This is a genomic window from Aeromonas sp. R3-1, from assembly GCF_040908345.1.
Lineage (GTDB): Bacteria > Pseudomonadota > Gammaproteobacteria > Enterobacterales > Aeromonadaceae > Aeromonas > Aeromonas veronii.
Genome location: NZ_JBFODN010000242.1, coordinates 56,517 through 114,187, shown reverse-complemented (window position 1 = coordinate 114,187; position 57,671 = coordinate 56,517). Strand labels below are relative to the sequence as shown.

The 57,671-nt window shown below is 60.4% G+C and carries 46 protein-coding genes and 4 tRNA genes (2 of these 50 cut by a window edge); 24 read left to right on the top strand and 26 right to left on the bottom strand.

Annotated features, from left to right (window positions below; all coding sequences use genetic code 11):
* Positions 1 to 344, top strand: partial view of an exopolysaccharide biosynthesis protein gene (locus tag AB5Y85_RS16240; protein WP_058056332.1) — the 3' portion only. The gene continues 295 nt to the left of window position 1, outside the view; only the last 344 of its 639 coding nucleotides appear in the window; its start codon lies off the left edge, out of view; the stop codon is at positions 342 to 344.
* Between the two features lie 66 nt (positions 345 to 410).
* Here the strand turns inward: AB5Y85_RS16240 and AB5Y85_RS16235 are convergent, their stop codons facing one another.
* Together AB5Y85_RS16235 and AB5Y85_RS16230 are read right to left on the bottom strand one after the other, a co-directional pair.
* A complete protein-coding gene (locus AB5Y85_RS16235; RefSeq protein WP_144715320.1) occupies positions 411 to 1,685 on the bottom strand; it encodes an amino acid permease in 1,275 nt (424 codons plus the stop codon).
* 471 nt (positions 1,686 to 2,156) lie between these two features.
* On the bottom strand, positions 2,157 to 3,047 hold the full coding sequence (locus AB5Y85_RS16230; protein WP_257686566.1) for a sensor domain-containing diguanylate cyclase: 891 nt from the start codon (positions 3,045 to 3,047) through the stop codon (positions 2,157 to 2,159).
* 336 nt (positions 3,048 to 3,383) lie between these two features.
* Between AB5Y85_RS16230 and AB5Y85_RS16225 the strand changes: the two genes are divergently transcribed.
* Positions 3,384 to 3,701 carry a hypothetical protein gene (locus AB5Y85_RS16225; protein ID WP_058056329.1) on the top strand — a complete coding sequence of 106 codons (318 nt, stop codon included), beginning with the start codon at positions 3,384 to 3,386 and terminating at the stop codon, positions 3,699 to 3,701.
* 23 nt (positions 3,702 to 3,724) lie between these two features.
* A complete protein-coding gene (locus tag AB5Y85_RS16220) occupies positions 3,725 to 4,360 on the top strand; it encodes a Vat family streptogramin A O-acetyltransferase (protein ID WP_199415443.1) in 636 nt (211 codons plus the stop codon).
* 105 nt (positions 4,361 to 4,465) lie between these two features.
* On the opposite strand, the gene ppc is transcribed toward AB5Y85_RS16220, so the two are convergent.
* Together ppc and argE are read right to left on the bottom strand one after the other, a co-directional pair.
* A complete protein-coding gene (gene ppc, locus AB5Y85_RS16215; protein ID WP_069554237.1) occupies positions 4,466 to 7,099 on the bottom strand; it encodes a phosphoenolpyruvate carboxylase in 2,634 nt (877 codons plus the stop codon).
* A gap of 231 nt (positions 7,100 to 7,330) precedes the next feature.
* The gene (gene argE, locus AB5Y85_RS16210; protein ID WP_139428318.1) at positions 7,331 to 8,476 is read right to left on the bottom strand and encodes an acetylornithine deacetylase; all 1,146 of its coding nucleotides are present in this window, start codon (positions 8,474 to 8,476) and stop codon (positions 7,331 to 7,333) included.
* Between the two features lie 271 nt (positions 8,477 to 8,747).
* Between argE and argC the strand changes: the two genes are divergently transcribed.
* The 5 genes from argC (at position 8,748) to argH (ending at position 14,598) form a co-directional block, all read left to right on the top strand.
* Positions 8,748 to 9,755: an N-acetyl-gamma-glutamyl-phosphate reductase gene (gene argC, locus AB5Y85_RS16205; protein ID WP_110304444.1), complete on the top strand. Its 1,008-nt coding sequence runs from the start codon at positions 8,748 to 8,750 to the stop codon at positions 9,753 to 9,755.
* A gap of 22 nt (positions 9,756 to 9,777) precedes the next feature.
* A complete protein-coding gene (gene argB, locus AB5Y85_RS16200; RefSeq protein WP_257686565.1) occupies positions 9,778 to 10,557 on the top strand; it encodes an acetylglutamate kinase in 780 nt (259 codons plus the stop codon).
* A gap of 25 nt (positions 10,558 to 10,582) precedes the next feature.
* A complete protein-coding gene (locus AB5Y85_RS16195; RefSeq protein ID WP_257686564.1) occupies positions 10,583 to 11,494 on the top strand; it encodes an ornithine carbamoyltransferase in 912 nt (303 codons plus the stop codon).
* 68 nt (positions 11,495 to 11,562) lie between these two features.
* A complete protein-coding gene (locus AB5Y85_RS16190) occupies positions 11,563 to 12,798 on the top strand; it encodes an argininosuccinate synthase (protein WP_033115910.1) in 1,236 nt (411 codons plus the stop codon).
* A 414-nt stretch (positions 12,799 to 13,212) separates the two neighbouring features.
* Positions 13,213 to 14,598 carry an argininosuccinate lyase gene (gene argH / locus AB5Y85_RS16185; RefSeq protein WP_257686563.1) on the top strand — a complete coding sequence of 462 codons (1,386 nt, stop codon included), beginning with the start codon at positions 13,213 to 13,215 and terminating at the stop codon, positions 14,596 to 14,598.
* Between the two features lie 75 nt (positions 14,599 to 14,673).
* On the opposite strand, the gene AB5Y85_RS16180 is transcribed toward argH, so the two are convergent.
* The 7 genes from AB5Y85_RS16180 to plsY form a co-directional block, all read right to left on the bottom strand.
* Positions 14,674 to 15,129, bottom strand: coding sequence for a hypothetical protein (locus AB5Y85_RS16180; protein ID WP_257686562.1), 456 nt, complete (start codon positions 15,127 to 15,129; stop codon positions 14,674 to 14,676).
* Positions 15,130 to 15,582: 453 nt separating this feature from the next.
* Positions 15,583 to 16,755 (bottom strand): nucleoside recognition domain-containing protein, encoded by a 1,173-nt coding sequence (locus AB5Y85_RS16175; RefSeq protein ID WP_257686561.1) that lies wholly within the window; start codon positions 16,753 to 16,755, stop codon positions 15,583 to 15,585.
* Positions 16,756 to 16,860: 105 nt separating this feature from the next.
* Positions 16,861 to 16,936, bottom strand: a tRNA-Asn gene (locus tag AB5Y85_RS16170).
* An 8-nt stretch (positions 16,937 to 16,944) separates the two neighbouring features.
* A tRNA-Phe gene (locus tag AB5Y85_RS16165) sits at positions 16,945 to 17,020 on the bottom strand.
* 3 nt (positions 17,021 to 17,023) lie between these two features.
* A tRNA-Thr gene (locus tag AB5Y85_RS16160) sits at positions 17,024 to 17,099 on the bottom strand.
* 52 nt (positions 17,100 to 17,151) lie between these two features.
* Positions 17,152 to 17,227 (bottom strand) — tRNA-Phe (locus tag AB5Y85_RS16155).
* 47 nt (positions 17,228 to 17,274) lie between these two features.
* Positions 17,275 to 17,937, bottom strand: a complete 663-nt coding sequence (gene plsY, locus AB5Y85_RS16150; protein ID WP_257686560.1) for a glycerol-3-phosphate 1-O-acyltransferase PlsY — start codon at positions 17,935 to 17,937, stop codon at positions 17,275 to 17,277.
* Between the two features lie 157 nt (positions 17,938 to 18,094).
* Between plsY and folB the strand changes: the two genes are divergently transcribed.
* The 3 genes from folB to AB5Y85_RS16135 all read left to right on the top strand — a co-directional run bounded on the left by folB (position 18,095) and on the right by AB5Y85_RS16135 (position 19,590).
* Positions 18,095 to 18,466, top strand: a complete 372-nt coding sequence (gene folB, locus AB5Y85_RS16145) for a dihydroneopterin aldolase (protein ID WP_058058652.1) — start codon at positions 18,095 to 18,097, stop codon at positions 18,464 to 18,466.
* A complete protein-coding gene (folK, locus tag AB5Y85_RS16140) occupies positions 18,466 to 18,975 on the top strand; it encodes a 2-amino-4-hydroxy-6-hydroxymethyldihydropteridine diphosphokinase (RefSeq protein ID WP_005336107.1) in 510 nt (169 codons plus the stop codon). Before folB ends, folK begins: the two co-directional genes overlap by 1 nt.
* A gap of 126 nt (positions 18,976 to 19,101) precedes the next feature.
* Positions 19,102 to 19,590: a YbaK/EbsC family protein gene (locus AB5Y85_RS16135; protein ID WP_005336108.1), complete on the top strand. Its 489-nt coding sequence runs from the start codon at positions 19,102 to 19,104 to the stop codon at positions 19,588 to 19,590.
* Here AB5Y85_RS16135 and mdtD read toward each other — a convergent pair.
* A complete protein-coding gene (gene mdtD / locus AB5Y85_RS16130) occupies positions 19,562 to 20,977 on the bottom strand; it encodes a multidrug transporter subunit MdtD (RefSeq protein WP_150995450.1) in 1,416 nt (471 codons plus the stop codon). The genes AB5Y85_RS16135 and mdtD overlap by 29 nt on opposite strands.
* Before the next feature lie 11 nt (positions 20,978 to 20,988).
* Positions 20,989 to 21,597, bottom strand: coding sequence for a TetR/AcrR family transcriptional regulator (locus AB5Y85_RS16125; protein ID WP_005355070.1), 609 nt, complete (start codon positions 21,595 to 21,597; stop codon positions 20,989 to 20,991).
* Between the two features lie 90 nt (positions 21,598 to 21,687).
* Here AB5Y85_RS16125 and AB5Y85_RS16120 point away from each other — a divergent pair, with 90 nt between their 5' ends.
* Both AB5Y85_RS16120 and AB5Y85_RS16115 read left to right on the top strand, forming a co-directional pair.
* Positions 21,688 to 22,788, top strand: a complete 1,101-nt coding sequence (locus tag AB5Y85_RS16120; RefSeq protein WP_257686559.1) for an efflux RND transporter periplasmic adaptor subunit — start codon at positions 21,688 to 21,690, stop codon at positions 22,786 to 22,788.
* The gene (locus tag AB5Y85_RS16115) at positions 22,785 to 25,892 is read left to right on the top strand and encodes an efflux RND transporter permease subunit (protein ID WP_257686558.1); all 3,108 of its coding nucleotides are present in this window, start codon (positions 22,785 to 22,787) and stop codon (positions 25,890 to 25,892) included. Before AB5Y85_RS16120 ends, AB5Y85_RS16115 begins: the two co-directional genes overlap by 4 nt.
* On the opposite strand, the gene AB5Y85_RS16110 is transcribed toward AB5Y85_RS16115, so the two are convergent.
* The 5 genes from AB5Y85_RS16110 to AB5Y85_RS16090 form a co-directional block, all read right to left on the bottom strand.
* Entirely contained in the window at positions 25,877 to 27,004 is a 1,128-nt protein-coding gene (locus AB5Y85_RS16110; RefSeq protein ID WP_040068949.1) for a GTP-binding protein, read from the bottom strand. The two genes, AB5Y85_RS16115 and AB5Y85_RS16110, sit on opposite strands and share 16 nt — an antisense overlap.
* 9 nt (positions 27,005 to 27,013) lie before the next feature.
* A complete protein-coding gene (locus AB5Y85_RS16105) occupies positions 27,014 to 28,420 on the bottom strand; it encodes a D-arabinono-1,4-lactone oxidase (protein WP_257686557.1) in 1,407 nt (468 codons plus the stop codon).
* A gap of 162 nt (positions 28,421 to 28,582) precedes the next feature.
* Positions 28,583 to 30,169 (bottom strand): EAL domain-containing protein, encoded by a 1,587-nt coding sequence (locus AB5Y85_RS16100; protein WP_257686556.1) that lies wholly within the window; start codon positions 30,167 to 30,169, stop codon positions 28,583 to 28,585.
* Between the two features lie 280 nt (positions 30,170 to 30,449).
* Positions 30,450 to 33,047: a bifunctional aconitate hydratase 2/2-methylisocitrate dehydratase gene (gene acnB, locus AB5Y85_RS16095; RefSeq protein WP_139494784.1), complete on the bottom strand. Its 2,598-nt coding sequence runs from the start codon at positions 33,045 to 33,047 to the stop codon at positions 30,450 to 30,452.
* 229 nt (positions 33,048 to 33,276) lie between these two features.
* Positions 33,277 to 35,538 (bottom strand): patatin-like phospholipase family protein, encoded by a 2,262-nt coding sequence (locus AB5Y85_RS16090; protein WP_159159188.1) that lies wholly within the window; start codon positions 35,536 to 35,538, stop codon positions 33,277 to 33,279.
* 234 nt (positions 35,539 to 35,772) lie between these two features.
* On the opposite strand from AB5Y85_RS16090, the gene AB5Y85_RS16085 reads away from it, so the two are divergent.
* Entirely contained in the window at positions 35,773 to 37,683 is a 1,911-nt protein-coding gene (locus AB5Y85_RS16085) for a methyl-accepting chemotaxis protein (protein ID WP_257686555.1), read from the top strand.
* 143 nt (positions 37,684 to 37,826) lie between these two features.
* Positions 37,827 to 38,009, top strand: coding sequence for a hypothetical protein (locus AB5Y85_RS16080; protein ID WP_011707560.1), 183 nt, complete (start codon positions 37,827 to 37,829; stop codon positions 38,007 to 38,009).
* Here the strand turns inward: AB5Y85_RS16080 and AB5Y85_RS16075 are convergent.
* The 6 genes from AB5Y85_RS16075 to ampD all read right to left on the bottom strand — a co-directional run bounded on the left by AB5Y85_RS16075 (position 38,006) and on the right by ampD (position 47,029).
* The gene (locus AB5Y85_RS16075) at positions 38,006 to 38,962 is read right to left on the bottom strand and encodes a diguanylate cyclase (protein WP_045525666.1); all 957 of its coding nucleotides are present in this window, start codon (positions 38,960 to 38,962) and stop codon (positions 38,006 to 38,008) included. The two genes, AB5Y85_RS16080 and AB5Y85_RS16075, sit on opposite strands and share 4 nt — an antisense overlap.
* 122 nt (positions 38,963 to 39,084) lie before the next feature.
* Positions 39,085 to 40,512 carry a dihydrolipoyl dehydrogenase gene (lpdA, locus tag AB5Y85_RS16070; protein WP_017409445.1) on the bottom strand — a complete coding sequence of 476 codons (1,428 nt, stop codon included), beginning with the start codon at positions 40,510 to 40,512 and terminating at the stop codon, positions 39,085 to 39,087.
* A gap of 149 nt (positions 40,513 to 40,661) precedes the next feature.
* The gene (gene aceF / locus AB5Y85_RS16065) at positions 40,662 to 42,557 is read right to left on the bottom strand and encodes a pyruvate dehydrogenase complex dihydrolipoyllysine-residue acetyltransferase (RefSeq protein ID WP_257686554.1); all 1,896 of its coding nucleotides are present in this window, start codon (positions 42,555 to 42,557) and stop codon (positions 40,662 to 40,664) included.
* A 113-nt stretch (positions 42,558 to 42,670) separates the two neighbouring features.
* Entirely contained in the window at positions 42,671 to 45,331 is a 2,661-nt protein-coding gene (aceE, locus tag AB5Y85_RS16060; RefSeq protein WP_368221784.1) for a pyruvate dehydrogenase (acetyl-transferring), homodimeric type, read from the bottom strand.
* A 79-nt stretch (positions 45,332 to 45,410) separates the two neighbouring features.
* The gene (pdhR, locus tag AB5Y85_RS16055) at positions 45,411 to 46,175 is read right to left on the bottom strand and encodes a pyruvate dehydrogenase complex transcriptional repressor PdhR (protein ID WP_257700219.1); all 765 of its coding nucleotides are present in this window, start codon (positions 46,173 to 46,175) and stop codon (positions 45,411 to 45,413) included.
* Positions 46,176 to 46,453: 278 nt separating this feature from the next.
* A complete protein-coding gene (ampD, locus tag AB5Y85_RS16050) occupies positions 46,454 to 47,029 on the bottom strand; it encodes a 1,6-anhydro-N-acetylmuramyl-L-alanine amidase AmpD (protein WP_368221782.1) in 576 nt (191 codons plus the stop codon).
* Between the two features lie 130 nt (positions 47,030 to 47,159).
* On the opposite strand from ampD, the gene AB5Y85_RS16045 reads away from it, so the two are divergent.
* The 9 genes from AB5Y85_RS16045 to yacG all read left to right on the top strand — a co-directional run bounded on the left by AB5Y85_RS16045 (position 47,160) and on the right by yacG (position 55,006).
* On the top strand, positions 47,160 to 47,630 hold the full coding sequence (locus AB5Y85_RS16045) for a TIGR02281 family clan AA aspartic protease (protein WP_005336129.1): 471 nt from the start codon (positions 47,160 to 47,162) through the stop codon (positions 47,628 to 47,630).
* A 3-nt stretch (positions 47,631 to 47,633) separates the two neighbouring features.
* Positions 47,634 to 48,509: a carboxylating nicotinate-nucleotide diphosphorylase gene (gene nadC / locus AB5Y85_RS16040; RefSeq protein ID WP_368221780.1), complete on the top strand. Its 876-nt coding sequence runs from the start codon at positions 47,634 to 47,636 to the stop codon at positions 48,507 to 48,509.
* A gap of 315 nt (positions 48,510 to 48,824) precedes the next feature.
* Positions 48,825 to 49,292 carry a prepilin-type N-terminal cleavage/methylation domain-containing protein gene (locus AB5Y85_RS16035; protein WP_368221778.1) on the top strand — a complete coding sequence of 156 codons (468 nt, stop codon included), beginning with the start codon at positions 48,825 to 48,827 and terminating at the stop codon, positions 49,290 to 49,292.
* On the top strand, positions 49,292 to 50,998 hold the full coding sequence (gene tapB, locus AB5Y85_RS16030; RefSeq protein ID WP_368221776.1) for a PilB family type IVa pilus assembly ATPase TapB: 1,707 nt from the start codon (positions 49,292 to 49,294) through the stop codon (positions 50,996 to 50,998). The genes AB5Y85_RS16035 and tapB overlap by 1 nt, the downstream gene beginning before the upstream one ends.
* Positions 50,999 to 51,238: 240 nt before the next feature.
* Positions 51,239 to 52,480 (top strand): type II secretion system F family protein, encoded by a 1,242-nt coding sequence (locus AB5Y85_RS16025; protein ID WP_368221773.1) that lies wholly within the window; start codon positions 51,239 to 51,241, stop codon positions 52,478 to 52,480.
* A gap of 61 nt (positions 52,481 to 52,541) precedes the next feature.
* Positions 52,542 to 53,414, top strand: a complete 873-nt coding sequence (locus tag AB5Y85_RS16020) for an A24 family peptidase (RefSeq protein ID WP_368221770.1) — start codon at positions 52,542 to 52,544, stop codon at positions 53,412 to 53,414.
* Between the two features lie 13 nt (positions 53,415 to 53,427).
* The gene (gene coaE, locus AB5Y85_RS16015) at positions 53,428 to 54,042 is read left to right on the top strand and encodes a dephospho-CoA kinase (protein WP_368221768.1); all 615 of its coding nucleotides are present in this window, start codon (positions 53,428 to 53,430) and stop codon (positions 54,040 to 54,042) included.
* 37 nt (positions 54,043 to 54,079) lie between these two features.
* Positions 54,080 to 54,802 carry a cell division protein ZapD gene (zapD, locus tag AB5Y85_RS16010; RefSeq protein WP_005336141.1) on the top strand — a complete coding sequence of 241 codons (723 nt, stop codon included), beginning with the start codon at positions 54,080 to 54,082 and terminating at the stop codon, positions 54,800 to 54,802.
* Between the two features lie 9 nt (positions 54,803 to 54,811).
* On the top strand, positions 54,812 to 55,006 hold the full coding sequence (gene yacG, locus AB5Y85_RS16005; protein WP_005336142.1) for a DNA gyrase inhibitor YacG: 195 nt from the start codon (positions 54,812 to 54,814) through the stop codon (positions 55,004 to 55,006).
* Between the two features lie 77 nt (positions 55,007 to 55,083).
* Here yacG and mutT read toward each other — a convergent pair whose 3' ends face one another.
* Together mutT and secA are read right to left on the bottom strand one after the other, a co-directional pair.
* Complete coding sequence (mutT, locus tag AB5Y85_RS16000; protein WP_019444787.1) at positions 55,084 to 55,488, bottom strand: 8-oxo-dGTP diphosphatase MutT; 405 nt, start codon at positions 55,486 to 55,488, stop codon at positions 55,084 to 55,086.
* Positions 55,489 to 55,672: 184 nt separating this feature from the next.
* Positions 55,673 to 57,671, bottom strand: partial view of a preprotein translocase subunit SecA gene (gene secA, locus AB5Y85_RS15995; RefSeq protein WP_128816090.1) — the 3' portion only. Its footprint extends 722 nt past the window's final position; 1,999 of the gene's 2,721 nt are visible here — the last part of the coding sequence; the start codon falls outside the window, past its right edge; the stop codon is at positions 55,673 to 55,675.

Sequence of the window (57,671 nt, the reverse complement as noted above, 5' to 3'; positions counted from 1 at the left end):
AGCTCAAGCCGACCCTGCACAAGGGGGCGGATCTGCTGGCCCGGGTCGATCGCGTTATCCGCCCGCGCCTGCTGGTGCTGACCGGCAGCAACACGGTCAACCGCTGCAACGGCCTGCTGATCATGCTGGCCGCCCTGCTGCTGATGCTGCCCCTGGGCGCCATCCCGTTTACCAACGCCATGCCTGCCTGGGCCATCCTGCTGCTGGCCACCGGCATGTTGCAGCGGGACGGTCTGTTCGTTGCCAGCGGCTATCTGCTGGTAAGTGCGACCCTGGTCTGGTTCAGCGTGCTGGCCATCGGCTTGCTGATGGCGGGCCAGAGCGCCAGCGGCCTGCTCGGCTAACCCCGATGCACAGAAAAAGGGCGACCAGATGGTCGCCCTTTTGGATTTGTGCGGGATACCGCCCGGTCAAAGCAGATCGTAGATAAGGGCCGAGATGGCAAGCAGCCCCATCACCAACACAAAAAGGGTACTCGGCCCGCGATAACGCTTGAGTGCGGGCAAGCGATAGATGGAGCAGGCTGGCAGCAGAAACAGGATCACCGCGATCAGCGGGCCACTGACGCGCTCGATGATGTCGAGCACGTTGGGGTTCAGATAGGTGATGACGGCGGTCACCATAAACAGGATCACCGATGACACCCGGGCGATGGTCGACTCCTTGAGAGAGAGGCCCAGCCCCTGACAGGCACCGCTCACCATGCTCACCGTCCCCTCGCTCACCCCCATGGATGTGCCGAGGAAGGATTTGGACATAGCCAGAATGGCGATGAGCGGCCCCACATAGGCGATCAGCGGATTGGAGAACTTGTTCGCCAGCGCCGACAGCACGGAGATATTGTCGGTGCGGGCCAGCGCCATCTCCGCCTGACTCAGACTCATCACGCAGCTCACCACGAAAAAGAGCACGCTGCCGCAAATCAGCATGCTGCTGCACTTGATGATCCGCTTGGCGCGCAGGTCGGCATTCTCCTGACAACGCTTTTTCTGCGCCGCGCTGAAGGAAGAAATAATGGGCGCATGGCTGAAAGAGAACACCATCACCGGCACGATCAGCCAGAGGGATTTCCAGAACGCCGGATCACGCCAGTCCACCGCCTGACTCTCGCTGAAATAGGAGAGGCTCCACTGGGGCAGCAGATAGATGGAGAGGCCAATCAGAAAGGCGACCATCGGTAGCGCCAGCACGCTGATGGCCGACACCACGATCTGTTTGCCGGCCAGCAGCACCAGATGCAGACCCAGCATCACCCCCAGCACCAGCAAGCCGCGCGGCAGCTCGGCATCCCCCAGCTGGTGCACCACAAAGCTCTGGATCGCATTGGTGATGGAGATGCTGTAGACCAGAATGATGGGGTAGAAGGCCATCAGATAGACCAGCATCAGCAGCTTGCCCGCCTTGGCACCGAAGTGCTCCTCCACCACATGGGTGATATCCCCTTCCCGATGGGAGCTGGAGAGCACAAAGCGGCTCAATGCCCGGTGGGAATAATAAGAGAGCGGAAAAGCCAGCAATAAAATAAATAGCAAAATAACCGGGGAATTACTGCCAACAGTAATAGGGAGAAATAACGTACCGGCACCGACAGCAGTGGCATATAGGCCCATGGTCCATACCGAATCGCTTTTCTCCCATTTCAATTTTGAAACAGGGTTACTCTTTTCAGCAATAGAAACACTCATTGCAATATATACCTTATTAATCTGTCATCATTATTTTTATTAGCCCGAATAACAGGCTGGAGATATGTCGTTGCATATCGCCCTGCACATGAAAAAACAACGCCGCCAGCGGCCAACAGGGCCACCGGAGATAAACGGAGCTGCCACGCTACCATCGTTGAAATCGCTATCCGGGTCAAGGTTAATAATTCATGACTGTTTGAATCGGAATGTTTCAAAAGACAACGGGATGTATCACATTCGTCACCCAAAACCCGATTCAAGCCTGTTTGATAACATACCGATAAAACCTCATGCTGTTGCCCAACAACACAAATAAGACCAGCGATCAGGCCGATAATATTAACACCTTAAGCTGTGGAATATGAGTTAAATAATACGGCCAACTTTTCTACTAATTGACAGTGATGTCAGCCAATTTATTCTGGGTAAAAGCGCAGGCTATTTCCGACAGCGACCGGGGTGGCACTCTCAACCTGCCGGGCAGTGCGCCACCCGGTTGCGGCCTGCCCGCTTGGCACGATAGAGCCACTCGTCGGCCCGGGCCAGCGCCTGATTGATCTCCTCCTCCGGCTGCACCAGAGTTGTGCCCAGACTGACCGTGATGGCGACCGGATCGGCAGGCAGCGCTTCGACGGCGGCACGGATCTGCTCCGCCATCTGCAGCAAACCGGCTTCATCGATCCGCGGCAGCAGGATCAGAAACTCCTCACCACCGCTGCGTACAAAGAGGTCGTCCGCCCGCAACAGGGCATCGATACAACTACTGAAGCGCTGCAAGGCCCGATCTCCCTGCTGATGGCCGTAACGATCGTTGAGCTGCTTGAAGTGATCGATGTCGAGCATGATAAGACCACAGGGCACCTCCCCTGCCCGCAGCGGCTGACAGTGTTCGAAGAAGAACCGGCGGTTGTAGAGGCCGGTCAGCTGGTCGGTTTCACTCTGGCGCAGCAGTCGCTGCTGCAACTCGTACTGGCGGGTGATATTGCGGGTCACCCAGGCCACCGCCCGCTTGCCGTCATAGAGGGAGGGCAGCGGCGCAATCTTGCCCTCGAAACGCTGTATCCCTTGCGGCCCGGCGGCGGCATTGATCCCCCCCACCTCGGCGGCGGAGAGCTCATACTCCACCACTCGCACCTGACCGCTCGCCAGCGACTCGGCTACCTGCGCCTTGACCCACATGGCCATCTCGGGTGGCAGCACATCGGCCAGCTGCTTGCCCGCCAGCGGATTGCCATCGTGATAGGATTGCTGCTCCATGCCGCCGATATATTCCACGTAATAGCCATCTTCACTGAGGATAAAGACGGGATCTGGCAGCTGGGCCATCACTTCATAAAGCTGGGTTACCGAAAGCGCCACGGAGACTCCTGTACTTCAACGTCAAACAGGGGGGAGATATTCTGCCTCAAGAGGACTCACGCGCCCTCATCGGCAGCGCAGAAAAATCTGCGGCCACAGCCAACAATCCTTTACATCTAGCAGCCTGCCAGCCTCTCGGCCAGCGCGTTGCTACTCCCGCCACTGCGCTCGCTCACAGTAGCGAAAGCCCCCTCCCCCGGTCGCGCATATCCCATTGTTTCAACTCACAAGTTCATTTACGCTGGCCGTCCTGAGTCCAGTTTTCACATCATCAGCCATCAGGAACGCCAGCCGCCCGCAACCGCAGGGGCTGTACCACGGAAAAGGAATCGCCAGATGAAAAACGCCATCGTTACCGCCCGCTTCGACGCTATCAGCACCGAAGGGGAACAGCTCACCCTCAAAATCGCCATCAAGGCCCCCGAGCCGGATCCCAAGTCCGCCAGCGGTGACTGGCGCTGCAAGGTGAAGCTGGCGGGGCTGAGCGACAAGACTTTCATATACGGCATCGACAGCCTGCAGGCCCTGAGCCTCGCCATCAAGTTTGTCGAAACCGAGCTGCGCGCTTTCTCCGATGCAGGCTGGCAGTTCTATCTGCCCGGCTGCCCCGATCACCCCATCGACATGAGCGCCTGCTACTTCCCGGCGCTCTAGCCCGGCCCATCCAAGGAGACCTGATGCACGGACCCGATCCCGCCAATCCCCACCCCATGAACGGATTTCCCCAAGTGTGCTTTATCAAGAACACTATCAAGGGGCCCAATATCGAGGTGGGTGACTACACCTATTACGACGACCCGGAGGATTCGGCGGGCTTCGAGCGCAACGTCCTCTACCACTTCCCCTTCATCGGCGACAAGCTGATCATCGGCAAGTTCTGCGCCATCGCCCGCGGGGTGAAGTTCATCATGAATGGCGCCAACCACCAGACCTCCGGCTTCTCCACCTACCCCTTCTTTATCTTCGGCAACGGCTGGGAGCATGCCGCACCCGCCCCGGGCAGCCTCCCCTACAAGGGCGATACCGTCATCGGCAACGATGTCTGGATCGGCTATGACGCCCTGATCATGCCGGGAGTAAAGGTCGGTAACGGCGCCATTATCGCCGCCCGCTCCGTGGTCACCGGTGACGTGCCCGCCTACGCCGTGGTCGGCGGCAACCCCGCCAAGGTGATCCGCTACCGCTTCGACGACGACACCATCGCCCGTCTCAACGCCATCGCCTGGTGGGACTGGCCGGTAGAGCTGATCAGCCGCAACTTGCCGCTTATCAGCGGCGGCGAGATAACCGCGCTGGAAGCGGCAACCCCATAGAGACAACCTGTAAACCAAGCGAGATCGTAGAAACAACAAAGGGCGCCTTGTCGGCGCCCTTTGGCTTGATGGATATTGCTGAAGCTTGCTGGCTTGGGCTGGCTATCAACCGGTGTTGCGCATACCTGCGGCAATACCGGCGATGGTGACCATCAGCGCCTTGTCCAGCTCGGGGTGCAGGGTCTCCGGGTGGTTGCGGGAGCGGTTGAGCAGCTCGGCCTGCAGCACGTTGAGCGGGTCTGTGTAGGGATTGCGCAGCTTGATGGACTCCTTGATCCAGGGCTGATCCTCCAGCAGATCCCCGCGCGGGCTCAGTTTCAGCACCACCTCGATGGATTCGGCGAGCTCCTGACGCAGCTGTTTGCCAAGGCCCCACAGCTCCTGCGGCACCAGACGGGTGTCGTAGTACTCGGCGAGCCAGACGTCCGCCTTGAGGAACACCATCTCCAGCATTTCGAGGCGAGTGCGGAAGAAGGGCCACTGGGCGCTCATCTCTTCCAGCACCGCCAGCTTGCCGCCATCGATCGCCTGTTGCAGCGCCTTGTGGGCACCGAGCCAGGCCGGCAGCATCAGGCGGTTCTGGGTCCAGGCGAAGATCCACGGAATAGCACGCAGGCTCTCGACGCCGCCGTTGGGCTTGCGCTTGGAGGGACGGGAGCCGAGCGGCAGCTTGCCGAGCTCCATCTCCGGGGTAGCGGCACGGAAGTAAGGGACGAAGTCCGGATGACCGCGCACGATACTGCGGTAGTGCTCGCAGGAGTCGGCGGCCAGCTGTTCCATCACCTCGCGCCAGCACTCTTTAGGCTTGGGCGGCGGCAGCAGGTTCCCTTCCAGCACGGCGCTGGTGTAGAGCTCCAGACTCTTGATCGCCACTTTCGGCAGACCGAACTTGAAGCGGATCATCTCCCCCTGTTCGGTGGTACGCAGACCGCCGCGCAGGGATCCCGGCGGCTGGGAGAGGATCGCCTGATGGGCAGGCGCACCACCACGACCGACGGTACCGCCACGGCCATGGAACAGGGTGAGGCGGATATTGTTGGCTTCGGCCAGACCCACCAGGGATTCCATGGCAGCGTACTGGGCCCAGCCTGCGGCCATCATGCCCGCATCCTTGGCAGAGTCGGAGTAACCGATCATCACGTACTGACGGCCCTGAATGTAGCCGCGATACCAGTCCACCGAGAGCAGACGCTCCATCACGGCGGTGCCTGCCATCAGGTCATCCTGGGTTTCAAACAGCGGGGCGACCGGCATGCGGAACTTGCAGCCTGCCTCTTTGAGCAGCAGTTGCACCGACAGCACATCGGACGGCGCACCGGCCATGGAGATGATGTAGATGCCGAACGCATCGGGGTCGTGCTCGGCGATAACCTGACAGGTATCCAGCGTCTCGCGCACCTCGGCACTCGGCTCCCAGTCGTGGGGGATCAGCGGGCGGCGGGAGTTCAGTTCGTTTAGCAGGAAAGCCTGCTTGTCATCCTCGCTCCACTCGGCGTAGTCACCCAGACCCAGATAGCGGGTCAGCTCGGAGAAGACCAGCCCGTGACGCTCGCCATCCTGACGGATATCGAGCTTGACCAGATGAATGCCGAAACAGGCGACCTTGCGCAGCACGTCCAGCAGCATGCCGTCGGCGATGTTGCCCATGCCGCAGGCGTGCAATGAGTGGTAGCAGAGCTCCAGCGGCTCGCGCAACTGAGCGGTGGTCTTGACCAGATCCTGGCTCTCGCTCGCCTGGCCCTGCACCTTGGCAGTGAGATGCTCCTTGGTTTCGCGCAGCGCTTCACGCAGCTCGCGCACCAGCGCACGGTAGGGCTCGGGGTGATCGCCAACGCGAGCGCGCACGGCGTCGGTACAGTCGGACATGGAGAGCTCGGAGGTGAGCTCCTTGATGTCTTTGTAGAACAGGCTCACCGCCATCCAGCGGCCCAGCTCCAGTACTTCGGCAGTCACCTTGGCGGTGACGAAGGGGTTGCCGTCGCGGTCACCGCCCATCCAGGAGGTGAACTTGACCGGCGCGGCATCCAGCGGCAGCCGCACACCCAGATGGTGTTGCAAACGCTCGTCCAGATTGCGCATGAATTCTGGGATGGCAGGCCACAGGCTGTTCTCCACCACGGCGAAGCCCCACTTGGCCTCGTCGACCGGTGTCGGGCGCTGTTCGCGGATCTCGTTGGTGTGCCACGCCTGATTGATGAGCTGCTCGATACGATTGAGGATCTTGTCCCGCTCGCGGGGCAGCAGGTCGGAGAGCTCCAGCGCCTCGAGGCAGTCGTTGAGCTGTACGTGCTTGTGGATCAGGGTGCGGCGGGTCACCTCGGTGGGGTGAGCGGTCAGCACCAGATCGATATCCAGCTCGCGCACGGCCTGAATGATGGCCTCTTGCGACAGGTTGGACGCTTTCAGCTTGTCGAACATCTGCTCCAGCGGGTCCGGGGTGCAGACTTGCTCTTCGCAGCGACGGGAGATGGTGTGGAACTGTTCCGCCACGTTGGCCAGATTGAGGAACTGGCTGAAGGCGCGGGCCACCGGCAGCAGTTCGTCATCGCTCAGGGTTCGCAGGGTATCGAGCAGACGTTCCCGGTCTGATTCATTGCCCTTGCGGGAGGACTTGGCCAATTGGCGAATGGTTTCGATCTTGTCGAGAAAGGCCTGACCCTGATGATCCTTGATGGATTTACCCAGCAGCTGACCCAGCATACCTACGTTGGCGCGTAGTGCGGCGTACTTTTCGTTCATTCCACATCCTTATCTTGTTGGTGCCTGACACCCATCCGGGGTGCTAGACGACCTCACTTATTGTTGTGCGATTACAACATATGCTCCGTCATCTTAGGGTGACAATCTACCCAGATTGTCTGCGCAAGGTCAAATAACAGGCCGATTCAGAACATGTATTTCCCTCACCACTCCACAACCGGCTTGTTATGTAACTTACTTACAGTTTTTACGCCCCTTTCACCGCCGCCGCTACAGGCAAAAACGTCTGATCAGGTGCTGCAACACCGAGGTGGTCGGCTTGACGAAGGAGAGGTCGAGATACTCATCCGGCTGGTGCGCCTGGGTGATATGACCGGGGCCCATCACTATGGTCTCGCAGCCAAGCTGCTGGATAAAAGGGGCCTCGGTGCAGTAGTTGACCGACTCGGCCGTGCGGCCGCTCGCCTTCTCAGCTTCGCGCACCAGCACAGAGTCGTCGGCGCAGGCGTAGGCGGGAATGGGCTCATGCAGGTGTTGCAGATGCAGGCAACCAGGCTGGTGAATCTCGATGGGAGAGAGCGCCTCTTTGAGCATCCCCATCAACTCGTCTGGCCCCACCTGCGGAGTGGGTCGCAGATCGATATGCAGCTCGCAGCAGCCGCAGATGCGGTTCGGGCTGTCACCACCCTGAATGTAACCGAGGTTCAGGGTCGGCTGCGGCACGGCAAAGCGGTGGTCGGCGTAGCGATCTTTCAGATCCTGCTGCAAGCGCAGCACCTGCCCCATCGCCTTGTGCATGATCTCCATGGCGTTGACGCCGTTGGCGGGATCCGAGCTGTGACCGCTCTTGCCGGTGATGCGGATCGCCTCAGACATATGCCCCTTGTGGGCCACCACAGGCACCAGCCCGGTCGGCTCGCCAATCACCGCGTAGTCGGGTTTGAGTTCGGCTGCCGCAGCGATGGCGCGGGCTCCCGCCATGGTGGTCTCTTCATCGGCAGTGGCGAGGATGCGCAGGGGCTTGGTCAGCTTGGTGAGGTCAATCTCTTTGAGCGCCTCGACGATAAAGGCGAAGAAGCCCTTCATATCGATGGTGCCGAGGCCATAGAGGCGGTTGCCCTCTTCGGTCACCTTGAAGGGATCCTTGCTCCAGCCCCCCTCATCGAACGGCACCGTATCGGTGTGACCCGCCAGCAGCAGACCACCCTCCCCCTGACCGATCGTCGCCACCAGATTGAACTTGCCCGGCAGATCGGGGAGTGCCGTCACCTCACACTGAAAACCGAGCTGACCGAACCAGTCGGCCAGCAGCCGGATCACCGCCTCGTTGCTCTGATCCCACTTGGGATCCGTGCTGCTGATAGAGGGAATCGCAATAATATTCTTATAAAGTGAAAAAAAATCCAGATTGGCCATCAGCTCCTCCTTGCGTCCCCGGAATGTTTCTGTTAGAAAATACAAATGCAAAGTGAGTGCATGAATATTCTGTAATTTTACCTGAATATCTGGCTCATCAACAAAGGCTTCTAGTTGTAAGGGAAAGTTAATGTTCTGTCACCTGATCTATAACCGACGACACACACCCGCCTGAATTGCCCCTCCGCACTTGTGCAAAGGGGCGCTCGAACACCCTTGTGCACTGCAGCGCCATGCTGTGAATCTCGAACTCTGACTTGGAATATTCAACATGCTTAACACCGTTATCGTCGGTGCCAGTGGCTACGCGGGAGCCGAACTGGCCGCACTGGTACAGAACCACCCACAACTCAAGCTGTTCGGCCTCTATGTCTCCGCTGGCAGTCAGGATGCCCACAAGCGCTTCTCTTCCCTGCATCCCCAGTGGGTCGGTGCCCTCGATCAGCCGCTGCTGCCGCTGGACGACGACGGCATGACCCGGATCCTGACCCAGGCCGATCTGGTGCTGCTGGCCACCGCCCACGAGGTGAGCGCTGAGCTGGCGCCCAAGTTTCTCGCCAAGGGGCTGCCGGTGTTCGATCTCTCCGGCGCCTTCCGGGTCAAGGATCAGGGCTTTTACGACAGCTTCTACGGCTTCACCCACGACAGCGAACAGTGGCTGGATCAGGCCGTCTATGGTCTGGCGGAGTGGAATGCCGATGCCATCGCTACCGCCCAGCTGATTGCGGTGCCGGGTTGTTACCCGACCGCCTCCCTCTGTGCTCTCAAGCCGCTGCAGCAGGATGGCCTGATTGCCAAGGGGTGGCAGCCCATCATCAACGCCGTCTCCGGGGTTTCCGGTGCCGGTCGCAAGGCGGCCATCAACACCAGCTTCTGCGAAGTGAGCCTCAATCCCTACGGCACCTTCAATCACAGACACCAGCCGGAGATCAGCCACCACCTCGGCAAGGAGGTGCTGTTCCAGCCCCACCTTGGCAACTATGTGCGTGGCATTCTGGCCACCATCTATGTGCAACTGGCGGACGGCGTCACCCCCACCCAGGTGGATCAGGCCTTTCTCAAGGCTTACGAAGGCAAGCCACTGGTGCGCCTCACCGGCCAGATGCCATCCATTCGCGGTGTGGCAAACACCCCTTACTGCGACATCGCCTGGCAACAGCAGGGCAACATGCTGGTGGTGGTCTCTGCCATCGACAACCTGCTCAAGGGCGCCGCCTCGCAAGCCATGCAGTGCATAAATATCAAATTTGGTTTTGAACCGGCCACCGGCCTGATTTAAGGACTTAGGAAGGATCTCGAACATGGACAAACAGACGTTGGTAATCAAGCTGGGCGGCGCCCTTATCGAGAACGACGAGGCGCTGACCGCCCTGTTCGCCACCCTCAAAACCTTTCTCGACGATCAGCACAGACCCCTGGTGCTGGTACACGGCGGTGGCTGTCTGGTGGATGACCTGCTCAAGGGGCTGGGTCTCACCTCAACCAAGAAGAATGGCTTGCGGGTGACCCCGTTCGAGCAGATCCCCTTCATTGCCGGGGCGCTGGCCGGGACGGCCAACAAGCAAATGATGGCCAAGGCGATCGCCACCGGCATTCCGGCGGTGGGGCTCTGCCTGGCGGATGGCGGCCTGTGTCAGGTGACCCAGCTCGACCCGGATCTCGGTGCAGTCGGCGAGTGCAAGCCGGGCAACCCGGCGCTGGTAGCAGGCATCCTCGGTCAGGGCTTCCTGCCGGTAGTGAGCTCCATCGGCATCACCACCGAGGGGCAGCTGATGAACGTCAACGCGGATCAGGCGGCCACCGCCATCGCCGAGGCGCTCGGTGCCGATCTGGTGATGCTCTCCGACGTGAGCGGCATCCTCGATGGCAAGGGCAAGCTGGTGCCCCAGCTCGACAAGCTGACCGCACTGGATTTGATGGAGAAAGGGGTGATTCGCGATGGCATGGCGGTCAAGGTAGAAGCGGCCCTGCACGCCGCCCAGACCCTCGGCAAGCCGGTCTGTGTCGCCAGCTGGCGTTACCCGGATCAGCTGCTCAAGCTGCTGGCTGGCGGCGCGGTCGGCACCCAGGTAGCCATTTGATCTCCACCGGAACAAGGAATATCCGATGCAACATCTTCTGAAAGACAGTGATCTGAACAAAGCCCAGATTGAAGCGCTGATTGCGCTGGGCAAGGCCGTGAAGGCCGACCCGAAGAAGTACAGCCAGGCGCTGGCAGGCAAGAGCGTGGTCACCCTGTTCGAGAAACCCTCCCTGCGCACCCGGGTCACCTTCGACATCGGCATCGCCAAATTGGGCGGCCACAGCGTCTATCTGGATCAGCAAAACGGCGCGCTGGGCAAGCGGGAGTCGGTGAAGGATTTCGCCGCCAACCTGTCGCGCTGGTGTGATGCCATTGTCGCCCGGGTGTTCGATCACCAGACTCTGGTTGAGCTGGCAGAGCACGGCACAGTGCCGGTGGTGAACAGCCTGTGCAACCTCTACCACCCCTGTCAGGGGCTGGCCGACTTTATGACCATTGCCGAGCACTATGACGACCTGTCGAAGGTGAAGCTTGCCTACCTCGGTGATGGCAACAACGTCAGCCACTCTCTGCTGCTGCTGGGGGCGACTCTGGGCACCGACGTCACCCTGATCTGCCCGAAAGGCCACGGCCCGGATACCCAGATCTTCCTGCAGGCGCAGGCACTGGCGGCCAAGTCGGGGGCAACCATCCACATCAGCGATGACGTGGCAGATATCGAAGGGTTCGACGTGGCCTACACAGATACTTGGGTCTCCATGGGTGACAACACCCCGATGGAGCAGGTCAAAGACCTCTTTATGCCTTACCAGATCAACCAGGCCCTGCTCGACCGCACCGGCATCCAGCATGTGCTGCACTGCCAACCGGCGCACCGGGAGCTGGAGATCACCTCGCAGGTGATGGATGGCCCCGCCTCCCTCATCATGGACGAAGCCGAAAACCGGATGCATATCCAGAACGCCGTGTTGCTGACCCTTCTCTGCGGCAAGTAACGCGGCAATCAACCTGAATCACGACCCTTTTATTGAATCATCATCGAATCATCACGGAGAGAAGTAACATGAGCGGAATCAACAAGATCGTACTGGCTTACTCGGGTGGACTGGATACCTCGGCCATCATTCCCTGGCTGAAAGAGCACTATGACGCCGAAATCATCGCCTTCGTGGCCGACGTCGGTCAGGAGCGCGACGATCTGGAAGGGATCGAGCAGAAGGCGATCGCCTCCGGCGCCACCAAGTGCATCATCAAGGATCTGCGGGAAGAGTTCGTCAAAGAGTACGTCTACCCGACCCTGAAGACCGGCGCCGTCTATGAAGGCACCTATCTGCTGGGCACCTCCATGGCCCGTCCGGTGATCGCCAAGGCAATGGTGGAAGCGGCGCTGGCGGAAGGGGCCGATGCCATCTCCCACGGTTGCACCGGCAAGGGTAACGATCAGGTGCGTTTCGAAGGCGCGGTCGCCGCGCTGGCGCCCCAGCTGAAAGTGATCGCCCCGTGGCGGATCTGGGACATGCGCTCCCGGGAAGATCTGCTCTCCTATCTGGAGACCCGCAACATCCCCTGCAAGGCAACCCTGAAGAAGATCTACAGCCGCGACGCCAACGCTTGGCACATCTCCACCGAGGGTGGCGAGCTGGAGAGCACCTGGAACGAGCCGTCCGAAGCGGTATGGCAGTGGACCGTACCGGCCGAGCAGGCCCCGGATCAGCCGGAGTACGTCAAGCTGACCGTGGCGCAGGGTGAAGTGGTGGCCGTGGATGACCAGCCGCTCAGCCCGCACCAGATCCTGATGACCCTGAACGAGCGTGCCGGCAAGCACGGCGTGGGCCGCATCGACATCACCGAAAACCGGATGGTGGGCATGAAGTCCCGCGGCTGCTACGAAACCCCGGGCGGTACCGTGATGGTCGCCGCGCTGCGCGCCGTGGAAGAGCTGGTACTGGATCGCCCGACCCGCGCCTGGCGGGAGAAGCTGGGTGCCGAGTTCTCCCATCTGGTCTATGACGGTCGCTGGTTCACCCCGCTGTGCAAGGCGATCCTCGCCTCTGCCAACGCCATCGCCGAAGATCTCGACGGTGAAGTGGTGCTGAAGATGTACAAGGGTCAGGTCACTGCGGTGCAGAAGAAGTCGCCGAACAGCCTCTACTCCGAAGACTTCGCCACCTTCGGCGCCGATGAAGTGTATGACCAGAGCCATGCCGAAGGCTTTATCCGTCTCTACACCCTGGCCAGCCGGATCCGCGCCATGAAGGAACAGCATCAGGCTATCGGTGGCGATCACACCCACGGCTAAGCAAGCGCGATAACCCGTTGATTCCGTTGAGGGGGCATGGCCCCCTCTTCTACAGGCAGAGGGCATAGCCCCTGACCCATCATCAGCGGGTGTGACAAGAGCGGCAGCGTCCCGGCCGCTTCTGTGAGATAACAGGGGCTGTGTGAATATGATGCTGACGTATTTTCTCCCTTCTCCCCTTGCGGGAGAAGGGGCGGGGATGAGGGGGGAATTACCCTCACCCTAGCCCTCTCCCAGAGGGAGAGGGAACCGATTCGCAGTTGCTGGATTTGACGTGTTCAACGGCAACAGCACTCATCACCACCGCACTGTTATTCAGGAAAATACAGGGCAAGATTTCTGCGCGCAGGCCAAGAGGCCGCGCGAGTACGGCAGGCGTAAACGCCTACCGACAACGCATTCAAGGAGAGCAGTATGGCACTTTGGGGTGGACGCTTCAGTCAGGGAGCCGATAGCCGGTTCAAGCAGTTCAACGATTCGCTGCGGTTCGATTACCGCTTGGCGGAGCAGGATATTCAGGGCTCCATGGCTTGGGCCAAAGCGCTGGTGAAAGTGGGCGTCTTGACCGCCGATGAGCAGGGCAAACTGCAACAGGCGATGGAGGTGCTGCTCGCCTCGGTGCAGCAGGATCCCCAACAGATCCTGAGTTCGGACGCCGAAGATATCCACTCCTGGGTCGAGAGCCAGCTCATCGCCGCCGTCGGCGATCTTGGCAAGAAGTTGCACACCGGCCGCTCGCGCAACGATCAGGTCGCCACCGACCTGAAACTCTGGTGCAAGGCGCAGGGCGAGCTGCTGCTCGGCTCCATCACCGCCCTGCAGCAGGGGCTGGTCGCCTCCGCTCGCGCCAATCAGACCGCCGTGCTGCCCGGTTACACCCACCTGCAGCGGGCCCAACCGGTCACCTTCGCTCACTGGGCGCTGGCCTATGTGGAGATGCTGGAGCGGGACTACTCCCGCCTGCAGGATGCCCTCAAACGCCTCGACACCAGCCCGCTCGGCTGCGGCGCGCTGGCGGGCACCGCCTATGCTATCGACCGCGAAGCGCTGGCGCTCGACATGGGCTTTGCCGGCGCCACCCGCAACAGTCTGGATTCGGTCTCCGATCGGGATCACGTAGTGGAACTGATGCATGTGGCGTCCCTCTCCATGACCCACCTGTCGCGCTTTGCCGAAGACCTTATCTTCTACAACACCGGTGAGGCGGGCTTTGTCGAGCTCTCCGACGCGGTGACCTCCGGCTCGTCGCTGATGCCGCAGAAGAAGAACCCGGATGCGCTGGAGCTTATTCGTGGCAAGACCGGCCGGGTGGTCGGCGCCCAGATGGGCATGCTGATGAGCCTCAAGGCGCTGCCGCTGGCCTACAACAAAGACATGCAGGAAGACAAGGAGGGGCTGTTCGATGCCCTCGACACCTGGCACGACTGCCTCGATATGGCGGCGCTGGTGCTGATCGACTTGAAGGTAAACGGCGAGCGCACCATGGCGGCGGCGCAGGGCGGCTATGCCAACGCTACCGAGCTGGCAGACTATCTGGTGGCCAAAGGGATTCCGTTCCGTGAAGCGCACCATATCGTCGGCGAAACCGTGGTCTTTGCCATCAGCGTGGGCAAACCGCTGGAGGAGCTCTCCATCGGCGAGTTCCAGCGCTTCAGCCCGGTGATCGAGTTCGACGTCTACCCCAATCTGGAACTGGAAGCGACCCTCGCCAAACGGGTCGCCAAAGGCGGCGTTGCACGGGAGCAGGTAGAAGCGGCCCTCACTGCCGCCGAAACCTGGCTGGCAAAACGGACGGGTTAAACCAACCTGCTTGTCATTCGAACTAGAAAGCAAAACGGCAACCTCAGGTTGCCGTTTTTTATTGCTCACCGCGGTTCAGGCGCTAGCATTGAGCAGTTTGCCAACCCCTTCCCCCTTGCCATTAGGCAGGGTCTGTTTAAAGGCACCGAGCAGCTGGTCGAGGTTGAGATGGCTGGCACCGAGGGAATCCTTGAGGGTATCGAGCTCGCTTTGCAGGGCATCGAGGCGGGTACTCTGGATGCCGCTCGCCAGCTGGTTACGGGCGCTATCGATGGCGGCTGGGAGTGACTGACCGCTATTTTCCTGCCCCAGAGTCTGCATCAGCTCACCCATAAAGTGGTTGATGGCCGAGCGGTTCTGTTCGCTATCGGCATCCTTGACCCCCAGCCGCTGGAACAAGCTCTGGACGGTCGGGGCGAAGCGATCTTCCTGCACTGTTTGCTGCACAGGCTCAGGTTTGGCACTGCTGCCGAGCAGCTGACTGCCCAGCTTGAGGGCGATAGAGGCAAGGGGAAGCAGGTTGCTGATCATGATAACTCTCCGCGACAACGACCCTTGATGGTGTTGCCAAGAGATGAGCATAAGCGGGGCCAGAACGGCGATAAAACGCACTGCACCGGCTAATCCCTTGAATGGCTGATCTATTTATTCAACCAGCACTCAGGAGATAGCCGAGCGCAAAGGGGAGTCAGGCGGCCAGTAGCTGCCGCCACGGGCGGTAGTGGCAATGTGGTGGCAAAGTGTTTTGTCGCCCACCCGAGCCGCGCCCCCTTCCTTTCACACCCGGATCGCCAACTCTTTTAGCCACTTGCGCTGCTGATGGCACCAACAGAGTAAAACCTGACAAAAGCACCGCAGCGCTCGGGCACCGAATAACGACCTGCGGGCTTACTAATCGAGCGGTGATCCGCCCACAAGGCGTGACCAATAGAAATGAAAAGAGGCTCCAAAGAGCCTCTTTTTGTTTCCGTGTCTGAACCCGACTCAGCCCAGCAGTAGATAGAGCTGGTGAGCGGCCGCACCGGCGCACAGGCCGCCGATGGTGTGGGCAACGATGGCGCGGGAGGTGAGGTGGCGATAGCCGAGGGCATCGAGCATGGCGGTGTGGGTGCTCAGGAAGCCACTCCAGCACATCCCCATGGCGGTAAACACCGCGACCTCGTTACCGGTGATCCACCCCTTGGCGATAAAAGGGGGCACCAGCGACATGGCGGCACCGACCGCACCGAGCGAGGTAGCCGGGAAAGCGACCAGCTCCGGCTGCTGGAAGCCAAACAGCAGGTCAAACAGCCAACTCACCTTGGCGGCCAGCACCGGCAGCAGGGCTACCCCCTGAAACGCTTCGCCGGTATAGCCCTTGTCGCCCGGGCCAAAGGTGAGCAACATCACGAAGGTGCTGATGATCAGCACACCCGGGATCACCGCCATCCCCAGCTCCACACCGGATTTGCCGCCATCGAGCAGAGAGTTGAGGATCCGCAGCCAGCCGGGAGCCGCCTCTTTGGTCACCCCTACCTTGCGGCCATCGGACGATACAGCGTCATCGTTCAGCACTTCCCCCACCAAGGGGCGGATCATCCGTTGCATCAGTCGGGTAGAGACCACCGAGCCTACCAGAGCACCCAGCAACCCGATCAGCGCCGCACTGGCCGTGGATTCACCGCTCGGCAGCTGCAAGGTGGCCATAAAGGTCACCACGATCAACCCCATGCCGAAGGCGGTGCCGAAGTTGGTGAGCGACACCAGCTGCCAAGGGGTGAAGCCTTTGCGAAAGCGGCTGTCCTTGGCGAGGCTGATCACCGCCGGGTTGTCGGAGAAGAAAGTCATCAGGGCAGCCAGCGCGGTGCGGCCAGGCAGACGAAACACCGGCTTCATCAGCGGAGCCAGCAGAACCTCCAGCAGGCGGATCACCCCGAACTCGCTCAAGAGCTGGCTCAGGGCACCGGAGAGCACTGTGATCCCCATGATAAAGAGCACGGTATTGAGCAGCAGCTGGTGGGCGGTATTGAACAGGGTGTTGACCATGGCCGAGAGGCCCATCTGGCTGCCGAGGTAACCGAACAGGCTGCCGAGAATAAGCAGCACCAGCACGGGTTCCATCCAGTTCCGAATGGCGGCAAGTCGCCCCTTTGACTCTATAACTACATGATTTTCCATATCTATCCTGCGGTTCATCTGTGCGTGTGTGGTTGTTTTTATGGTTAAAAAATGGCTGCGCCAAATAGAAAAAAGCCCTTGTCTTGCGACAAGGGCTTTTTTAATTGGCTCCTCCTACTGGACTTGAACCAGTGACATACGGATTAACAGTCCGCCGTTCTACCGACTGAACTAAGGAGGAATTGTAATTGGTGCCCAGAGACGGAATCGAACCGCCGACACGGGGATTTTCAATCCCCTGCTCTACCGACTGAGCTATCTGGGCAAATGGTGCCGGCTACCGGAATCGAACTGGTGACCTACTGATTACAAGTCAGTTGCTCTACCTACTGAGCTAAGCCGGCACACTTTAAACAATTGTGCATGAACAAATTTTTTATTTCATGGCACCAAAATTGGTGCCCAGAGACGGAATCGAACCGCCGACACGGGGATTTTCAATCCCCTGCTCTACCGACTGAGCTATCTGGGCGTGGGCGCTATTAAACGGATTTTAAGGCGGATGGTCAACGGGAAATTTCACTTTTTGTCTCGTTCGTCTCTTTTTTGCGCAACATCGTCCATTTCTGCCACTTCTTCAGCACAGGCCGCGCCTTTTCGCCCCCAGACTCTGGGTTCCTCCCCCTTGAGCAGGCGGGAGATGTTCTCGTGATGGCGGATCAGGATGAGGCAGGAGAGCAGGGAGACTGGCAGGGTATATTCGGGTTTGAGCAGGTAGGTAAAGAGCGGCGTCAGCAGCACGGTAATGATGGAGGCCAGCGAGGAGTAGCCGCTCACCAGCAGCACCAGCAGCCAGGTGCCAATCACGGCGCCCCCCATGGTAAAGCCGATGGGCATCATGGTCCCCAGCGCCGTCGCCACCCCTTTGCCACCACGAAAATGAAAGAAGATGGGGTACATATGGCCGAGACAGGCGGCGACCCCGATAAAGCCGAGGTAGACGGGTTTGATCTGCAGATACCAGGCGAGATAGACAGGCACAGTGCCCTTGAGCACATCGAGCAGCAGCACCACCAGCGCCGCCATCCGGCCACCGAGGCGCAGCACATTGGTTGCACCCGGATTGTGGGAGCCATGATCCCGCGGGTCGGGCAGACCGGTGAAGCGGGAGACCAGCACAGCACTGGATAGTGAACCACCCAGGTAGGCCAGAATAATCATCAAAATCGTCAGGGCCGTCATCTTGGTCGTTTTTACCACGATATGAATGGGGTATGATGCGGGCCACATACGCTGGCATGGGCCCATGCCCACCCAGAGCGCCTCGGCAAGCCTGTTGCCCGGCCAGCATCCCTGCGCTGTCATCACAGCCCATCAAGAGTAAAGAAGAAGTACAGTCATGGACAAGGTGTTTATTCGCGGACTCGAAGTTTTGACCACCATAGGTGTATATGAGTGGGAGAAGGGCATTCGCCAAAAGCTCCGTTTTGACCTCGAGATGGGGTTCGACAATCGCCCCGCAGCAGCAACTGACGACATCAATCTGGCACTGGATTATGCCGACCTCTCCAACAAGATTTGCGCCCATGTCACCGGCAAAGTCGTTGAGCTGGTCGAGACCATGGCCGAGCAGGTTGCCATGCTGGTGCTCGCCGACGAGCGGGTGCAGTGGGTCAAGGTGACCCTCACCAAGCCGGGCGCCGTGCCCAATGCCGCCGGGGTCGGCGTCGAGATCCTGCGCCATCGCACGCCGGCCGCGAGCAGCAACTGATGACCACCATCTATATCAGCCTGGGCTCCAACATCGAGCGGGATCGCCATATCCGTGCCGGACTCGATGCCCTGCACGCCGAATTTGGCGAGCTGCGGGTCTCCCGGGTATTCGAGAGCGAAGCGGTCGGCTTCAACGGCCGCCCCTTCTACAACCTGGTGGCGGCTGCCGAGACCGATCTGCCGCTGACCACCGTCTGCCAGCGACTGCGGGCCATGGAGTTCGCCCACGGCCGCGAGCCGGATGCCAAGAAGTTCGCCCCGCGCACCCTGGATCTCGATCTGCTGCTCTATGGCGATCTGGTCTGCGACACCCCGCTGGTGCTGCCGCGCGGTGAAGTGCTCACCAACGCCTTCGTGCTGTGGCCACTGGCCGAGCTGGCACCCAAACTGCGCCACCCCGTCGATGGCCGCACCATGGGCGAGCTGTGGCAAGCCTATGACAAGGCCTCCCAGCAGCTGTGCCCCATTCCCTTTCACTGGGAAGCGTGCGAATTGCAGCATCACTGATCCGCAAGGGCGCCTCACGGCGCCCTTGTTGTTTGCACAGACAGGGTTGCTTATCACGGATAAGAAAGTGTCATTGGGCCTGACCCTGCGAGGCTGGCAGGATAGCGCCCACTACAGGAGAACCCCATGCCACTCGATACCATTCACCATTTCAACTGCCAGCTGCTGGCCGAACTGCCCCACCAGCGCTACGAGCACGAGCCCATCCTCGACTACGCCACCGATGAAAAGGTCAAGGCCCGCCTCGGCTGGCAGGCGGAGTTCAGCAAGACCCTGTTTCTCAAGTTCAAGGATGGCCGCTTCGCCCTGCTGCTGACCCACAGGGACGGCAGGCTCGACAACAAGGCGGTCAAGGCCGCACTCGGTGCCAAGCCCTCCATCTGCACCGCCGAAGAGATGCAGGCGGAGATCGGCTGCCTGCCGGGGGCGGTCTGCCCCTTCCTGCCCCGCGCCGATATTCCGCTACTGGTGGATCCGCAACTGCTCAACCACACCGCCTTCACCTGGACTCCGGGCCACCCGGAGCAGACCTTTCTGCTGGCGACCGAGCATCTGGCCGAGGTACTGGCGCAGCTCCCCTGCGAGGTCAGCTATCTGCCCGCGCCGACGGCGTAGCCCCATCGCGCGCCAGCTGGGCGAAGATCAGCGCCGCCAGCATGGAGAGCAACCCGACACAGAGGTAGGTTAGGTGGAACCCGGCCAGCCACTGCCCCTCGGCCACTAAGGTGCCCGCTGAGGTGCCCGCCGAGAAGAGCCCGAGCAGGCTGGCGGCAATCGCCACCCCCAAACTCATGGAGAGTTGCATCACTACCGAGAGCAGACCGTTGCCACTGCTGGCCAGGGTCGGGCTGAGATCTTGCAGCGTGAGAGTGTTCATGGCGGAGAACTGCAGCGAGTTGATGGCGCCGAAGATCGCCAGCCAGCCCAGCAAGACTCCGTAAGGGAGCTGGTTGTCGATAAAGTAGAAGCTGGCGATCATCGCCCCCAGTAGCAGGGTGTTGCCGATCAGGATGCGGCGATAGCCCACCTTCGGAATAAGCTTGTTCACCAGCGTCTTGGTCAGCATGGCGCCAATCACGGTGGGGATCATGGTCATCCCCGCCTTGCTCGGGGAGAAACCGAGCCCCAGCTGCAGAAACAACGGAGTGAGGAAGGGCATGGCGCCGCTGCCGAGGCGGGCAAACAGGTTGCCCCAGATGCCGATGGCAAAGGTGGTGGTCTTGAACAGGTTCAGGCTAAAGAGCGGCTGCGGTGCATTGGCGGCATAGAGCCAGTAGCTCGCCATCGCCGCCAAGCCGAAGATCAGTGCAAACAGCGCCCAACCGGTGGAGATGCTGTGCTCCCCCAGCCCCTGCAAGCCGACCGACACCAGCACCATGCCGACGCTGAACATCACAAAGCCCTGCCAGTCGAACCGGGCGGTCTGCTGCCGCAGCTCCGGCATAAAGTGCCAGCTGGCGATAAAGCCGAGCAGCCCCACCGGCAGGTTGATGAGGAACACCCAGTGCCAGCTCGCCACTTCCACCAGCCAGCCACCGAGCGCCGGCCCCATCAACGGGCCGAGCAGCCCAGGGATGGTGACAAACGACATCACCCGCAGCAGCTCGTGCTTGTCATAGACACGCAGCACCGCCAACCGCCCCACCGGCATCAACAGCGCACCGCCAATCCCCTGAAGCACACGGGCGGCCACCAGCATGGAGAGCGAATTGGAGGCGGCGCAGGCGAGCGAGCCGAGGGTAAAGAGCGAGATGGCGGCCAGATAGATACGGCGGGTGCCGAACCTGTCTGCCAGCCAGCCGGAGGCCGGGATCAGCAACGCCACCGTCAGCATGTAGGCAATGATCACCGACTGCATCTGGAGCGGGCTCTCTCCCAAGGTCTCGGCCATGCTGGGCAGGGCGGTGTTGAGGATGGTTCCATCCAGAGCCTGCATAAAGAAACCGACCGCCGCCAGCAGGGGCAGCCACTTGCGCTGGGCATCTGTCACTGTGTGGCTCATGGCCACCTCCATTATTTTTGCGGGGGAGCAGCGGCGGTCAGGAAGAGATCGACACAACTCAGGGTCCAGGCATCCTGCTCGGCAGCGCTCTGGGTCAACGGCAGACCCAGCTCACGGAGCATGCGCTCCTTGCCCTGCCACATCAGCAACAGCTGCAAGGCGGCCTGTTCACTGTCTTGATGGCACAGCAGGCCTTGCTGCTTCTGCTGCTCCAGCCAGTTGGACAGCATCTCGGTCACATAGAGCGGGCCCGCCTCGAAAAAAAGGGTGGCCAGCTGGGCATCGTTGCAGCTGATGCAGGTGCGAAAGATATTGATGGCATCATCGCTCAGGATCAACTTGCGAAAGCTGCGACCAAAGGCAATCAGACTCTCCCGCACATTGTTGCCACGCAACAATACCTCCGGCATCAGCTCGCTGCTGACGCACTTGCTGCCCACCGCCTCGGCAAACAGCGACTCCTTGTTGGCAAAATGGCTGTAGACCGTCTGCTTGGAGACGCCCGCTTCACTGGCCACCATGTCCATGCTGACCAGATGCAGACCGTGCTGACAGAAGAGCCGCCCTGCAGCATCGAGGATCGCAGCCCGCTTCTGCTGACTACGGGGTGAAATGTTCATTTTTCCTCCACAATCAAACTGGGCAGTCTAGTTTCGAAAAACTAGACTCACCGGTGTGATTTGATGTTATGTCAACCAGAGGATGATGTCATGACACTTTGCTTAATCCTGCTGGCGCTGTTACTGAGTGGCTGCAGCCCGGTCACAGAGTCAGAAGAAACACCCGCCCTGACCCGGGTGATCGCCCAGCCGCTGCAAGCCAGCGATCACTACCCGGTGCTGCACCGTTTCAATGGCCGGGTGATCGCTGCCGAACACAGCCAGATAGGCTTCGAGCTGGCAGGGCGGATCGCCACCCTGCACAAGGGACGCGGAGAGCCGGTAGCGGCCGGTGAGCTGCTCGCCACACTGGACACCCGGCTGCTGGCAGTGGAAGCCAAAGAGCTGGCCGCCCGGGCAGCCCAGAACGAGGCCGAGCTGACCCTTGCCCGACAGACGCTCGAACGACTCACCGCCCTGCGCCAGCAGCAGTTCAGCTCCCGACAGGCGCTGGATGAACAGCAAGGCAAAGTCCGCATGCTGGAGGCAAGCGCCAACCAGCTGGCCGCCGCCCTCGAAGCCAACCGGGTCACACAGGAAAAATCACAGCTGCGCGCCCCCTTCAACGGGATCGTAGTCAGCCGCGAGCAGGCATTGGGGGCCGTGGTGGCCGCAGGCCAGCCTCTCTTCTCCCTGACCCGCAGCGGCCAGTGGGAGGCCGATATCGGCGTGCCGGTGAAACAGGCCGAGACCCTGCTCGTCGGCCAACACTACCCCCTGCAAAGCGGGGAGCAATCACTGGAGGGGCGCCTGCTTAATCTGGGGGTACAAGTGGACGGGCAGACACACACCCGCACCGCCCGCTTCCAGCTGACCCGGGGCGGTGAACAGCTGGCAGAGGGACAACTGATCACCCTGCTGCATCAGACCCGCGAGCCCACCCGCGCCTACGAGGTACCGCTCACCGCGCTGACCCAGGGATTGCGCGGCAGCTGGACCCTCTATCTGCTCAATGACGAAACGCCACCCCGGGTGGTCAGTCGGGACGTCACCCTGCTGCAGCAAGATGGCGAGCGGGCCTGGATCAGTGGTGCCCTGAATGGACAGGAACAGCTGGTGACCGATGGCCTGCATAAACTGGTGCCGGGCCAGCAGGTCACCCTGACAACCAGCGTGGCTCATCAGGCAGGCCATCCGGAGCCACAGTCATGATCCGCCCGTTTATCGAGAATGGCCGCCTGCTGCTGCTGACGGTCGCGCTGCTGCTGACGGCCGCCCTTGCGGCATTGCAGACCCTGCCCAGAACCGAAGATCCCCAGCTCACCAGCCGCTTTGCCAGCGTGGTTACCCACTTCCCCGGGGCCAGCGCCGAGCGGGTGGAAGCGCTGGTGAGCGAGCCCATCGAGAACCGGCTGCGGGCCCAGAGCGAGATCAAGCTGATCGAGTCGAGCTCTCGCCCCGGCCTCTCCATCATCAATCTGGAGCTCAAGGATGAGGTCAGCGATGTCGAACCCGTCTGGTCCAGAGTCCGTGACCGGCTGGCAGATCTGGCCGCCGTGCTGCCAGCCGGCGCCAGTGCCCCCAAGCTGGATGACGAGAAGGGCTACCCCTTCACCCGGCTGGTCAATGTGGTCTGGCGCGGGCCGGGCCAGCCGCAGCTGGATCGCCTCGCCCGCTACAGCGCCGAGCTGGAACGCAGGGCTCGCCAGCTGCCGGGTACCGAATACGTCGAGCGGGTCGGGGCACCGCATGAGGAGATCGAGGTGCGGTTCGATCCCCTCGCCCTCAGTGCCAGCGGCATGAGTGGCGAACAGCTTGCCCAGGCGCTGAGTGGTGCCGATGCCAAGGTGGCCGCCGGGGAGCTGCAGGGCAGCCACAATCGCTTTCAGGTGGAGATCCGTGGCGCCCTCGATACCCTGGAGCGGATCCGCCAGATCCCGCTGCGTACCGGCGAGCAGGGCCAGACCCTGCGCCTTGGCGATCTGGCCGAGGTAAGACGTACCCTGCACCAGCCGGAGAGTCAGCTGGCCTTTGCCAATGGTGAACGGGCCGTGGTGGTCGGCCTGCGCATGGCACAGGATCACCGCATCGACCTCTGGTCGGCACGGGTCGATACCATGCTGGCCCAGCTGCAACAGGACTTGCCGGATAATATAGGCCTCGTCACCAGCTTCGATCAGCAGCGTTATACCGATCAGCGGCTCGACACCCTGCTCATCAACATTGTGCAGGGCTTCCTCATCATAGTGGCAGTGCTGCTGGTGACCTTGGGAGTCAAGGCCGCCATTATCGTGGCCCTGTCGCTGCCGCTTACTGTGGCGTTCTCATTCGCCTGCATGAACCTGATCAATCTGCCCATTCACCAGATGTCGGTCACCGGTCTGGTGGTGGCGCTCGGGATCATGGTGGACAACGCCATCGTCATGGCGGATCGGGTGCAGTATCAGCGCCGCCACGGCATGGCCATGAGTGCCGCCGCACTGGAAGCCATCGGCCACCTCTGGCTACCACTGCTGGGCTCCACCCTCACCACTATGCTCGCCTTTATGCCGATCATTCTGATGCCGGGCCCGGCGGGCGAGTTTGTCGGCGGCATCGCCTGGGCGGTGATCTGTTCGCTGCTGGGCTCCTACCTCATCGCCCACACCCTGGTGGCTGGCCTCGCAGCCCGCTGGATTGGCAGTGATCAGGGGGGACGCTGGTATCAGGATGGCTTGCACCTGCCCCGGGTGAGCGTCCGTTTCCAGCAGAGCATCGCCATGGCGCTGGCTCACCCCTGGCGTACCCTGCTGCTGGTCAGTCTGCTGCCCCTGCTCGGTTTCTGGGTGGCGGGCCGCCTCACCGAACAGTTCTTTCCCCCTGCCGACCGGGACATGATCCACATCGAGGCCAGCCTATCCCCACAGGCGAGCCTGGCGCGCACCCGCGAGCTGGCACTGGGGATCTCCGCCGAGCTGGCCAGCCTCCCCGAGCTGGTTCGTCAGGATTGGGTGGTGGGCGACAACGCCCCCAGCTTCTACTACAACCTGGTGCCCAGAAAACAGGGGCGGGCCGATTACGCCCAGGGGATGATCACTCTGCAGGATGCCGATGCTGCCGAGCGGCTCATTCCACAACTGCAGCAGCGGCTCGATGCAAAATTTCCCGAAGCGCAGATCCTGGTGCGCAAGCTGGAACAGGGGCCGCCTTTCAATGCCCCCGTCGAGCTGCGGCTGTTTGGCCCCGACCTTGAACAACTACACCGTCTGGGAGAGGAGCTGCGCAGTCTGCTCGCCAATACCCCGGCCGTGGTGCAGACCCGCGCCACCTTGCAGGCAGGGGCACCCAAACTCTGGTTGCAGGTCGATGAGGAGGCCGCCCGACTGGCAGGCATGAGCCTGACCGATGTTGCCTCCCGGCTGGCGGGTGCACTGGATGGCAGGTTGGGCGGCACTGTGCTGGAAGGCACCGAGTCAATCCCGGTTCGGGTGCGACTGGCCGAGCCCTTGCGTCAGGATCCGGATGCGCTGCTCAATGTGCCGCTGTCGCTCACCGGCACCGGCCAGCAAGGGGCAGCCAATCTTACCTTGCGGGCGCTGGCCACTCCCGAGCTGCTGCCAAGCTGGGGGGAGATCAGCCGTCGGGATGGTGAGCGGGTCAATGTGCTGGAGGCCTATCTGGCGGTCGGCGTACTGCCGCAAACCGTGCTGGAGCAGGTAAAAGAGAGGCTGGCCGCCAAGGCGCTGGCATTGCCGCCGGGCTATCGACTGGAGTTTGGCGGGGAAGCCGCCAAGCGGGATGAATCGGTGGGCAATCTGATGGCCCATGTCAGCCTGGTCGCCGTGCTGCTGGTGGCCGTGCTGGTGCTAAGCTTCAACTCGTTCCGGCTGGCGGGCATCGTCACCCTGGTGGCGTTCCAGTCGGCGGGGCTCGGGCTGCTGTGGGTCTGGCTGCTGGGGTACCCCTTCGGGTTTACGGTGATCATCGCCCTGCTGGGACTGATGGGGCTGGCCATCAACGCCGCCATCGTCATTCTGGCCGAGCTGAAGGCAGACCCGCTGGCACAACAGGGCAATCTGCCGCAGATCCGTGACCTGGTGGCCGGTTGCAGCCGCCACATCGTCTCGACCACCATCACCACGGTGGGCGGCTTCATCCCGCTATTGCTGGGGGGCGGCGGCTTCTGGCCCCCCTTTGCCATCGCCATCGCCGGTGGCACAGCGCTGGCGACCCTGCTCTCGTTCTACTTTGTGCCGGTGGCGTTTGTGTTGTTCAACCGCCGCCGTCCTGACCCTGTACAGGAGAGCTGCAACGCGCAAGATCAGTTGTCGGGCTGACCCAGCATGGCTTTGAGCCGCTCTTCCAGGGTGGGCTCGGGGGCCTTGAGGGTCGCCATAAAGAGCTGCTCGATACCGGCCTTGTCCTGACTTTTCACGATAAACACCAGTCGGGACTGGGCCTTGCCCTCCGGCCAGTCACCCAATGCCTGCAGCGGATAGAGCTGGCCGTGGACGCCGTGGATCACCACCGGCTGGCTCTCTCCCTCCAACTGCAAGATCCCCTTGAGCCGCAGCAGGGCATCGCCGTATTGGGCCTGCACCGCATCGATGGCGGCCAGCAGGCGAGAGGGCTTGAGCGGCTCACCGATACGCAGGGAGAAACTCTCGATGTTGCCGTGCTCGAAGTGGGTGGGCGCAGCTGTGCCCACCTTGGCGGCGAACGGTTGCATCTTCGGCTGCATGGGTGACGCCAGCCCCTGCTTGGGGGATTCGGTGCGCAGCCAAGCCAGCAGCTGGCGCACATCGCGCCCCGCCGCTTCGTTGTAGGCGCCGAGCTTCTCCAGCACTGCTGGCGACAGTTCGCCATTGGTCACCTGCTGGATCGGGGCCGCCGGATTGAGTGCCGCCAGCTGGGCTTCGACCCGTGCCAGCTGCTCGCAATCCACCAGGTCCCCCTTGCTCACCACCAGCAGATCCGCCAGCGCCACCTGTTTCACCGCTTCATATTGAGCCGCCAGCTGCTGCTCGATATGGCCGGCATCCACCACGGTGACGGTGCCATCGAAGCGGTAGCGCTGGGCAATAAAGCCCTCTTCGCGCAGGGTAAAGAGCACGGGTGCAGGATCTGCCAGACCGGTGGTCTCGATAATTAGCCGCTTGAACGGTTTAATTTTGCGCTGGATGGCCTTCATAAACAGCCCCTGCAACGCCTCCACCAAAGAGCCCTGCACCGAGCAGCAGATGCAGCCGGAGTCGAGCAGCATCACCTGCTCATCCACCTGTTGCACCAGATGGTGATCCAGCCCCACCGAGCCGAACTCGTTGATCAGCACGGCGCACTCGCCAAGCTCCGGCTGCTTGACCCAGTGGTTGAGCAAGGTTGTCTTGCCGCTGCCGAGAAAGCCGGTCAGCAGGGTCACTGGGATACGGGTATCTTGCATATCGGTCATGTCAGATCCTTACCGGTTGGCAAACAGGTCGCTGAGCCAGCGGTTCTCAAAGCGGCCGTGGGGGTCGAGCTCGGCTTTCAACGCAACAAAGTCGCTCCAGCGTGGCAGCAAGGCCGGGAAGTCATAGAGATCCATCGCCAGATGCTTGCCAAAATGGGGGATGCCGCCAATCGGCACCAGCAGTTGCTGCAGCTCGCGCATCTGCTCCATGGAGCCGTTGACGAAGGTGCCGTCCGCCGCCAGATAGACCAGAAAACCGATCCAGCAGACCGACTGGCCATAGGCGGCGCTGAGCCAGGCCTCGGAAGGGCCGGTGCAACGCAGGATAAAGGGGTAGTGCAACACGCCCGGGTTGGCCTGCTGCCAGGCCTGCAGGGTCTCCAGAGCCTCGTTCATGCGATGCAGCGGCACCGCCACCTCGCAGTTGATTTGGGGCGCCGGGATCCCCTTGCAGAGGATCTGGTAGACGTTGCCCACCAGATCGGAGGCATCCTTGAAGCGGCGCACCGTCTCGAAGTGCTCACCGGCCAGCGCCTCATCCTTGGTGTCTTTGGCCATCTTCTGCATGGTGGCGTCGATAGTGGCATTAAGAGCAGCGTTCATGCGGGCGTCGATATCACCATCCAGCAGCAGCGGCTCGCTACCCGCGGCCCGGTAGCGGGCAACCTCCTCATCGGAGGCGGGATCCACCAGCCAGATGTGGCTCTCGCCGGTCCAGGCAAACCACCAGCTCTTCACAAAGCCATGCTCGCGGTTGAGCCGCTCGTTGTGCTCCAGGAGGAAGGGGTAATCGGTGGTGAACTTGGTGCAACGCATGATGCGGTTGGGCACGGTACGCAGGGTGACGTCTAGCAGGATGCCGAGCATCCCCATCCCCATCACGAAGGCGCCGAAGCGCGGGTCGGTGCGATCCACCCGGATGATGTCGCCATTGGCCAGCATCACGGTCATCGCCTCCACCGCATCGCACAGGGCTGACTGATGCAGCCCCTGACCGTGGGTGCCGGTGCTGAGGGCGCCGCCCAGAGTCTGGATGCCGATAACCCCAGGGGAAGCCGGCAGCATCCGCTCCATGGCGATAAGATCGCCGTAGACGATATCGAGCGGCGTCCCCGCCTGATAGGTCACGGTATCGGCGGTTTTCGCCAACTGGCCGCGCAGGTGGTGCAAGTCCACCAGCAGTGCCTGACTGCCCTCGGCGTAGACGCTATGAATGGGCTCAAAAGAGAGGCCGGAGCCGATAAGGCGCAGCTTGCGCTCGGGGTGTTCCCGCAGCAGCGCTTGCAACTCGTCGCGGCTTTTCGGGCGCCACACCTGATCCAGCGCCCCGAGGGGATTGGTTTTCGACCAGTTGAACAGCACCTCCCGATTACCGATCGCCTTGATGCTGTGAAATGCCTGGAACTGAACCGTCATACCGCGCCTCATCTTTTACTGACGTCAAAATGAGCGCCGATTCTACCGAAAAGCGAGCCGCAAGGCATGAAAAACAAGCCCCTGCAGTCGAGGGGGGATAGGGAGAGATCACTCCCCTACCCTGCCAGACGGGAACTTGTCCGCCCGTCTGTCACCGATAGATCAGGTCGCATTCGGGATGCCTCGCACCCCATCTGGCTGGCGGGTTTGTGCCTCTTCCGGCAGCAGCTCCTCGCAGAACTGGCGCAGCGGCATGGGGCGGGCAAACAGATACCCCTGCAGATAGTCGACCCCTTTGGCCCTGAGATAATCAGCCTGACGCTCACTCTCCACCCCTTCCGCCACCAGCGCCAGACCGAGCCGGGTCGCCAGATCGATCACGTTGTCCACGATATGTTCCGAGAGCGACTCGGTACCGATGCGGGCGATAAAGGATTTGTCGATCTTGAGGTAATTCACATGAAACTGCTGCAGGTAAGCCAGGCTGGAGTGGCCGGTGCCAAAGTCGTCGATGGCGAGTTTGACCCCCATCTCGTCCAGCTGGCGGAACAGGGAGAGGGTCTGGGGATCTGACATCAGCAGCTCCCGCTCGGTCAGCTCCAGCACCAGTACCACCTTGCCGGGGAGGAAGTGGCCGAGAAAGGCGCGGCACTCGGCCAGCAGGGCAAAATCGTGACAATGGGCGGCGCTGATGTTGAAGCTGATATGAAACCCATCGGGCAACTGCTCCTGAGAGCGGTTCAACCTTGTCGCCACCTGCTTCATGATATGGGTGGTCATGGGGACGATCAGTCCCGACTCCTCCGCTTGCGGGATAAAGAGATCGGGCCGGATCACCCCTTCATTGACATGCTCCCAGCGCATCAGCACCTCGGCGCCCATCATCTTGCCGTCGTGGCTGGCAATCAGGGGCTGCAGATAGGGAACAAACTCCCTGGCCCGCAGGGCGCGTCGCAATTCATCTGTTGGCGAGCCGGGGCGCCCCAGCACCCACCACACCAACCAGGCCAGCAAAAGCGAGGAAACCGCCAGCCACGACAGCGCCACGTGCCGCGCGGCCCACAGCGACTTCCAGTAGACCGGCATGGCATAACCGGCATGGATGGTGAAAGGATAATGGGACGAGGTGAGGGCCTGGCTGATCCCGCGATGGAGGGTGGGCGCCTCGCTCAGATAGCGGCCAGACTCATTGAGCCAGGCAGGCCCCACCTGCAGATAGAGCGCACTGGATTTTCCGCTCATGGAGAGCATGAAGCTGAGCTGGGTACTGTCGATGGCACTCAAGGCGGCATCCTTGCCCTGTTCGGTGCGCACTACCAGCAGAGGGTGATTTTGCCGCACCCGGTTGCCACTCATCAGCAGTAGCTTGCGGCCGGTGTAGATGGAACCGTCATCGGCATCATTGGCTTCACCAAACAGCGAGGTGCAATTGATGATGCCGTTTCGCACCAGATTGACCGAACGCAGGAAAGGCTCGATGGCGACCTTCTTGCGCAGCACCAGCAGATTGTCGCGACAGGGAGCATTCACCAAGGGCAGCACGGAGCGATTGGCCTGCTCCGCATGATCCAGCATCGACTCCATCAGGGTTCTGGCCTTGTGGGCCGAGGCGCTGGATTCCGCTTTCAGCTCCTGCACATAATTGCTGTGGATGAGCCAACTTCCCACCAGCAGCGGCAGGGTAAAGACCAGCAAGGCACCGCCGAAGCGTAACCCGGTTCGGGAGAGATCGATCCTGAACAGAAACATAAAGAACCACGCCGCAATTCGTCAGGCCTGCCAACGCAAGCACCCAGTGAACAGATATCCACTTTCCCTCGATAACGATGCCTCATCATTACCGCACATAACCGAACAACATAACCCAAAGCGTTTATAAAACGAACCACCAAACAGGTGGTTGGATCTCTCTAGCAAGGATCGTGCAAACAATCTTCAAAAAAGACGGTGAATAACACACAAATAAATAATGCCGCGTAAATACGCGGCATTATTGGCTTCTTATCGCGAAAATCGCGCAAGAACTCCGTTAAACGGCTTGCTGCAGGATCACCGCATCGGCCTTCTTGGTGTAGGAGGCGATCTCGTTGAAGTTGAGGTAGCGGTAAGTATCTGCCGCAGTGGCATCGAGCGCCTTGGCGTATTGCAGGTACTCTGCCACGGTCGGGATCTTGCCGAGGATGGCGGCAACGGCTGCCAGCTCCGCAGAGGCCAGATAGACGTTGGCACCTTTACCCAGACGGTTCGGGAAGTTACGGGTGGAAGTGGAGACCACCGAGGCCCCTTCCGCTACCCGCGCCTGGTTGCCCATGCACAGGGAGCAGCCCGGGATCTCGATGCGGGCACCGACGCGACCAAAGATGCCGTAGTAGCCCTCTTCGGTCAGCTGATCCTTGTCCATCTTGGTGGGTGGTGCGATCCACATGCGGGTCGGCAGCTCGCCCTGATACTTCTCGAGCAGTTTGCCGGCGGCACGGAAGTGACCGATGTTGGTCATGCAGGAACCGATGAACACCTCGTCGATCTTGTCACCAGCCACGTCGCTCAGCAGACGGGCATCGTCCGGATCGTTCGGCGCACAGAGGATCGGCTCCTTGATGGTGGCCAGATCGATCTCGATGATTTCGGCGTACTCGGCATCCTTGTCCGCTTCCATCAGCACCGGGTTGGCCAGCCACTCTTCCATCCCCTTGATACGGCGGGTGATGGTGCGTACGTCGCCGTAGCCTTCGGAGAGCATCCATTTCAGCATCACGATGTTGGACTTCAGATACTCGATGATCGGCTCTTTATCCAGCTTGATAGTGCAACCGGCAGCGGAACGCTCGGCGCTGGCGTCCGCCAGCTCGAATGCCTGCTCCACTTTCAGGGTCGGCAGACCTTCGATCTCGAGGATACGGCCGGAGAAGATGTTCTTCTTGCCCGCTTTCTCGACGGTCAGCAACCCCTTCTGGATGGCGGCATAGGGGATGGCATGGACCAGATCACGCAGGGTGATACCCGGTTGCAGCTCGCCCTTGAAGCGCACCAGCACGGACTCCGGCATGTCCAGTGGCATCACGCCGGTAGCAGCAGCGAAAGCCACCAGACCGGAGCCCGCCGGGAAGGAGATACCGATGGGGAAACGGGTGTGAGAGTCACCACCGGTACCCACGGTATCCGGCAGCAGCATGCGGTTCAGCCAGGAGTGGATGACGCCGTCACCCGGACGCAGAGAGACACCGCCGCGGTTCATGATGAAGTCCGGCAGGGTGTGGTGGGTCTGTACGTCGATGGGCTTCGGATAGGCGGCAGTGTGGCAGAAGGACTGCATGGTCAGATCGGCGGAGAAGCCGAGACAGGCCAGATCTTTCAGCTCGTCGCGGGTCATCGGGCCCGTGGTGTCCTGGGAGCCGACCGTGGTCATCTTGGGCTCGCAGTAAGTGCCGGGGCGAATGCCCTTCACGCCGCACGCCTTGCCCACCATCTTCTGGGCCAGGGTGAAGCCTTTACCGGTATCGGCCACCGGCTGCGGGCGACGGAATACGGTGGAGAACGGCAGCCCCAGCGCTTCGCGGGCCTTGTCGGTCAGGCCGCGGCCGATGATCAGCGGGATACGGCCACCGGCGCGCACTTCGTCGATCAGTACATCGGTTTTCAATTCAAACTGTGCCAGCACCTGTTCGGTGCCGTGTTTGCAGATCTTGCCGGCATAGGGGTAGATGTCGATTACATCGCCCATTTCCAGCTTGGAGACGTCCACTTCGATAGGCAGAGCGCCGGCATCTTCCATGGTGTTGAAGAAGATCGGGGCAATCTTGCCACCCAGACAGACACCGCCAGCGCGCTTGTTCGGCACGAACGGAATGTCGTCGCCCATAAACCAGAGCACCGAGTTGGTGGCGGATTTACGGGAAGAGCCGGTACCGACCACGTCACCCACATAGGCCAGCGGGAAGCCTTTCTCTTTCAGGGCATCGATGGTCTTGATGGGGCCGACGGCGCCATCCTTGTCCGGGGTAATGCCGGGACGAGCGTTTTTCAGCATCGCCAGCGCGTGCAGCGGAATGTCCGGGCGGGACCAGGCGTCCGGTGCCGGCGAGAGGTCGTCGGTGTTGGTTTCGCCAGTCACCTTGAACACGGTGACGGTGATCTTCTCGGCCAGCTCCGGGCGGGAGAGGAACCACTCGGCATCAGCCCAGGACTGCATCACCTGTTTGGCGTGGACATTGCCCGCCTTGGCCTTCTCTTCCACGTCATGGAAGGAGTCGAACATCAGCAGGGTGTGAGAGAGCCCCTTGGCGGCAAGCGGCGCCAGAGTGGCGTGATCCAGCAGGTCGATCAGCGGTTGAATGTTGTAACCACCCTGCATGGTGCCCAGCAGCTCAACGGCTTCGGCGGCAGTCAGGATGGGAGAGTGGGCTTCGCCCTTGGCGACGGCGGTGAGGAAACCGGCTTTGACATAGGCCGCTTCATCAACACCGGGGGGAATACGGGAGGACAACAGCTCTTTCAGAAAGTCTTCTTCGCCAGCGGGCGGGTTCTTGAGAAGCGTTACCAGGGCGGCGACCTGCTCTGCATCCAGAGGTTTGGCAACCACGCCCTCGGCGGCACGTTCTGCGACGTGTTTACGGTATGTTTCAAGCACGACTAATTCCTCTTTGGTCTTTTTTTGGGGTTCGCCCACGCTCGCGGCGATCGTCCTTGCGGGACACCCCGTAGGGTGCTCCCCACTATATAAGTTTTAACGACTAATTAAAATCCAAACCCTGTTTACTTATTCACCACAAAATCGTAACCAATTAAACAGACTGGTGTTTTTTGAAAATTAATTGAACGCCCTCAACCATAGTTAACAAATTGGCATCATTTCGGCATTATTCGAACGTACTGCCCAATTGCAGATAGAAGACGTCATTGCCCCCCTCCGCCATGCCGTAGCCGAGGAACACAGGGCCGAGGAAGCTCTCCACCCCGACATAAACCGACCCGGCGGTAAACGAGCTCTCCAGACTGATATCCTCACCCTTGTTCCAGACCCCGCCCTGCTCCAGAGATCCACCCAGATAGAGCGGCATCTTGAGGGCACCAAAGTCGTTGTCCGCCACCCGATAGATGTAGCGCAGGCCACCAAACAAGCTGTAGCGACCGCTCAGCTGGTAGCGCTGGAAACCGGAGAGGCGGAACAGCCCGCCCAGATCCTGAATATGCAGCGGCACCACCTCTTCACTGCCCGAGCCACCCCCTTCGAGGATCAGGTTGAGGCTGTGCCTGTCCCATGACCAGGGCTTGATCATCGAGAGCTGATAATTCCAGCCTTCACTGCGACCATCTGCTGACTCGAGTCCATCCACACTGACGTGGGAGTGGCCCAGTTTCATGTCCCATTTCATCCCCTGATAGGGGAAATAGCGGCTATCCAGATTGTCGTGTTCAAAGCGGACATAGGGGCCCCACGCCGTGGCATCCATCTCCAGCCCCTTGAAGTTCTTCACATCAATCGTGCCCAGTTGTCCCTCCAGTCCCATCGACAACCGGCTCCAGGGCTGGCGGTTCCAGCCCACCGCCAGATCACCGCTGAAGAAGGAGTATTCGGAGTCGAGATAGCTTATCGAAACCGCCTCGGGATCCGGATTGGGGAAAAACAGGCGGCGCAGGGTCTGGTCATAGGCCAGACTCGCCTCACCATAGAAGGTCTGGGAGGGTTCGAGCGGGGTATAGAAGTCGGTCTTGATATGTTTGGCCGTGCCCAGCGACGCCTCGGTCAGCCACTCCGCCCCCCACTCATTGACGTTGGTGAGGGTATAGGACATGCCGACGTTGTAGTTGGAGGTGTTCTCGAAGTCATCGGTGAAACCGAACTGGAAGTTGAGGTAGCCCGGCCCCCAGTTCTTCTCGCTGGCATCCACCAGCAGCACGTTCTCACCATCACGCTCCTCCACCTCGTAGGTGATGCGATCGAACGACTCAAGGGCATAGAGGCGGCGAATGCCCGCTTCCAGACTCTCGTTGGTCTGTACCTTGTCCGGACGCACTTTCAGCATGGCGCGCACCGTCTCGTCGGAGAGGCGCGACTTGTTGATGATCTCCACCTTGTCGATGAAGTAGGCGGGCTGACCGCTACGCTCGGCACGGCGGCTCAGCTTCTGGTTGCGATAGGCGTTGTACTGCGCCTTGGTGAGCGACAGTTTATCGAGTTGCAGCGACACCTTGTCAGCCGCCGTCTCACCGATCTTGATCCCCTCCGGCATCCGGGCAAAGTCGGCGATCCCCATATCGCCAAACTCGGGGGCGATCAGAATATCCTTCGGTCCCATCAGCGCCTTCTGCTTGTCGGTGCCCACCTGGGTCATGTAGGTGGTGAGCTGGTCAATCATCGCCAACCCTGACTTGAGGGACTCCCGGGTACGCAGCTTGGCACCGATATCCACCGCGATCACCACGTCGGCCCCCATCGCCTTGGCGACATCTACCGGCATGTTGTTGACGCTGCCGCCGTCCGCCAGGATGTGCCCCTCCCACTCCACCGGCTTGAGGGCGCCGGGAATGGACATGGAGGCCTGCATCGCCTTGGCCAGGCTGCCGTGATCCAGCACAAAGGGGGTGACCGTCTCCATGTCGGTCGCCATGGCGCGGTAGGGAATGGGGAGATCATCGAAGCTCTCCTGCACCGGCAGGTTGGAGGTGGCCCCCCGCAGCAGGCTGGCCATGGATTGGCCCTGGAAGAAACCGTCCGGCAGCTGGGTGGTGTCGCCATTCACCCCTATGTCGGTGCGCAGTTGATACTGCTCGTTCTGCTGCTTTTTACGCAACGACAGCTCGTCGCGGCCAACCTTGTCCTGATACCCCTTGTTCCAATCGATGGCCAAGGTGGTGCGCTCCACCTCCTCGGCACTGAGCCCCATGGCATACATCCCCGCCACATAAGAGCCCATGCTGGTGCCGACTATGATGTCGACCGGAATCCGTTTCTGCTCCAGCACCTTGAGGATGCCGATATGGGCCGATCCCTTGGCGCCGCCGCCACTGAGCACCACCGCAATCTTCGGGCGCTCCCCCTGTGCCGCCACAGCCAGCAGCGGGCAGGCCGCCAGCATCACCAAAAGCAGACGGGTCCATCCCGCACCTAAGCTGCGCATCATATTTTCCATATTATTCAGAGGGTCAGTCACCAAGGATGACCTCTACTATAAGGGGCCCGGCAGTTAGCGCAACCGTCAATCCGCATCCCGCCTGTGCTGCATGGCGAAGGGGCACGCCGCCGCCCCTGTGAGCGCAAACGTAATCCGCAAATAAAGGGCTGCAAGCCTCATGGGTAGCGCCGCGCTGCCGCTAATATGAGCGTCGTCAATCTCAACCTTTTGAGTACCTTTATGCTGGCAACCCTCACTCTTAAACAGAAAATACTGGCCACGGTCACCCTGGCCGTGGTCGTCTCCTGCCTGCTGGTAGGCTACTTCAGCCAACGCTCGGCCCAGCAACTGATCGAAAACCGGATGTTCGAGCAGGAGCTCCCCAACCTGACCCAGCGGATCAGCAAGGAGATTGAACAGGATCTCCACGGCATCGCCCAGGCCGCCCGCCAACTGGCCACCGACCGCTTCATCCTCGACTGGGTGGATCGGGGCATGCCCAAAGAGCAGGAGCCAATCCTCATCAACCAGCTCAAGGATGTGGCCAACCAGTATGGTCTGGTGACCGCCTCCTTCGCCGATCGCCAGACCGCAGCCTACTACAACCAAGATGGCTTTCTGCGCAACCTGACCCCCACGCAAGATGCCTGGTTCTATGACTACACCAAGAGCCAGAAGGAGATGACCCTCAGCATCTTCCGCGAGAGCAACGGCGAGGTGAAGCTGTTCGTCAACTTCCAGCAGCTCAACGGGCGCGGGCTGGCCGGCTTTGCCAAATCCCTCGACACCATGGTGACCATGGTCTCCAACTTCCGGCTGGAAGAGAGCGGCATCGTCTTTATGGTCGATGGCAGCGGCAAAGTGAAACTGCACCCCGAGGCCAACCGCATCGAGCGTGACACGCTTGGCAACATTGCCAGCGGAGATACCGGCAGCCTGCTGGCCAAACGCCCCTTTGCCGTTATCAACGCCGAGGTAAATGGTGAGCCCATGGTACTGGCCAGCAGCTATATCCCGCTGCTCGACTGGTATCTGGTGGCCCAGGTGCCAGAAGCCGAGATCTATGCCGAGCTGGATCAGACCCGCAACGAGATCCTGATGATCTCGCTGGTGATTGCGCTGGCTATGGGTCTGATGGGGATGCTGCTGGCAGGCTCGGTCAGCCGCCCGCTTAACGAGTTGGCCCGCCTGTTCAAGGAGCTGGGCAGCGGCGATGGGGATCTTACCCAGCGACTGAAAGTGGAAGGACGTGACGAACTGAGTCAGGTCGCCACCGGTTTCAACAACTTCGTCGCCAAGATCCACGGCTCCATCGAGCAGGTGGCAGAGAACTCCCGCCAGCTCGCGGCCACCGCCAACGAGGTGGCCAACAAGGCACAGCTGACCCAGCATAACTGTACTGCCCAGCGCGATCGCACCGTACAGGTGGCCACCGCCATCCACGAAATGGGGGCCACGGTGAGCGAGATCGCCGGTAACGCTTCGCTGGCAGCCGAAGTAGCCAGACAGGCCAACGATCAGGCCGATGCAGGGGCAGTAGTGGTGGCGCAGGCGCGCCACGGCATCGTCGACCTCTCTGGTGAGATTGAGCAGGTGGCAGGGGTTATCGAGTCGCTGGCGAGCCAGACCGACTCCATCGGCAGCATCCTCGAAACCATCCGCAGCATCTCGGAGCAGACCAACCTGCTGGCGCTCAACGCCGCCATCGAGGCAGCCCGCGCCGGGGAGCAGGGTCGCGGCTTCGCCGTGGTGGCCGACGAGGTGCGCAACCTCGCCAACCGCTCCGCCGCCTCCACCGCCGAGATCCAGGGCATGATCAACCGGCTGCAGGAGCAGAGTGCCCGCGCCGTCAGCGCCATGACCCAGGGCCGCAGCCAGAGCCTGGCCGTCGTGACCCAGGCTGACGAGGCCAACGGCGCGCTCGGCCAGATCACCGCCCACATCACCCAGATAAACGACATGAACATCCAGGTCGCCACCGCCACCGAAGAGCAGTCGAGCGTGGTCGGCGAACTCAACCGCAACGTGGAGGACATCAACCAGCTCACCATGGAAACCGCCGACATTGCCCACCAGCTGACCGATGCCAGTCGCGGTCTGCAGCAGCTCTCCGGCGAGCTGGACAAGCTGGTCGGCCACTTCCGCCTGTAGCTTTTGGCTGCCTCGGCACGACTTGCCAGAGGGCGCTGCGGCGCCCTCTGTCGCCACCACGGCAGGCCGTGACGCAGGGGCTTTGTGCCGCCTCCACCCGCCTCTGAAAATGCCCCATAATCAGGAAAATGAGAGGAGGAGTTATGGGCAAGCTGGTAGTGATGATCTTGCTGAGCGGTCTGCTCAGCGCCTGCAGCAGCGGGCCGGTGCGGGTGCACGGCGCCGACGTGAGCGTGGACGATACCCGGATCCGGGTCAGCGATGGGGATCGGGGGGGTTACGGTACCTTCTGTCCGCCGGGACAAGCCAAGAAAGGGCGCTGCTAGCGCCCTTTTTTACAGTCATACATCTTCTGGTCCGCCTGCTGCAGCAGCTGTTCCAGCGCAGGCGGCGAGCGTCCGTCATAGTGTCCCACACCGATCGAGCAGGCCAGCTGATAGGGTTTGCCGCTCTCCTGATTGAAGACAGCCAGAGCCTCGGCAAAACGGGCCAATACCCTTGTTATCTCAAGAGGCCCTGAACCCAGCAGCAGCACCGCAAATTCATCGCCCCCCAGCCGGGCAAAAATATCCGCCTCCCGAAAAACCCGGCACATCAAACCGGCCATCTGTTGCAAGGCATCGTCACCCACATCGTGCCCAAGCTGGTCGTTGATCTCCTTGAAACGGTTGAGATCGATGAACAGCAGGGTAGCCTCCCGCTCCTGCCGGTGAGCCAGTTGCAGACATTTTTGAGCCAGCAGCATGAAGCCGCGCCGATTGGTGATACCGGTAAGGTCATCAAGCGTAGCCAGCTGGATGGCGGCCAGCTCACGTTCCACCATCCCGGCCAGATCCGTCAGTAAGCCCTGTTGGCGGGAATCTAGCAGTCGCGGCTTGCGGTCAATGATGCACAGAGTGCCCAGCTTGTAGCCTTCGCCAATCTGTAACGGGCAGCCAGCATAGAAGCGGATATGGGGTTCACCGGATACCAGCGGATTATCGGCAAAGCGCAGATCCTGCCTGGTATCCTCCACCACGAACAACCCATCTCCGAGAATGGCATGCCCGCAGAAAGAGACGTCGCGCGGCGTCTCCTGCACCGGCAAACCACAACAGGATTTGAACCACTGTCGGTTTTCATCCACCAGCGACACCAACGAGATGGGCACATCAAACATGCTGCGCGCCATCCTGGTGATCCTATCGAAACGCTCCTCGGCGGAGCTGTCGAGAATGGAGATCCGGCGCAATGCGTCGAGGCGCAATCTTTCATTGTCAGGGATAGCCGGTGTTTGCATGGTTGACTCCAGCAAGTGACATGGAAGTCACTAGCATAGCAACCAGCTCCGAACAAATCTCAGCTATATACAAAAACAAAAAAGCCGCTCGATTGAGCGGCTTTTTTACAGGCAGAAGCAAATTACTTCTTCTTCTTGGCCTTGGCGTTCGGCAGGTCGGTGATGGAGCCTTCGAACACTTCGGCGGCCAGGCCCACGGACTCGTGCAGAGTCGGGTGAGCGTGGATGGTCAGCGCGATGTCTTCGGCGTCGGCCCCCATCTCGATGGCCAGACCGATTTCACCCAGCAGTTCACCACCGTTGGTACCCACGATGGCACCACCGATGACGCGGCCGCTCTCCTTGTCGAAGATCAGCTTGGTCATGCCGTCGGAGCAGTCGGACGCGATGGCGCGACCGGAAGCCGCCCACGGGAAGGTGGCCACTTCGAAGTTCAGCCCTTGTTGCTTGGCTTCCTTCTCGGTCAGACCAACCCAGGCCATCTCTGGCTCGGTGTAGGCGATGGACGGGATCACTTTCGGATCGAAGTAGTGCTTCTTGCCGGCGATGACTTCGGCAGCCACGTGGCCTTCGTGCACACCCTTGTGAGCCAGCATCGGCTGGCCCACGATGTCACCGATGGCGTGGATGTGCGCCACGTTGGTACGCAGCTGCTTGTCCACCTCGATGAAACCGCGCTCGGTCACGGCAACGCCGGCCTTCTCGGCATCCAGCATCTTGCCGTTCGGCACACGACCTACGGCAACCAGCACGTTGTCGTAACGTACCGGCTCGGCCGGGGCGTGCTTGCCTTCGTAGGAGACGTACAAGCCGTCTTCACGGGCTTCAACTGCGGTGACCTTGGTCTCCAGCATGATGTTGAACTTCTTGGCCACGCGCTTGGTGTAGATCTTGACGATGTCTTTATCGGCAGCCGGTACCAGCTGGTCGGCAAATTCCACCACGTCGATCTCGGAACCCAGGGAGGAGTACACGGTACCCATCTCCAGGCCGATGATGCCGCCACCGATAACCAGCAGTTTGCCAGGAACGGTTGTCAGCTCCAGCGCATCGGTAGAATCCCATACGCGCGGATCATCGTGCGGGATGAACGGCAGCTTCACCGGACGGGAACCGGCAGCGATGATGGCGTTGTCGAAGGTCACGGTGGTTTTGCCGTCGGCACCTTCCACTTCCAAGGTGTTCGGGCCGGTAAATTTACCGAAGCCGTTAACAACCTGTACTTTACGCATCTTGGCCATGCCAGCCAGACCGCCGGTCAGCTGGTTGATGACTTTCTCTTTCCACAGACGGATCTTGTCGATGTCGGTCTGCGGGGCACCGAAGACGATGCCGTGCTCGGCCAGCGCCTTGGCTTCTTCAATGACTTTGGCGACGTGCAGCAGCGCCTTGGACGGGATGCAACCCACGTTCAGGCAGACGCCCCCCAGGGTGGAGTAACGCTCGACGATAATGGTATCCAGACCCAAGTCAGCCGCACGGAAGGCAGCGGAATAACCGGCAGGGCCAGCACCCAGTACTACGACCTGGGTTTTGATTTCTTTACTCATCATGACCTCTTTGTCGTTCTTATATCCCCGGACAGCGCAGTCTTAAACCAGAACGAGGCGGCTGCAGCCGTGAAAAAAACGGGGCAAGTTTACAATCCTGTTAACGAAATGAGAAGTAAAAAGGGCAGGCTCTGGGCCCGCCCTCTCACTTACAGGACCAGTCGACGAATGTCGGACAGCACGCCGTTCATGGTGGTGATGAAGCGGGCTCCATCGGCACCATCGATGACGCGGTGGTCGTAGCTCAGGGCCAGCGGCAGCATCAGGCGCGGCGCAAACTCTTTGCCGTTCCACTTCGGCTTCATCTCGGACTTGGAGACGCCCAGGATGGCCACTTCCGGCGCGTTGACGATCGGGGTAAAGCTGGTACCGCCGATGCCACCCAGGCTGGAGATGGTGAAGCAACCGCCCTGCATGTCGGCAGCGGTCAGCTTGCCGGCACGGGCCTTCTTGGAGATCTCGGCCAGATCGCGAGACAGCTCCATGATGCCCTTCTTGTTGACGTCACGCACCACGGGCACAACCAGACCGTTGGGGGTATCCACCGCCACACCGATATGGATGTACTTCTTCATGATCAGCTTGCTGCCATCTTCGGACAGGGAGCTGCAGAAGCGCGGATGGGCTTCCAGCGCCTTGGCGGCGGCTTTCAGGATGAACACCAGCGGGGTGATCTTCACGTCCGCCTTCTGCTTCTCGAGCATCGCGTTCTGCTCTTTGCGGAACGCTTCCAGCTCGGTGGTATCGGCTTCGTCGAACTGGGTGACATGGGGGATCATGACCCAGTTGCGGTGCAGGTTCGGACCGGAGATCTTCTGGATCCGGGTCAGATCGACCTCTTCCACATCACCGAACTTGCTGAAATCGACCTTCGGCCATGCCAGCACACTCATGCCGTTGCCATTGCCAGTGCCTTGACCTGCAGCCGGAGCGGACTCGGCGCGCTTGACCGCATCCTTCACGTAGGCCTGCACGTCTTCTTTGACGATGCGGCCCTTGCGACCGGAGGCTTTCACCTTGGCCAGGTTGACGCCGAACTCGCGCGCCAGACGGCGCACGGCCGGAGAGGCGTGTACGTAGGCATCGTTGGCAACGAAGTCGGAGGCGGCAGCAGCCTGGGCAACCGGAGCCGGAGCTGCGGCAACAGGGGCAGCAGCGACCGGGGCGGCAGCCTGAGCAACCGGGGCAGCGGCGGCGGCCGGAGCAGCACCAGCCACTTCGAATACCATGATCAGGGAACCGGTGGAGACCTTGTCACCCGCCTTCACCTTGATCTCTTTGACCACACCGGCGAACGGCGCAGGCACTTCCATGGAGGCCTTGTCACCTTCCACGGCGATCAGGGACTGGTCGGCTTCAACCTTGTCACCCACGGCGACCATGATCTCGGTGACTTCGACTTCGTCGCCACCGATATCCGGTACGTTGACATCTTTGGCCGCAGCGGCAACCGGGGCAGCAGCCACCGGCGCGGCAGCTTGGGCCGGAGCAGCAACGGCAGCAGGCGCAGCGCCAGCCACTTCAAATACCATCACCAGAGAACCGGTAGAGACCTTGGCGCCAGCGGCAACCTTGATCTCGACTACGCGGCCTGCGAACGGTGCCGGTACTTCCATGGAGGCCTTGTCACCTTCCACGGCAATGATGGACTGGTCAGCTTCTACCATGTCGCCCACGGCAACCATGATTTCAGTCACGTCCACTTCGTCGTCACCGATGTCCGGTACGTGCACATCTTTGCGCACGGCAGCGGCAGGTGCGGCGGCCGGAGCAGCAGCAACCGGTGCAGCCACTTCAGCAGGGGCGGCAGCGCCTTCGGCTTCGAAGATCATGATCTGGGAACCGGTGGCAACCTTGTCGCCCACCTTGATCAGGATCTCTTTGACGATACCGGCGGACGGGGCCGGTACTTCCATGGAGGCCTTGTCGCCTTCTACCGCGATGATGGACTGATCGAGTTCGACCTTGTCACCCACGGCCACCATGATCTCGGTGACTTCAACTTCATCGGCGCCGATATCCGGCACCATAATCTGTTTGGACATTGTGCTTTATCCTCTTGCGTGCATCCGCGTGACCGACTGCTGTCACGCGTCTCTCGCGTTAACCTTTGCAAGGTCGTGCCGGGCAGCGAGTCCCGGCACGACACTTGATCCTCTTACGCGTACAGCGGGTTGACCTTGTCGGCATCGATGCCGTACTTGGCGATGGCGTCAGCCACAACCTGCTTGTCTACCTCGCCGCGCTTGGCCAGTTCGGTCAGGGCAGCAACCACCACGTAGAATTCGTTCACTTCGAAGTGACGACGCAGGTTGGCACGGCTGTCGGAACGGCCGTAACCGTCGGTACCCAGCACGCGGTAGTTCTCGGTCGGTACGAAAGCACGCACCTGATCGGCGAAGGACTTCATGTAGTCGGTCGCAGCGATGGTGGCTTCGGAACCCAGTACCTGAGCGATGTACGGTACGCGAGCTTCGGCAGTCGGGTGCAGCATGTTCCAGCGATCCGCGTCCTGACCGTCACGAGCCAGCTCGTTGAAGGAGGTGACGCTGAACACATCGGAGCCGATGCCGTACTCGCTGGCCAGGATCTGGGCGGCGGTGCGCACGTGACCCAGGATGGAGCCACAACCCAGCAGCTGTACCTTTGCCTTGGTGCCGGCCACGGTTTCCAGCTTGTAGATACCCTTGCGGATGCCTTCCTCGGCGCCTTCCGGCATGGCCGGCATGGCGTAGTTCTCGTTCAGGGTGGTGATGTAGTAGAAGACGTTCTCCGGCTTCTCACCGTACATGCGACGCAGACCATCCTGTACGATCACCGCTACTTCATAGGCGTAGGACGGGTCGTAGGAGACGCAGTTCGGGATGGTGTTGGCCAGGATGTGGCTGTGACCATCTTCGTGCTGCAGACCTTCGCCGTTCAGGGTAGTACGACCGGAGGTCGCACCCAGCAGGAAGCCACGGGCTTGCTGGTCACCGGCTGCCCACGCCATGTCGCCGATCCGCTGGAAGCCGAACATGGAGTAGTAGATGTAGAACGGGATCATCGGGCAATCGTTGGTGCTGTAAGAGGTCGCAGCAGCCAGCCAGGAGGACATGGCGCCCAGCTCGTTGATACCGTCTTGCAGAACCTGACCCTGCTTGTCTTCCTTGTAGTAGGAGACGATGTCGCGGTCTTGCGGGGTGTACTGCTGACCGTGCGGGCTGTAGATACCGATCTGGCGGAACAGACCTTCCATACCGAAGGTACGGGCTTCGTCAGCCAGGATCGGGACGATGCGCTTGCCGATGGACTTGTCTTTCAGCATCACGTTCAGGGAACGCACGAACGCCATGGTGGTGGAGATTTCGCGCGCCTGTTCACCCAGCAGCGGACCGAAAGCATCCAGCGCCGGGATTTCCAGCTTGGTGGTGCTCTCGCGCAGACGGGTCGGTACATAGCCCTTCAGCGCCGCACGACGGGCGTGCAGGTATTTGTGCTCTTCGGTACCCTCTTCGATCTTCAGGTACGGCAGGGTTTCCAGCTGCTCGTCGGTGACCGGCAGGTTGAAACGATCGCGCAGGTGACGCACTGAGCCCAGATCCATCTTCTTGACCTGGTGCGCGATGTTCTTGCCTTCGGCCGCTTCACCCATGCCGTAACCCTTGATGGTCTTGGCCAGGATCACGGTCGGCTTGCCCTTGGTCGCCGCAGCCTTGGAGAAGGCGGCGAACAGTTTGCGAGGATCGTGACCACCGCGGTTCAGGGCGAAGATCTCCTCGTCGGTCATGTCTTTGACCAGCGCGGCGGTTTCCGGGTAACGGTTGAAGAAGTGCTCGCGCACGTAGCCGCCATCACGGGACTTCATGGTCTGGTAGTCACCGTCCACGGTCTCGTTCATCAGCTGGATCAGCTTGCCGGAAGTGTCTTTCTTCAGCAGCTCATCCCACTTGCGACCCCAGATCACCTTGGTGACATCCCAGCCGGCGCCGGAGAACAGGCCTTCCAGCTCGTTGATGACCTTGCCGTTGCCGACAACCGGGCCATCCAGACGCTGCAGGTTGCAGTTGACCACGAACACCAGGTTGTCGAGCTTTTCACGCACGGCAACGGTCAGCGCGCCCTTGGCTTCCGGCTCATCCATCTCGCCATCACCCAGGAAGGCGTAAACGGTCTGCTCGGAGCAATCCTTGATGCCACGGTCGGTCAGGTACTTCAGGAAGCGAGCCTGATAGATGGCGGCGATGGGGCCCAGACCCATGGAGACGGTCGGGAACTGCCAGAAGTCCGGCATCAGTTTCGGGTGCGGGTAGGAAGGGATACCCTTGCCATCCACTTCCTGACGGAAGTTGTCCAGCTGCTCTTCGGTCAGACGACCTTCGGCGAAGGCACGAGCATAGATGCCCGGGGAGATGTGACCCTGGAAGTAGACCAGGTCGCCACCGTCCTTCTCGCTGCGAGCGCGGAAGAAGTGGTTGTAGCAGACTTCGTAGATGGTCGCGGAAGAAGCGAAGGAAGACATGTGACCACCCAGGTCCAGGTCTTTCTTGGAAGCGCGCAGCACGATCATCATGGCATTCCAGCGGATGATGGCGCGAATGCGGCGCTCCATCTCCAGGTCGCCCGGGTAGTCCGGCTCTTCGCTGGACGGGATGGTGTTGATGTAATCGCGGTTTGCCTTGGCAGCCACGTCCACACCGCTTACGCGGGCTTTCTCGGCCAACTGTTCAAGGATGAACTGAGCGCGTTGCGGACCCTCTTCACGCAGCAGGGATTCCAGAGAGGCAAGCCACTCCAGCGTTTCTATCGGGTCCACATCGTTCTTCAGGATATCAGACATGGCTGGTTCCTATGTTGTTGTGATTGCACGGCATTGCACGGCGAAGGGCGCAAGCATTCGACAATAAAGCCTTGTGGGATTAGTTTTCCTGCTGACGGATCCGACGCATGGATCGCTGGATCCGGCTGTCTTCCCTCTGCATATCCAACAAGGTGTCCTCGATAAAGGCCAGATGCTCATGACAAGCTGCTCTGGCCCGCTCCGGAGCCCCCGAAAGAATAGCCTCGATCAGATTCGCGCGATGGCGACGTATCTTGGCTACCACTCCCGGGCGGCGATTCAAAATCTCGTTATTCTGCAGAATGTTCTGTTCGAGCATCGGGCTCATGGCCCGTAGCAGGTGCAGCAGCACCACGTTGTGGGACGCCTCGGCCACCGCCAGATAGAACTGGGTGACGGCTGCCGACTCGGCCACCAGCGAGCCCAGCTGGCCCGCCTCTTCGATGGTGGTTTGCACCTGACGAATACGCTCGAAATCAGACCCGGTTCCCCGCAAGGCCGCGTAGTAGGCACAAATGCCTTCCAGCGCGTGGCGAAACTCCAGCAGGTCATACTGGGCTTCCGGGTGGGTACTGAGCAGTTCGAACAGAGGATCGGCGATCCCCTTGCTCAGGGCATTCTGCACATAAGTGCCGCCGCCCTGACGGCGATAAAGCAATCCGCGCGCTTCCAGTCGCTGGATGGCTTCGCGCAGGGAGGGGCGCGATACCTGAAACTGGATGGCGAGTTCCCGCTCGGGAGGCAATTTCTGCCCCGGCTGCAGGCTGCCTTCCAGAATCATCTGTTCCAGCTCGGCGACAATGGAGTCGGCCAACTTGGGTTGCGTAATCTTGCGATAGGGCATGAGGCTACTTTGTTAAATTGGTATTACCAATTTTATGGATGGGGCGAAAATTAGCAGAGGCCTTTTGAAAAGTCCACTCAAAAGATGATCTGAGTCAAGAATCACCCCCACCACTTAAGGGGTAAAGCAGGGGAAACATGATTTAGCTCATAGAAAATGGTCTGACCAATATTCTTGACCTCGCTCACAAATAACATTTGCGCAACCAGAGACAAAAATGGCCTGCCAGATAGGCAAGCCATTGATTTTAAAATCCAAACTAAATTTGAATATTTACTTTAGCTGTTTAGTAACTGACGGTAGTAATCCCACTGGAAACTGGCTCCGGGATCCGTCTTGCGCCCTGGTGCGATATCGCAATGGCCGACAATATTTTCGTGGGTGATGGCCGGATAGCGCTCCGAGATGGCTCGGGTGAGCCCCGCCAGCGCCCGGTATTGAGCCTCGGTATAGGGGGTTTCGTCAGTCCCTTCCAGCTCGATGCCAATGGAGAAGTCATTGCATGCCTCCCTTCCCAGCCAGCTCGATACTCCCGCATGCCAGGCACGCTCGCCGAACGGCACATACTGCACCAGCTCGCCATCACGGCGGATCAGGCAATGAGCCGAGACCCGCAGCTGATGGATACCGGCAAAATAGGGGTGAGCCTCCGGGTCGAGTCGTCCCATAAAGAGATCGTCGATAAAGGGACCGCCAAACTCCCCAGGCGGCAAGCTGATGCCATGAACCACCAACAGGGAGATATCATCCGGCGCTGCCCGTTCGTTGTGATGGGGAGAAGGCACCCGGCGCGCCTGCTGGCACCAGCCTGCGGCATCGATAGAGAAACAAGGTTGCGAAGCGAGTTGAGTCATCGGCTACTCGAGTTGGCTGATAAATGGCGAGAAAACGAAGATACCTGATAGGCAATCCGGCACCAACTCACTGAATCCAAGGGAAATGGTATGTTAGGCTGAGTCATCTTCCGCTCGATATGGATGGGGTATGCAGCACACGGCACGCTGGATGTGGTTACTGGCCTGGCTCTCTTTGATGGGCCTGCTGACCCTCTATTTTCACTCCCGCAACCAACCAAGCGTCACCGCCAGCGGCGAGCTGTTGCTGCGGGCCGACCAGAGCGGCCACTATCGTCTGGAGGGTGCCATCAACGGCCAGCCGGTGCAACTGCTGCTCGATACCGGCGCCACCCGCATCACCATCCCGCAGCAGGTTGCCGAGCGCCTCGGCCTGACCGCTTATGGCAGCAGCCAGGTCAATACCGCCGCAGGGCAGATCCGGGTTGGCAACGGCACCATCGAAACGCTGGCGATGGGGCCATTGACCTTGTACGATCTGGCCATCTTTATCAATCCGGCGGCAGACGGTGACGAAGTGCTGGTTGGCATGAACGCCCTCGGTCGGCTGGAGCTGGTTCAAAAGGAGCGGCAACTGCTGCTCAGACCCTTGCAGGAATAAGGCATGTTTCAACAGGATGTCAGCCGCGCCGTGCGCGCCGCACTACTCGAAGATCTGGGCGATGCCCTCACCACGCTGGACCAACCGGACGCCAGCGCCGATATCACCGCCCAGCTGATCCCGGCGGATCGGATGGCCAGCGCCCGGGTGATCACCCGTGAAGCAGGCGTATTCTGCGGCCAGCCTTGGGTGGATGAAGTCTTCCTGCAACTGAAGGCCCAGCTCGGTGGCGAAGTGAAGGTGGAGTGGAAGGTGCAGGATGGCGAAGTGCTCTCCCCCAATCAGGAGCTGTTCCGCCTCCATGGCCCCGCCCGCCTGCTGCTGACTGGCGAGCGCAATGCCCTGAACTTTGTCCAGACCCTTTCCGGCGTCGCCACCCTCACCGCTCGCTATGTGGCAGAGCTGGAGGGCACTGACTGCCGTCTGCTCGACACCCGCAAGACCATCCCGGGGCTGCGCACCGCCCAGAAGTACGCGGTCACCTGTGGCGGCGGCAAGAATCATCGCATCGGCCTCTACGACGCTTACCTCATCAAGGAGAACCATATACTCGCCTGTGGCGGCATTGCCGAGGCAATTAGCGAGGCTCGTCATCTCAATCCGGGCAAACCGGTAGAGGTAGAAGTCGAAACGCTGGCAGAGCTGGAACAGGCGCTGGCGGCACACGCCGATATCGTGATGCTGGACAACTTCGACGTGACCATGATGCGGGAAGCGGTCTCCATCAATCAGGGCCGCGCCAAGCTGGAAGTCTCCGGCAATGTGACGCTGGACACCCTGGCCGAGTTTGCCGCCACCGGTGTCGATTTTATCTCGGTCGGGGCGCTGACCAAGCATGTACGGGCGCTCGATCTCTCCATGCGCTTTATCCAGCAGTGAGATTCACCCCGCAGGCCTGAGCAAATACTCGACCTAAGCGGATAAACAACTTGCAAAAGGCGCCATGGGCGCCTTTTCTTTATGCAGGATCCCTCAGCAAAGGAGTGTAATGACGGACCCGCTTTCACCCGTAACAAAGAGTCATAAGAAGCCACTTATTTTATGACTCGCATCAAGTTTTTGGTAAATGACATGAAAGTAGTTAACAAAGGCAGCAATCTCTGTTGCCACCCCTGACAGCTCGGATAAGATACTGACGTTCGGACGATTTTCTACCGACACTTCCCAGGAACCAAGGATAAAAGGATATTTCAAATGAAGAAACAATCGGGTTTTACCCTTATTGAACTGATGATCGTGGTCGCGATCGTGGCCATTTTGGCGGCGGTAGCGCTGCCGGCTTATCAGAACTACACCAAAAAAGCCAAGATGACAGAGTTGGTTGCAGCTACTGGTGGAGCAAAAACAGCAATTGAAGTATGTGTCCAAACCAAAGGTGAAGTCGCATGTACACCAGGGGAATTCGGTATTCCAGACTCAACCCCGGCACCAGCATCTGGTGCAGCAGCATCGTACACACCGTTGGCTGTAGACAAAGATGGCGGTACTGGTGAATACACCATAACTGCAGAGGCAAAAAACCTTAGCCCTATAACTGATGGCGTCCAAGTTAAGTTCACCAGTACCGGTGCAAAAGCACCTCCTATCAAATGGGCAGTCACCTGTGTACCAGGAACCTCTTCTGAAGAGCAAGCAGACATTGATGCATACTGCCCCAATTAATGACATCTAATCCCAATAGCGGCCTGGCGTTAAGCCTGGCCGCCTCTTCTCTGATAAGTGAAGAGGACTCCCAGCGCTATCTGAGCCAGGCCAAGGCTCAGCGCAAACCCTTTGTCACATTTCTGATAGAGAACGAGATCCTCGACAGCAAGGCGCTGGCGGATTTTTGCGAGCTGGAGTATGGGGTACCTCTGCTGGATCTTGCTGCCTTCGATTTGGCCGAGATCCCGCAGAAGTACCTCAATCAGAAGCTGATTGAGAAACACCATGTGCTGCCCATCTACACCCAGGGCCACACCCTCTATATCGCCATGTCGGATCCGACCAATGTCTCGGCGTTGGAGGACTTTGGCTTCAGCTTCGGTCTTCATACCGAAGCGCTGCTGGTGGAGGAGAACAAGCTCACCGCCGCCATCGGCAAACTGCTGGAGAGCGAAAATGACGCCCTCGGCATGGAGGATATCGACGAATCCGAAATTTCGGATCTCGAGGTCTCCGACGAGAACAGCCGGCTGGACGAGAGCGTCAATACTGCCGATGACGATGCTCCCATCGTCAAGTACATCAACAAGATCCTGATGGACGCCATCAAGCGCGGCGCCTCCGACCTGCACTTCGAGCCCTATGAGTTCAAGTATCGGGTGCGCTTTCGCATCGACGGCATTCTGCATGAAATTGCCACACCGCCGGTCAACCTCTCCAACCGCTTCTCCGCCCGCCTCAAGGTGATGGCGCGGCTCGATATCGCCGAGCGGCGGCTGCCACAGGATGGCCGCATCAAGTTGAAGCTGTCGCGCAACAAGTCGATGGATATGCGGGTCAACACCCTGCCCACCATGTGGGGGGAGAAGATCGTTATCCGTCTGCTCGACTCCTCGGCGGCACGCCTCAATATCGAGCAACTCGGCTTTGATGACCGGCAGAAGGCACAGTACCTGCGCGCCCTCTCCAAGCCACAAGGGATGATTCTGGTGACCGGCCCCACTGGCTCGGGCAAAACGGTCTCGCTCTATACCGGCCTCAATATTCTCAACACCACCGAGGTAAATATCTCCACTGCCGAAGATCCGGTGGAGATCAACCTGCCCGGCGTCAACCAGGTGCAGGTCAATCCCAAGGCGGGGCTCACCTTCGCCAGCGCCCTGCGCTCCTTCTTGCGGCAAGACCCGGATGTGGTGATGGTGGGTGAAATACGGGATCTAGAAACCGCCGAGATCGCCATCAAGGCGGCGCAGACCGGCCATCTGGTGCTCTCCACCCTGCACACCAACTCCGCCGCCGAGACCCTGACCCGGATGATGAACATGGGGGTTCCGGCCTTCAACATCGCCTCCTCGGTGACCCTGATCATGGCCCAGCGGCTGGCCCGTAAACTGTGCGACCACTGCAAAGCGCCGGAAGTGGTGCCGGAAGCCGAACTGCTGGAGCTGGGCTTTACGCCGCAGCAATTGGCAGCCGGACTGCGACTGTTCAAACCGGTCGGTTGCAAGGAGTGTTCCGGCGGCTACAAGGGACGGGTCGGCATCTACGAAATCATGCTGATGTCGGAGAACATCGCCAAATTGATCATGCAAGGGGCAAACTCCCTGCAAATCGCCGCTATCGCGCAGAAAGAGGGGATGCGAACCCTGCGTACCTCGGGACTGGAGAAAGCCCGGCTCGGGGTCACCAGTCTGGCCGAGGTCAACCGGGTCACCACCAACTGAGCCGCGTAGCGGAACGACCCGCCGGTTTGGTTGGCAGAACGCATCATTCGCCCACAAACTCGGTATGGATGGTAACCCGAGCGACAGAATAATCAGGTATTAAAGTGACCGGGCTGGCGCCAAGAAGGTACCACCCACCCTATCAGTACCCCGCAGGCATCAAGCCAGTCGGGCACCTTGACCAGGTTGGTGACGTGCAGAGCCAGGCTCTGACAACCAACCCCATTGCAGGATGCAAAGATGGCAACCCTAACGAAAAAGAACAATGCCCCCAAGAAAGTCTTCGCCTTCCGCTGGCACGGGGTTAATCGCAAGGGGCAGAAGGTCTCCGGCGAGCTGCAGGCCGACAGCATCAACACCGTCAAGACCGAACTGCGCAAGCAGGGGGTCAACGTCACCAAGGTGGCCAAGAAATCCCAGGGGCTCTTCTCCAAGGGTGGCGCCAAGATCAAGCCGATGGATATCGCCATCGTCTCACGCCAAATAACTACCATGCTCTCCGCCGGTGTACCGCTGGTACAGAGCCTGCAGATCATCGCCCGCAGTCACGAGAAAGCCTCGATGCGCGAGCTGATGGGGCAAATTGCCGCCGATGTGGAGACCGGCACCCCCATGTCGGAGGCGCTGCGTCGCCATCCTCTCTATTTCGATGATCTCTACTGCGATCTGGTGGAAGCCGCTGAGCAATCCGGTGCGCTGGAGACCATCTACGACCGTATCGCCACCTATCGGGAAAAGTCGGAAGCGCTCAAGTCGAAGATCAAGAAGGCGATGTTCTACCCCACCATGGTCATTCTGGTCGCCATCGTGGTCACCTCCATCCTGCTGCTGTTCGTCATTCCGCAGTTCGAGGATATCTTCAAGAGCTTTGGTGCCGAGCTGCCGGTGTTCACCCAGTTTGTTATCGGCATCTCCCGCTTTATGCAGAACTGGTGGTATGTCTTCTTTGGTGGCACAGCCCTTGGCATCTTCCTTTACGTGCGGGCCTGGCGGGCCTCCCAGAAGGTGAAAGACAATACCGACAAGTTCGTCCTCACCATTCCGGTGGTCGGGATGATCCTGCACAAGGCGGCGATGGCTCGCTTTGCCCGTACTCTGTCAACCACCTTCTCCGCCGGTATTCCGCTGGTGGATGCGCTGATTTCGGCGGCTGGCGCCTCGGGCAACTATGTCTATCGCACCGCGGTCATGGCGATCCGCAACGAGGTAGTGGCCGGTATGCAGATCAACGTGGCGATGCGCACCGTCGATCTCTTCCCCGACATGGTGATCCAGATGGTGATGATCGGTGAGGAGTCCGGCGCCATCGATGATATGCTCTCCAAGGTCGCCACCATCTTCGAACAGGAGGTGGATGATCTGGTCGATGGCCTCACCAGCCTGCTGGAACCCCTCATCATGGTGGTGCTCGGGGTGCTGGTCGGCGGCATGGTTATCGCCATGTACCTGCCCATCTTCAAGCTGGGCGACGTGGTAGGCTGATTTATCAGGGCGTGGCACCACAACCATGCCCTCCCCCCAATTCAATAACTGACGGTTGGTTATGACACTTCTTCTCGAGCTGGCTCACAGCTTGCCCTGGCTCTACTTCTCGCTGGTTTTTCTCTTCTCCCTGATGATCGGCAGTTTCCTCAATGTGGTTATCCACCGCTTGCCCATCATGCTGGAGCGAGAGTGGCAGGCCGAGTATCACGGCTACTTTGCCCCCGATGAGGAGGCCGCTGCGCCAGAGCGCTACAACCTGATGGTTCCGCGCTCCGCATGCCCTCACTGTGGCCACGCCATCACTGCGCTGGAGAACATCCCGCTGTTGAGCTGGATCTGGCTCAAAGGGCGTTGCCACGACTGTCAGGCCCCCATCTCGGCCCGCTATCCGCTGGTAGAGCTGCTGACAGCCCTGCTCTCGGTGGCCGTTGCCATGGTCATAACACCGGGCTGGGGGACGCTGGCCGCCCTGTTGCTGACCTGGGTGCTGGTCGCCCTCACTTTTATCGATCTCGACAAGATGTTACTGCCCGACCAGCTCACCCTGCCACTGCTGTGGGGTGGGCTGCTGTTCAACCTGGCAGGCGGCTTCGTGCCGCTGGCGGATGCCGTGATCGGCGCCATGGCGGGCTATCTGGTGCTCTGGAGCCTCTACTGGGCTTTCAAACTGCTCACTGGCAAGGAGGGGATGGGCTATGGCGACTTCAAGCTGCTGGCGGCGCTGGGCGCCTGGCTCGGCTGGCAGGCGCTGCCCATTATTTTGCTACTCTCATCCCTGGTCGGCGCCGTGATCGGCATCAGCCTGATCGCCTTGCAAAAACATCATCAGGGCAAGCCCATCCCCTTCGGCCCCTACCTCGCCATCGCCGGCTGGATTGCGCTGCTATGGGGCGATACCATCACCCGCTGGTATCTCTCTACCCTGATTTGAGCAAGAGGCCCCCATGTATGTAGTTGCTATCACAGGTGGTATCGGCAGCGGCAAGACCACTATCGCCAATCAGTTTGCCGCGCTGGGTATCGAGGTGGTGGATGCCGATGTGATCGCCCGCGAAGTGGTCGAGCCGGGCACCCCGGCCCTTGCCGCCATCGCCGACCATTTTGGCCCTGATGTGATTGAACCTAGCGGTCAACTCGACCGTCGTGCCCTGCGCGAGCGGGTCTTCAGCGACCCGCAGGCCAAGGGGTGGCTCAATGCCCTGCTCCATCCGCTCATTCGCAGCGAAATGCTGCGCCAGTGTGCCGCGGCCAGTTCTCCTTACTGCCTGCTGGTGGTGCCGCTGCTGGTGGAGAACAAACTCACTGGCCTCGCCAACCGGGTGCTGGTGATCGATGTGGATGAAGCCACCCAGATTGAGCGCACCTGCCGCCGTGATGGGGTATCGGCCGAGCAGGCCCGTGCCATCATCGCGGCCCAAGCGAGTCGGGTGGAACGCCTCGCCGCGGCGGATGATGTCATCGAAAACCACAATGGTAGCGAAATGGCGATTAAAACGCGGATTTTGGCGCTGCACGAGACATATCTGGCAATTGCCTCTCAACAAGCCCGCCAAGTGTGAGTACACTAGGCCGGTTTATGGCTGGCCAGGATTAGGCATGATTTACGATTTCCCCCTCAATGAAAAAAGCCGGACCTATCTTCGTCTGGAGTCCCTGTTTTCCCAGATCCGCGACAATCTGGAGAGTGAACAATCCTGGGCACATATCGCCTTCTTCAAAGGGCTGTTCGATCTGCAGGAGTTGCTGGAGCGTGGTGACCTGCGCGCCGACCTCATCAAGGATCTGGAGCGTCTCGGCCAGCGTCTGAGTCACTGGGCCAGCCTGCCCGATGTCGATCTGGAGCAGATCAAACTGATGCAGCAAGAGAGCAGCCAGCTCTCCCGCAACCTGCTCAACTCGCCACGCCCGGGTGCCCGCCTGAAAGAGGATCGTCTGCTCGGCTCCATCCGCCAGCGCTTCTCCATCCCGGGTGGTCTGTGTGCCTTTGACGTGCCGCAGCTGCACCACTGGCTCGGCACCCCGGCCATCACCCGTCACCAGCAGATGCAGGGCTGGCTGAGCGATATCAACCTGCTGATGAATGCCATCACTCTGCTGCTGCGCCTGTGGCGTGAATCAGGCAGCTTCAGCGAGCAGGTTGCCAGCAACGGTTTCTTCCAGGACACCGCCGAGAGCGCCGAGCTGATCCGCATCAAGCTGCCGGGCAATCTGTTCTGCTACCCGACCCTGAGCGGCCACAAGAACCGCTTCGCCCTGCGCTTTCTGCCCACCGCAGAACAGCCGATTGGCGACGTGCCGTTCCAGCTCGCCTGCTGCTAAGGAGCGCTTATGGTCACCAAGGTAAAGTGCCCGACCTGTCAGAGCGAAGTGGAGTGGGGCCCGCAGAGTCCGTTCCGCCCCTTCTGCAGCAAGCGCTGCCAGCTGATCGATCTCGGCGAATGGGCCGATGAAGAGAAGCGCATCCCGGGGGAGATCAACCCGGATCTGCTGCCGGAGCCGGAAGAGGGCGATCAGTGGCTATAAGCCCTTGGTCACTCACCTCCGCAATATGAAAAAAGGGCCGATTGGCCCTTTTTTCATACTTGTTGATTGCTGCCGGCTCACGCCAGCAGACCCTGTAGCCGCGCTACAATCGGGCCATTGGCATCGGGGAAGTGGTAGTTGTGCAGCTCGGCCACCGGCACCCACAGACACTCCTGCCCCTCTTTGCCGAACGGCTCACCGCTGAAACGGGTCACCTTCCAGATATCCAGCAACACCTGCTTCTCGGGGTAATCGTGCTGCAGTTCCATAAAGGGGGCACAATCCAATACCCGGATGCCGATCTCTTCCCACAGCTCCCGATCCAGCGCGGTGAGCAGATCCTCACCGGACTCCACCTTGCCACCGGGAAACTCCCAGCGATCCCCCTGATGGCGATCGGAGGAGCGCCTGGCGATGAAGATATCGCCCCGTTCATTCTCGATGACGCCAACCGCCACCCAGATCCGTTTTTTCTGTTCCATCTTGGTACCTTTACACGCGATACATGACCGGGCCGTTCGATGCGCCCAACCTCTGGCTGGGTGAACGACCGATAATGCCTGATATCCGATAATCCTTTGCAAAGTGGCGCCACTACTGTGACTTCGCCACCTTCTGACAAAAACAAGGCGGGCACTTGGCCCGCCTGTTATGGCATAGCGTCGATCAGGTCAACTGACCGTGGCAGTGCTTGTACTTCTTGCCAGAGCCGCACGGGCAGGGATCGTTGCGACCGACCTTCTGCTCGTCACGTACGAAGGTGGTATGCCCCTCTTCGCCTGCGGCCTGTTCATCGGCCAGCTGGCTCTCAGCGGCGGCGTGGGTATAGGTGCGGGGAGCGGCTTCCGCCTGCTGGCGTTGCTGCTCTTCCATCGCTTCCACATCGCGCTCCTGCACCTGAACACGGCTCAGGATGCTGACCACGTCGCGCTTGAGGGTTTCCAGCATCTGGGTGAAAAGATCGAAGGATTCGCGCTTGTACTCCTGCTTGGGGTTCTTCTGGGCGTAACCGCGCAGATGGATGCCCTGACGCAGGTGATCCATGGCCGCCAGATGTTCTTTCCAGAGGCCATCCAGAGTTTGCAGCATCACTGCCTTCTCGAAATTGCGCAGCACCTCTTTGCCGACCAGCTCTTCCTTGTGGGCATAGAGCTTGGTGGCTTCGTCCAGAATGCGCTCGCGCAGCTTCTCTTCATACAGCTTGTCATCTTCCGCCAGCCACTGTTGCAGCGGCAGATCCAGCGCGAAGTCCGCCTTCAGGCGTGCTTCCAGACCCGGCACGTCCCACATCTCTTCCAGAGACTGGGGCGGGATGTATTCGTCGATCACCGCGCCGTAGACGTCGTCACGGATAACGTGGATGGTCTCGGAGATGTCGCTGGTATCCAGCAGCTCATTGCGCTGCTCGTAGACCACCTTGCGCTGGTCGTTGGCAACGTCATCAAACTCCAGCAAGCTCTTGCGGATATCGAAGTTGCGACCTTCCACCTTGCGCTGGGCGTTTTCGATCGCCTTGGTGACCCACGGGTGCTCGATGGCTTCACCCTCTTCCATACCCAGCTTCTTCATCATGCCGGTCACGCGATCGGAGGCGAAGATCCGCATCAGTGTATCTTCCATGGAGAGGTAGAAACGGGATGAGCCCGGGTCACCCTGACGACCGGAACGGCCGCGCAGCTGGTTATCGATACGGCGGGACTCGTGACGCTCGGTACCGATAATGTGCAGACCACCGGCGGCCAGCACCGCATCGTGACGCACCTGCCAGGCGGCTTTCAGCTCGGCAATCTGCTCGCTGGTCGGGTTCTCCAGCTTGGCAATCTCTGCCTGCCAGTTACCGCCCAACACGATGTCGGTACCACGACCGGCCATGTTGGTCGCGATGGTGACCGCACCAGTCTGACCGGCCTGGGCAACGATCTCCGCTTCCATGGCGTGGAACTTGGCGTTCAGCACCTTGTGCGGGATCTTCTCCTTGGTCAGGATGCCTGAGAGCAGCTCGGAGTTCTCGATAGAGACAGTACCAACCAGTACAGGCTGGCCCTTGGCCACACACTGACGGATATCTTCGATGATGGCGGCATACTTCTCATTGGCGGTCAGGTAGACCAGATCGCCCATGTCCTTGCGCACCATTGGCTTGTTGGTCGGGATAACCACGGTATCCAGGCCATAAATCTGCTGGAATTCAAAGGCTTCGGTATCTGCAGTACCTGTCATCCCCGCCAGCTTGTTATAGAGACGGAAGTAGTTCTGGAAGGTGATGGATGCCAGCGTCTGGTTCTCGTTCTGGATCTTCACCCCTTCCTTCGCTTCAACGGCCTGATGCAGACCATCAGACCAGCGACGACCCGGCATGGTACGACCGGTGTGCTCGTCAACGATGACGATCTCGTCTTTCTGGACGATGTAGTCGACGTTGCGCTCGAACAGGGTGTGAGCACGCAGACCCGCATTGACGTGGTGCAGCAGGCTGATGTTGGAGGCGGAGAACAGGGAGTCGTTCTCATCCAGCAGCCCCTCTTTCTTGAGCAGCTCTTCCACGAAGATCTGACCGTTTTCGGTCAGCAGTGCCTGACGGTTCTTCTCGTCCACCGTGTAGTGACCGTCACCGGTGTACTCTTCGGTGTCTTCCTTGTCCTGCTTGACCAGCAGCGGGATCAGC

Coding starts and splice junctions, on each gene's coding strand:
- AB5Y85_RS16225 (WP_058056329.1), top strand. CDS start 3,384: ATGAAAAACGCCATCGTTACCGCCCGCTTCGACGCTATCAGCACCGAA.
- mutT (WP_019444787.1), bottom strand. CDS start 55,488: ATGGAACAGAAAAAACGGATCTGGGTGGCGGTTGGCGTCATCGAGAAT.
- AB5Y85_RS16220 (WP_199415443.1), top strand. CDS start 3,725: ATGCACGGACCCGATCCCGCCAATCCCCACCCCATGAACGGATTTCCC.
- AB5Y85_RS16080 (WP_011707560.1), top strand. CDS start 37,827: ATGGGCAAGCTGGTAGTGATGATCTTGCTGAGCGGTCTGCTCAGCGCC.
- AB5Y85_RS16105 (WP_257686557.1), bottom strand. CDS start 28,420: ATGACGGTTCAGTTCCAGGCATTTCACAGCATCAAGGCGATCGGTAAT.
- mdtD (WP_150995450.1), bottom strand. CDS start 20,977: ATGAGCCACACAGTGACAGATGCCCAGCGCAAGTGGCTGCCCCTGCTG.
- argB (WP_257686565.1), top strand. CDS start 9,778: ATGGACAAACAGACGTTGGTAATCAAGCTGGGCGGCGCCCTTATCGAG.
- folK (WP_005336107.1), top strand. CDS start 18,466: ATGACCACCATCTATATCAGCCTGGGCTCCAACATCGAGCGGGATCGC.
- AB5Y85_RS16190 (WP_033115910.1), top strand. CDS start 11,563: ATGAGCGGAATCAACAAGATCGTACTGGCTTACTCGGGTGGACTGGAT.
- yacG (WP_005336142.1), top strand. CDS start 54,812: ATGGTCACCAAGGTAAAGTGCCCGACCTGTCAGAGCGAAGTGGAGTGG.
- AB5Y85_RS16195 (WP_257686564.1), top strand. CDS start 10,583: ATGCAACATCTTCTGAAAGACAGTGATCTGAACAAAGCCCAGATTGAA.
- AB5Y85_RS16020 (WP_368221770.1), top strand. CDS start 52,542: ATGACACTTCTTCTCGAGCTGGCTCACAGCTTGCCCTGGCTCTACTTC.
- AB5Y85_RS16090 (WP_159159188.1), bottom strand. CDS start 35,538: ATGCGCAGCTTAGGTGCGGGATGGACCCGTCTGCTTTTGGTGATGCTG.
- plsY (WP_257686560.1), bottom strand. CDS start 17,937: ATGACGGCCCTGACGATTTTGATGATTATTCTGGCCTACCTGGGTGGT.
- AB5Y85_RS16175 (WP_257686561.1), bottom strand. CDS start 16,755: ATGGAAAATCATGTAGTTATAGAGTCAAAGGGGCGACTTGCCGCCATT.
- lpdA (WP_017409445.1), bottom strand. CDS start 40,512: ATGAGTAAAGAAATCAAAACCCAGGTCGTAGTACTGGGTGCTGGCCCT.
- argC (WP_110304444.1), top strand. CDS start 8,748: ATGCTTAACACCGTTATCGTCGGTGCCAGTGGCTACGCGGGAGCCGAA.
- ampD (WP_368221782.1), bottom strand. CDS start 47,029: ATGACTCAACTCGCTTCGCAACCTTGTTTCTCTATCGATGCCGCAGGC.
- AB5Y85_RS16045 (WP_005336129.1), top strand. CDS start 47,160: ATGCAGCACACGGCACGCTGGATGTGGTTACTGGCCTGGCTCTCTTTG.
- AB5Y85_RS16025 (WP_368221773.1), top strand. CDS start 51,239: ATGGCAACCCTAACGAAAAAGAACAATGCCCCCAAGAAAGTCTTCGCC.
- AB5Y85_RS16100 (WP_257686556.1), bottom strand. CDS start 30,169: ATGTTTCTGTTCAGGATCGATCTCTCCCGAACCGGGTTACGCTTCGGC.
- AB5Y85_RS16035 (WP_368221778.1), top strand. CDS start 48,825: ATGAAGAAACAATCGGGTTTTACCCTTATTGAACTGATGATCGTGGTC.
- AB5Y85_RS16235 (WP_144715320.1), bottom strand. CDS start 1,685: ATGAGTGTTTCTATTGCTGAAAAGAGTAACCCTGTTTCAAAATTGAAA.
- aceF (WP_257686554.1), bottom strand. CDS start 42,557: ATGTCCAAACAGATTATGGTGCCGGATATCGGCGCCGATGAAGTTGAA.
- nadC (WP_368221780.1), top strand. CDS start 47,634: ATGTTTCAACAGGATGTCAGCCGCGCCGTGCGCGCCGCACTACTCGAA.
- folB (WP_058058652.1), top strand. CDS start 18,095: ATGGACAAGGTGTTTATTCGCGGACTCGAAGTTTTGACCACCATAGGT.
- AB5Y85_RS16085 (WP_257686555.1), top strand. CDS start 35,773: ATGCTGGCAACCCTCACTCTTAAACAGAAAATACTGGCCACGGTCACC.
- AB5Y85_RS16120 (WP_257686559.1), top strand. CDS start 21,688: ATGACACTTTGCTTAATCCTGCTGGCGCTGTTACTGAGTGGCTGCAGC.
- tapB (WP_368221776.1), top strand. CDS start 49,292: ATGACATCTAATCCCAATAGCGGCCTGGCGTTAAGCCTGGCCGCCTCT.
- AB5Y85_RS16110 (WP_040068949.1), bottom strand. CDS start 27,004: ATGACCGATATGCAAGATACCCGTATCCCAGTGACCCTGCTGACCGGC.
- ppc (WP_069554237.1), bottom strand. CDS start 7,099: ATGAACGAAAAGTACGCCGCACTACGCGCCAACGTAGGTATGCTGGGT.
- AB5Y85_RS16115 (WP_257686558.1), top strand. CDS start 22,785: ATGATCCGCCCGTTTATCGAGAATGGCCGCCTGCTGCTGCTGACGGTC.
- argE (WP_139428318.1), bottom strand. CDS start 8,476: ATGGCCAATCTGGATTTTTTTTCACTTTATAAGAATATTATTGCGATT.
- aceE (WP_368221784.1), bottom strand. CDS start 45,331: ATGTCTGATATCCTGAAGAACGATGTGGACCCGATAGAAACGCTGGAG.
- coaE (WP_368221768.1), top strand. CDS start 53,428: ATGTATGTAGTTGCTATCACAGGTGGTATCGGCAGCGGCAAGACCACT.
- pdhR (WP_257700219.1), bottom strand. CDS start 46,175: ATGCCCTATCGCAAGATTACGCAACCCAAGTTGGCCGACTCCATTGTC.
- AB5Y85_RS16135 (WP_005336108.1), top strand. CDS start 19,102: ATGCCACTCGATACCATTCACCATTTCAACTGCCAGCTGCTGGCCGAA.
- AB5Y85_RS16180 (WP_257686562.1), bottom strand. CDS start 15,129: ATGATCAGCAACCTGCTTCCCCTTGCCTCTATCGCCCTCAAGCTGGGC.
- argH (WP_257686563.1), top strand. CDS start 13,213: ATGGCACTTTGGGGTGGACGCTTCAGTCAGGGAGCCGATAGCCGGTTC.
- AB5Y85_RS16075 (WP_045525666.1), bottom strand. CDS start 38,962: ATGCAAACACCGGCTATCCCTGACAATGAAAGATTGCGCCTCGACGCA.
- AB5Y85_RS16125 (WP_005355070.1), bottom strand. CDS start 21,597: ATGAACATTTCACCCCGTAGTCAGCAGAAGCGGGCTGCGATCCTCGAT.
- zapD (WP_005336141.1), top strand. CDS start 54,080: ATGATTTACGATTTCCCCCTCAATGAAAAAAGCCGGACCTATCTTCGT.